This is a genomic window from Allobosea sp. 01N443 (assembly GCF_056399325.1).
Map to the genome: position 1 here is coordinate 1 of NZ_JBFTRC010000017.1, position 51,671 is coordinate 51,671.

The 51,671-nt window shown below is 65.4% G+C and carries 52 protein-coding genes and 1 pseudogene; 32 read left to right on the forward strand and 21 right to left on the reverse strand.

Features of this window, described 5'->3' with window-relative positions; genetic code table 11:
• The first annotated feature begins 161 nt into the window (after nt 1–161).
• The 4 genes from AC1DRP_RS07185 to AC1DRP_RS07200 all read left to right on the forward strand — a co-directional run bounded on the left by AC1DRP_RS07185 (nt 162) and on the right by AC1DRP_RS07200 (nt 3,687).
• A complete protein-coding gene (locus AC1DRP_RS07185) occupies nt 162–833 on the forward strand; it encodes an HAD family hydrolase (RefSeq protein ID WP_476768193.1) in 672 nt (223 codons plus the stop codon).
• Between the two features lie 102 nt (nt 834–935).
• Nucleotides 936–1,316, forward strand: coding sequence for a VOC family protein (locus AC1DRP_RS07190; RefSeq protein ID WP_441492240.1), 381 nt, complete (start codon nt 936–938; stop codon nt 1,314–1,316).
• A gap of 128 nt (nt 1,317–1,444) precedes the next feature.
• Nucleotides 1,445–1,969, forward strand: a complete 525-nt coding sequence (locus tag AC1DRP_RS07195) for a hypothetical protein (RefSeq protein ID WP_441506857.1) — start codon at nt 1,445–1,447, stop codon at nt 1,967–1,969.
• Nucleotides 1,970–2,097: 128 nt separating this feature from the next.
• A complete protein-coding gene (locus tag AC1DRP_RS07200) occupies nt 2,098–3,687 on the forward strand; it encodes an arylsulfatase (protein WP_476768194.1) in 1,590 nt (529 codons plus the stop codon).
• A 158-nt stretch (nt 3,688–3,845) separates the two neighbouring features.
• Here AC1DRP_RS07200 and AC1DRP_RS07205 read toward each other — a convergent pair whose 3' ends face one another.
• Nucleotides 3,846–4,046 carry a hypothetical protein gene (locus AC1DRP_RS07205; protein ID WP_476768195.1) on the reverse strand — a complete coding sequence of 67 codons (201 nt, stop codon included), beginning with the start codon at nt 4,044–4,046 and terminating at the stop codon, nt 3,846–3,848.
• Between the two features lie 160 nt (nt 4,047–4,206).
• Between AC1DRP_RS07205 and AC1DRP_RS07210 the strand changes: the two genes are divergently transcribed.
• Nucleotides 4,207–5,145 (forward strand): carbon-nitrogen hydrolase family protein, encoded by a 939-nt coding sequence (locus AC1DRP_RS07210; protein WP_476768196.1) that lies wholly within the window; start codon nt 4,207–4,209, stop codon nt 5,143–5,145.
• On the opposite strand, the gene AC1DRP_RS07215 is transcribed toward AC1DRP_RS07210, so the two are convergent.
• Nucleotides 5,094–5,930, reverse strand: coding sequence for a helix-turn-helix transcriptional regulator (locus AC1DRP_RS07215; protein WP_476768197.1), 837 nt, complete (start codon nt 5,928–5,930; stop codon nt 5,094–5,096). The two genes, AC1DRP_RS07210 and AC1DRP_RS07215, sit on opposite strands and share 52 nt — an antisense overlap.
• 97 nt (nt 5,931–6,027) lie before the next feature.
• Here AC1DRP_RS07215 and AC1DRP_RS07220 point away from each other — a divergent pair, with 97 nt between their 5' ends.
• Genes AC1DRP_RS07220 through AC1DRP_RS07230 form a run of 3 tightly spaced genes read left to right on the forward strand, consistent with a single transcriptional unit; the run spans nt 6,028 to nt 8,601 of the window.
• A complete protein-coding gene (locus AC1DRP_RS07220) occupies nt 6,028–7,491 on the forward strand; it encodes an MFS transporter (protein WP_476768198.1) in 1,464 nt (487 codons plus the stop codon).
• Complete coding sequence (locus AC1DRP_RS07225; RefSeq protein ID WP_441492248.1) at nt 7,488–7,661, forward strand: hypothetical protein; 174 nt, start codon at nt 7,488–7,490, stop codon at nt 7,659–7,661. Before AC1DRP_RS07220 ends, AC1DRP_RS07225 begins: the two co-directional genes overlap by 4 nt.
• Before the next feature lie 52 nt (nt 7,662–7,713).
• Nucleotides 7,714–8,601, forward strand: a complete 888-nt coding sequence (locus AC1DRP_RS07230) for an aldo/keto reductase family oxidoreductase (RefSeq protein ID WP_476768199.1) — start codon at nt 7,714–7,716, stop codon at nt 8,599–8,601.
• 76 nt (nt 8,602–8,677) lie between these two features.
• On the opposite strand, the gene AC1DRP_RS07235 is transcribed toward AC1DRP_RS07230, so the two are convergent.
• On the reverse strand, nt 8,678–9,373 hold the full coding sequence (locus tag AC1DRP_RS07235) for a FadR/GntR family transcriptional regulator (RefSeq protein WP_441506851.1): 696 nt from the start codon (nt 9,371–9,373) through the stop codon (nt 8,678–8,680).
• A gap of 232 nt (nt 9,374–9,605) precedes the next feature.
• Between AC1DRP_RS07235 and AC1DRP_RS07240 the strand changes: the two genes are divergently transcribed.
• The 6 genes from AC1DRP_RS07240 (at nt 9,606) to AC1DRP_RS07265 (ending at nt 14,253) form a co-directional block, all read left to right on the forward strand.
• The gene (locus AC1DRP_RS07240; protein ID WP_476768200.1) at nt 9,606–10,598 is read left to right on the forward strand and encodes an ABC transporter substrate-binding protein; all 993 of its coding nucleotides are present in this window, start codon (nt 9,606–9,608) and stop codon (nt 10,596–10,598) included.
• Nucleotides 10,599–10,690: 92 nt separating this feature from the next.
• Nucleotides 10,691–11,509 (forward strand): ABC transporter permease, encoded by an 819-nt coding sequence (locus AC1DRP_RS07245; RefSeq protein ID WP_441492252.1) that lies wholly within the window; start codon nt 10,691–10,693, stop codon nt 11,507–11,509.
• 17 nt (nt 11,510–11,526) lie between these two features.
• Nucleotides 11,527–12,330: an ABC transporter ATP-binding protein gene (locus AC1DRP_RS07250; protein ID WP_441506936.1), complete on the forward strand. Its 804-nt coding sequence runs from the start codon at nt 11,527–11,529 to the stop codon at nt 12,328–12,330.
• Between the two features lie 9 nt (nt 12,331–12,339).
• Nucleotides 12,340–13,092, forward strand: a complete 753-nt coding sequence (locus tag AC1DRP_RS07255) for an ABC transporter permease (protein WP_441492253.1) — start codon at nt 12,340–12,342, stop codon at nt 13,090–13,092.
• 32 nt (nt 13,093–13,124) lie between these two features.
• Entirely contained in the window at nt 13,125–13,829 is a 705-nt protein-coding gene (locus AC1DRP_RS07260) for a fumarylacetoacetate hydrolase family protein (RefSeq protein ID WP_476768201.1), read from the forward strand.
• Between the two features lie 193 nt (nt 13,830–14,022).
• Complete coding sequence (locus AC1DRP_RS07265; protein WP_441492255.1) at nt 14,023–14,253, forward strand: hypothetical protein; 231 nt, start codon at nt 14,023–14,025, stop codon at nt 14,251–14,253.
• 38 nt (nt 14,254–14,291) lie between these two features.
• Here AC1DRP_RS07265 and AC1DRP_RS07270 read toward each other — a convergent pair whose 3' ends face one another.
• The 10 genes from AC1DRP_RS07270 to AC1DRP_RS07315 form a co-directional block, all read right to left on the reverse strand.
• Complete coding sequence (locus tag AC1DRP_RS07270) at nt 14,292–17,453, reverse strand: efflux RND transporter permease subunit (protein WP_476768202.1); 3,162 nt, start codon at nt 17,451–17,453, stop codon at nt 14,292–14,294.
• A gap of 2 nt (nt 17,454–17,455) precedes the next feature.
• A complete protein-coding gene (locus AC1DRP_RS07275; RefSeq protein ID WP_476768203.1) occupies nt 17,456–18,586 on the reverse strand; it encodes an efflux RND transporter periplasmic adaptor subunit in 1,131 nt (376 codons plus the stop codon).
• A gap of 184 nt (nt 18,587–18,770) precedes the next feature.
• Nucleotides 18,771–19,034: a hypothetical protein gene (locus AC1DRP_RS07280; RefSeq protein ID WP_441506846.1), complete on the reverse strand. Its 264-nt coding sequence runs from the start codon at nt 19,032–19,034 to the stop codon at nt 18,771–18,773.
• 156 nt (nt 19,035–19,190) lie between these two features.
• Complete coding sequence (locus tag AC1DRP_RS07285; RefSeq protein ID WP_476768204.1) at nt 19,191–21,383, reverse strand: hypothetical protein; 2,193 nt, start codon at nt 21,381–21,383, stop codon at nt 19,191–19,193.
• Complete coding sequence (locus AC1DRP_RS07290) at nt 21,374–22,393, reverse strand: family 8 glycosyl hydrolase (RefSeq protein WP_476768205.1); 1,020 nt, start codon at nt 22,391–22,393, stop codon at nt 21,374–21,376. The genes AC1DRP_RS07285 and AC1DRP_RS07290 overlap by 10 nt, the downstream gene beginning before the upstream one ends.
• Nucleotides 22,390–24,867, reverse strand: a complete 2,478-nt coding sequence (locus AC1DRP_RS07295; protein ID WP_441506843.1) for a cellulose biosynthesis cyclic di-GMP-binding regulatory protein BcsB — start codon at nt 24,865–24,867, stop codon at nt 22,390–22,392. Before AC1DRP_RS07295 ends, AC1DRP_RS07290 begins: the two co-directional genes overlap by 4 nt.
• Entirely contained in the window at nt 24,864–27,050 is a 2,187-nt protein-coding gene (gene bcsA, locus AC1DRP_RS07300; RefSeq protein ID WP_441506842.1) for a UDP-forming cellulose synthase catalytic subunit, read from the reverse strand. The genes AC1DRP_RS07295 and bcsA overlap by 4 nt, the downstream gene beginning before the upstream one ends.
• Before the next feature lie 26 nt (nt 27,051–27,076).
• Nucleotides 27,077–28,075, reverse strand: a complete 999-nt coding sequence (bcsN, locus tag AC1DRP_RS07305; protein WP_476768206.1) for a cellulose biosynthesis protein BcsN — start codon at nt 28,073–28,075, stop codon at nt 27,077–27,079.
• A 280-nt stretch (nt 28,076–28,355) separates the two neighbouring features.
• Nucleotides 28,356–29,267, reverse strand: a complete 912-nt coding sequence (locus AC1DRP_RS07310) for an NAD(P)/FAD-dependent oxidoreductase (RefSeq protein WP_476768207.1) — start codon at nt 29,265–29,267, stop codon at nt 28,356–28,358.
• A gap of 18 nt (nt 29,268–29,285) precedes the next feature.
• The gene (locus AC1DRP_RS07315; RefSeq protein ID WP_476768208.1) at nt 29,286–29,504 is read right to left on the reverse strand and encodes a hypothetical protein; all 219 of its coding nucleotides are present in this window, start codon (nt 29,502–29,504) and stop codon (nt 29,286–29,288) included.
• A 196-nt stretch (nt 29,505–29,700) separates the two neighbouring features.
• On the opposite strand from AC1DRP_RS07315, the gene AC1DRP_RS07320 reads away from it, so the two are divergent.
• From AC1DRP_RS07320 to AC1DRP_RS07330, 3 genes are all read left to right on the forward strand, one after another.
• Nucleotides 29,701–29,961, forward strand: a complete 261-nt coding sequence (locus tag AC1DRP_RS07320) for a GlsB/YeaQ/YmgE family stress response membrane protein (protein WP_441506838.1) — start codon at nt 29,701–29,703, stop codon at nt 29,959–29,961.
• Between the two features lie 24 nt (nt 29,962–29,985).
• Nucleotides 29,986–30,459 carry a YidB family protein gene (locus AC1DRP_RS07325; RefSeq protein WP_441506837.1) on the forward strand — a complete coding sequence of 158 codons (474 nt, stop codon included), beginning with the start codon at nt 29,986–29,988 and terminating at the stop codon, nt 30,457–30,459.
• A gap of 212 nt (nt 30,460–30,671) precedes the next feature.
• Entirely contained in the window at nt 30,672–31,100 is a 429-nt protein-coding gene (locus tag AC1DRP_RS07330; protein WP_441492268.1) for a VOC family protein, read from the forward strand.
• Nucleotides 31,101–31,179: 79 nt separating this feature from the next.
• Here AC1DRP_RS07330 and AC1DRP_RS07335 read toward each other — a convergent pair whose 3' ends face one another.
• Both AC1DRP_RS07335 and AC1DRP_RS07340 read right to left on the reverse strand, forming a co-directional pair.
• On the reverse strand, nt 31,180–31,824 hold the full coding sequence (locus tag AC1DRP_RS07335) for a pyridoxamine 5'-phosphate oxidase family protein (protein ID WP_476768209.1): 645 nt from the start codon (nt 31,822–31,824) through the stop codon (nt 31,180–31,182).
• Nucleotides 31,825–31,894: 70 nt separating this feature from the next.
• The gene (locus AC1DRP_RS07340) at nt 31,895–32,875 is read right to left on the reverse strand and encodes an MBL fold metallo-hydrolase (protein ID WP_441506834.1); all 981 of its coding nucleotides are present in this window, start codon (nt 32,873–32,875) and stop codon (nt 31,895–31,897) included.
• Nucleotides 32,876–33,008: 133 nt separating this feature from the next.
• On the opposite strand from AC1DRP_RS07340, the gene AC1DRP_RS07345 reads away from it, so the two are divergent.
• The 4 genes from AC1DRP_RS07345 to AC1DRP_RS07360 all read left to right on the forward strand — a co-directional run bounded on the left by AC1DRP_RS07345 (nt 33,009) and on the right by AC1DRP_RS07360 (nt 37,632).
• Nucleotides 33,009–33,923: a LysR family transcriptional regulator gene (locus tag AC1DRP_RS07345; protein WP_441506833.1), complete on the forward strand. Its 915-nt coding sequence runs from the start codon at nt 33,009–33,011 to the stop codon at nt 33,921–33,923.
• A 199-nt stretch (nt 33,924–34,122) separates the two neighbouring features.
• Nucleotides 34,123–35,046 (forward strand): hypothetical protein, encoded by a 924-nt coding sequence (locus AC1DRP_RS07350; RefSeq protein WP_441506832.1) that lies wholly within the window; start codon nt 34,123–34,125, stop codon nt 35,044–35,046.
• A gap of 156 nt (nt 35,047–35,202) precedes the next feature.
• Complete coding sequence (locus AC1DRP_RS07355; RefSeq protein WP_476768210.1) at nt 35,203–36,822, forward strand: OpgD/OpgG family glucan biosynthesis protein; 1,620 nt, start codon at nt 35,203–35,205, stop codon at nt 36,820–36,822.
• Between the two features lie 153 nt (nt 36,823–36,975).
• The gene (locus AC1DRP_RS07360; RefSeq protein ID WP_441506830.1) at nt 36,976–37,632 is read left to right on the forward strand and encodes a DUF1345 domain-containing protein; all 657 of its coding nucleotides are present in this window, start codon (nt 36,976–36,978) and stop codon (nt 37,630–37,632) included.
• Between the two features lie 481 nt (nt 37,633–38,113).
• Here AC1DRP_RS07360 and AC1DRP_RS07365 read toward each other — a convergent pair whose 3' ends face one another.
• Nucleotides 38,114–38,356 carry a hypothetical protein gene (locus AC1DRP_RS07365; protein ID WP_441492271.1) on the reverse strand — a complete coding sequence of 81 codons (243 nt, stop codon included), beginning with the start codon at nt 38,354–38,356 and terminating at the stop codon, nt 38,114–38,116.
• Nucleotides 38,357–38,654: 298 nt separating this feature from the next.
• Here AC1DRP_RS07365 and AC1DRP_RS07370 point away from each other — a divergent pair, with 298 nt between their 5' ends.
• Both AC1DRP_RS07370 and map read left to right on the forward strand, forming a co-directional pair.
• Nucleotides 38,655–38,867, forward strand: a complete 213-nt coding sequence (locus AC1DRP_RS07370; RefSeq protein WP_441492272.1) for a ParD-like family protein — start codon at nt 38,655–38,657, stop codon at nt 38,865–38,867.
• Entirely contained in the window at nt 38,864–39,664 is an 801-nt protein-coding gene (map, locus tag AC1DRP_RS07375; protein ID WP_441506829.1) for a type I methionyl aminopeptidase, read from the forward strand. Before AC1DRP_RS07370 ends, map begins: the two co-directional genes overlap by 4 nt.
• A gap of 124 nt (nt 39,665–39,788) precedes the next feature.
• Here the strand turns inward: map and AC1DRP_RS07380 are convergent, their stop codons facing one another.
• The gene (locus tag AC1DRP_RS07380) at nt 39,789–40,265 is read right to left on the reverse strand and encodes a hypothetical protein (protein WP_441492274.1); all 477 of its coding nucleotides are present in this window, start codon (nt 40,263–40,265) and stop codon (nt 39,789–39,791) included.
• Between the two features lie 270 nt (nt 40,266–40,535).
• Here AC1DRP_RS07380 and AC1DRP_RS07385 point away from each other — a divergent pair, with 270 nt between their 5' ends.
• The gene (locus tag AC1DRP_RS07385) at nt 40,536–40,964 is read left to right on the forward strand and encodes a DUF1236 domain-containing protein (RefSeq protein ID WP_441492275.1); all 429 of its coding nucleotides are present in this window, start codon (nt 40,536–40,538) and stop codon (nt 40,962–40,964) included.
• A 94-nt stretch (nt 40,965–41,058) separates the two neighbouring features.
• Here the strand turns inward: AC1DRP_RS07385 and AC1DRP_RS07390 are convergent, their stop codons facing one another.
• Nucleotides 41,059–42,387 (reverse strand): PQQ-dependent sugar dehydrogenase, encoded by a 1,329-nt coding sequence (locus AC1DRP_RS07390; protein ID WP_476768211.1) that lies wholly within the window; start codon nt 42,385–42,387, stop codon nt 41,059–41,061.
• A 131-nt stretch (nt 42,388–42,518) separates the two neighbouring features.
• Here AC1DRP_RS07390 and AC1DRP_RS07395 point away from each other — a divergent pair, with 131 nt between their 5' ends.
• From AC1DRP_RS07395 to AC1DRP_RS07405, 3 genes are all read left to right on the forward strand, one after another.
• Nucleotides 42,519–42,779 carry a hypothetical protein gene (locus AC1DRP_RS07395; protein WP_441506827.1) on the forward strand — a complete coding sequence of 87 codons (261 nt, stop codon included), beginning with the start codon at nt 42,519–42,521 and terminating at the stop codon, nt 42,777–42,779.
• Between the two features lie 68 nt (nt 42,780–42,847).
• Nucleotides 42,848–43,060 (forward strand): hypothetical protein, encoded by a 213-nt coding sequence (locus tag AC1DRP_RS07400; protein WP_441506826.1) that lies wholly within the window; start codon nt 42,848–42,850, stop codon nt 43,058–43,060.
• Between the two features lie 101 nt (nt 43,061–43,161).
• Nucleotides 43,162–43,434 carry a hypothetical protein gene (locus AC1DRP_RS07405; protein WP_441506825.1) on the forward strand — a complete coding sequence of 91 codons (273 nt, stop codon included), beginning with the start codon at nt 43,162–43,164 and terminating at the stop codon, nt 43,432–43,434.
• Between the two features lie 87 nt (nt 43,435–43,521).
• Here AC1DRP_RS07405 and AC1DRP_RS07410 read toward each other — a convergent pair whose 3' ends face one another.
• The gene (locus AC1DRP_RS07410; protein ID WP_441492280.1) at nt 43,522–43,713 is read right to left on the reverse strand and encodes a DUF3008 family protein; all 192 of its coding nucleotides are present in this window, start codon (nt 43,711–43,713) and stop codon (nt 43,522–43,524) included.
• 291 nt (nt 43,714–44,004) lie between these two features.
• Here AC1DRP_RS07410 and AC1DRP_RS07415 point away from each other — a divergent pair, with 291 nt between their 5' ends.
• Nucleotides 44,005–44,223, forward strand: a complete 219-nt coding sequence (locus AC1DRP_RS07415; RefSeq protein WP_476768212.1) for a hypothetical protein — start codon at nt 44,005–44,007, stop codon at nt 44,221–44,223.
• 421 nt (nt 44,224–44,644) lie between these two features.
• Here the strand turns inward: AC1DRP_RS07415 and AC1DRP_RS07420 are convergent, their stop codons facing one another.
• Entirely contained in the window at nt 44,645–45,703 is a 1,059-nt protein-coding gene (locus AC1DRP_RS07420) for a hypothetical protein (RefSeq protein WP_476768213.1), read from the reverse strand.
• 356 nt (nt 45,704–46,059) lie between these two features.
• Here AC1DRP_RS07420 and AC1DRP_RS07425 point away from each other — a divergent pair, with 356 nt between their 5' ends.
• From AC1DRP_RS07425 to AC1DRP_RS07435, 3 genes are all read left to right on the forward strand, one after another.
• Entirely contained in the window at nt 46,060–46,392 is a 333-nt protein-coding gene (locus AC1DRP_RS07425) for a potassium channel family protein (protein ID WP_476768214.1), read from the forward strand.
• 263 nt (nt 46,393–46,655) lie between these two features.
• Nucleotides 46,656–47,708, forward strand: a complete 1,053-nt coding sequence (locus AC1DRP_RS07430) for an alpha/beta fold hydrolase (protein ID WP_441506821.1) — start codon at nt 46,656–46,658, stop codon at nt 47,706–47,708.
• Nucleotides 47,709–47,997: 289 nt separating this feature from the next.
• Entirely contained in the window at nt 47,998–50,400 is a 2,403-nt protein-coding gene (locus AC1DRP_RS07435) for a multicopper oxidase family protein (protein ID WP_441506820.1), read from the forward strand.
• A gap of 108 nt (nt 50,401–50,508) precedes the next feature.
• Here AC1DRP_RS07435 and AC1DRP_RS07440 read toward each other — a convergent pair whose 3' ends face one another.
• Nucleotides 50,509–50,949 (reverse strand): HD domain-containing protein, encoded by a 441-nt coding sequence (locus AC1DRP_RS07440; RefSeq protein WP_476768215.1) that lies wholly within the window; start codon nt 50,947–50,949, stop codon nt 50,509–50,511.
• A gap of 470 nt (nt 50,950–51,419) precedes the next feature.
• Between AC1DRP_RS07440 and AC1DRP_RS07445 the strand changes: the two are divergent.
• Nucleotides 51,420–51,671 (forward strand): annotated as a pseudogene (locus tag AC1DRP_RS07445) (MFS transporter); the annotation flags it as partial.

Genomic DNA, 51,671 nt, shown 5'->3' on the forward strand with positions numbered 1-51,671 from the left:
GGGGCAGCGGGGGAAGCGCCGTCAACCGGCCGATGGACCTGCTCGTCCTGGAATGCGGCCGATCGAGCCTTCCATGGTTGCATCGGCCTTCTCGAAAATCGCAATGCACATTTCGGGGCGATGCTTTAGCGAGGACATCGCCTGAAACCGGACGGCCCTCGATGACGCTCATCATCTTCGATTGCGACGGCGTGCTTGTGAACAGCGAGGRGGTCTATCTCGCTGCCGAGCTTGAGTTCCTGGCCTCGGTCGGCGTCGTCCTCGAACGCGATGTCTATACGGACACGTTCATGGGGCTGTCCCCGCCGATGTGGCAGGCAAGGCTCCAGTCGATCATCGCGGAGCAGCGCAGCGCGCCCCTGCCATCCGATTTCTTCGTGCGGCTGGATGACCACACGACGGCACGCATAGAGGTGCATCTGGCCGCCCTTCCGGACGCCCGGCAGACCATCGATGGCATCGAGGCGCGCCGTTGCGTCGCATCGAGCACGCCGTCCGCGCGGCTGCGCTGGAAGCTGCAGCAGACCGGCCTGATCGGCCTGTTCGATCCGCATATCTTCTCCTCGGACATGGTCGCGAACGGGAAGCCCGCGCCCGACCTGTTTCTCCATGCCGCAGCCGCGATGGGCGTGCAGCCCGGTGAGTGCGTGGTTGTCGAGGACAGCGTCAACGGCGTCATGGCGGGCAAGGCCGCCGGCATGCAGGTCATCGGCTTCACCGCTGGCGCTCACTGCGCCGGCAATCATGGCGACCGTCTGGGGATGGCGGGGGCCGATCGCATCGTCGGCAGCTATGGCGATCTCGCCGCCGCATTGGACGGGTTGGGGGCATAGTGACTGCTCGGGGCCGCCCGATAGCCTTGGCCACGGCACAGGCGGTTTGTCGCGCTTTCTCCGTCGGTGGATTCCGGCCCCTGCCGAAACTAAACTGCGACAATGACCATTACGCGCCTCGACCACGTGCAACTCGCCATGCCAGCCGGCGGCGAAAGCGAGGCGCGCGCCTTCTATGCGGACATTCTCGGCATCAGCGAAGTCGCCAAGCCCGCTCATCTCGCCGGCCGGGGCGGATGCTGGTTCGAACAGGGGGCGTTGAAGGTCCATTTGGGAGTGGACGCCGATTTCAAGCCAGCCCGCAAAGCGCACCCGGCCTTCATCGTGAGCGATCTCGCAGCGCTGGTCACCACGCTGAAGGCGCGCGGCTACCACGTGGCCGAGGACCAGCCCTTGGACGGATATGACCGCATGTATGTGGACGACCCGTTCGGGAACCGCATCGAGTTGATGGAGCCGCTGTCGGCGGCGAAGCTCGGCTGAGGCTGAAAACAGCGACCCGGATGCCCTGCCTCCTGCGGTGCTCGATTGCGGCTCGGGGTCAAAATGATGCGGGGCGTGGGGATGTGTCGCTTGCGGGCGGCGCGCATCGAGGGTTCGATGCGCGGATGATGAGCGAGCAGGCCACGGCAACCGACGACAAGGCTCTGACGGAGCAGGTGGGACATGTGCTCCGCCACATCTGGGACCCGATCGGGCTCGGCGCGGAAGGGCCGGCCGATGAATATGACAGCTATGTGCCCGGCCTCATTGCGCTGGTGCGGAGCACGACGGCGTCCGAAGCCGAGATCCTGGCCCATCTCCTGCTGATCGAGAGCGAGATGATGGGGCTGGCTCCCGCGAGCGTCCCGGCGACACGGGTTGCGCGGGCGCTGCTCGGGCTACGCGATGCGTGGAGGCGAAAGCCCGATGTCCTCGTGAGCCAGGTCTTGAGCGCGGACGGGCTACATTGCCTTTGGCTGTTTCGACGTCCCGACGGCCTCTATTCCTACGAGCATGCGGCACTTCGGCACGAGGTGGACGTGAACGGCTCCTGGTCATGGTGGGCTGGCGCGGGCAAGGGGCGATCGGGACTCTTTGCCACCACAGAGGCTGCCGAGCACGATGCGCGCAGCGTGACCGACTGGATGTGCTGAGGGCGGCCATCCGCCAAGGCCGTCCAGACCGGCCGTTCCCGCTCACGCAAGCTTTGCGCAAATACCGATTGGCCTCCCGGGCGATGCGGCACTAGCCTGAGTTTCTCTGCCTGACCAAGGAGGAAACCATGGCGACCGATGGACCGGACCTTATTCGCAGACGCATTCTTCTTGGCGGCACCGCGCTTGCCGCGTCGGGCCTTGCATCCGCCCCGACGATCCAGACAGCGCAGGCCCAGCAGCCCGCGCCGGCGCCGGCCTCCGGACGCAAGCCCAATATCCTGATGATCATGGGCGACGATATCGGCTGGTTCAATCCGAGCATCTATCACCGCGGCATGATGGGCTATCGCACGCCGAATATCGACCGCATCGGCAATGAAGGCGCGATGTTCACCGACTGGTACGGGGAACAAAGCTGCACGGCCGGGCGTGCCGCCTTCATCACCGGCCAGTCGCCGATCCGTACCGGCCTCACCAAGGTCGGCCTGCCCGGCGCCGATATCGGCCTGCAGCCGCAGGATCCGACGGTCGCCGAACTGCTGAAGCCGCTCGGCTATGTCAGCGGCCAGTTCGGAAAGAACCATCTCGGCGACAAGGACGAACACCTGCCGACCAATCACGGCTTCGACGAGTTCTTCGGCAATCTCTACCACCTCAACGCCGAGGAAGAGCCGGAGAACCCCGACTACCCCAAGGATCCGGAATTCAGGAAGCGCTTTGGACCGCGCGGCGTCATCCGCTCGTCGGCCGACGGCAAGATCGAGGATACCGGGCCGCTGACCAAGAAGCGGATGGAAACCATCGATGACGAGACGACGGCGGCGGCGATCGACTTCATCGACCGGCAGAACAAGGCCCAGAAGCCGTGGCTCTGCTACTTCAACTCGACCCGGATGCACGTCAACACGCATCTGAAGCCGGAATCCGAGGGCAAGACCGGCAAGGGCATCTATCCCGATGGCATGGTCGAGCATGACGGGCATATCGGCCAGCTCCTGAAGAAGCTCGACGATCTCGGCATCACCCAGAACACCATCGTCGTCTATACCAGCGACAACGGCGCCGAGGTGATGACCTGGCCGGATGGCGGCTCGACCCCGTTCCGCGGGGAAAAGGCGACCAATTGGGAAGGCGGCTATCGCGTGCCGACCCTCATTCGCTGGCCCGGCGTGATCAAGCCCGGCACGATCTACAACGAGGCGTTCTCGCATTACGACCTGATCCCGACCTTCTGCGCCGCGGGCGGAGAGCCGGATGTGGTCGCCAAATGCATGAAGGGGCACCAGGCCAACGGCAAGAGCTTCAAGGTGCATCTCGACGGCTACAACCTGATGCCGTTCTTCACCGGCAGCGCCAAGGATTCCCCGCGCCGCGATTTCCTTTACTGGAACGACGACGGCGAACTGGTGGCGGTGCGGGTCGCCGACTGGAAGGTCGTGTTCAAGGCGCAGGAGCACGAGGGCATCGACGTCTGGCGCAGGGAGTTCACCAATCTGCGGGCGCCAAAACTGTTCAACCTGCGGGCCGACCCCTTCGAGCGCGGCGACACCTCGATGGAATACGAGAAATGGTTCTTCGATCGTTCCTTCGTCGTGGTCCCATCGCAGGCGGTCGTCGGGAAATGGCTGGAAAGCTTCAAGGAGTTCCCGATCCGGCAGAAGCCGGCGAGCTTCAACCTCGATGACGTCATGCGCAAGCTGACGCCCAAGAACTAGCCGGCGCAGAGAGTGGCCGCCGCCGATGCTGTCCATTGGAGGGCAGTGTCAGCGGCGGTCGTCATTGCGCGGTCCGCGAGCAACCCAGCAGACAAAGGCCAGTCCGCCTGCGAGGCCAGCTAGATCATCGGGCCGGAAATCATATCCGGACCGATGATCTAACCCTTTGTGTTTGCATCGGCTTTCCCGAAAACCGCAATCCACTTTTCGGGCCGATGCTTTAGCAGCAGGAATGCAACGACGCCGGTGTGCCGTGCGGTCATTTCATTGAGCCCGACGAGCACGCTCATGCCGAGCAGGACGGCGAGGCTCGGGCGGAGCTGCACGCGCCATACAGAGCTGATGATCGATTTCAGCACGGGCATGAGCTCCGTCGCGGTGTGGTTTGGCAGGTGCTGACCTCAGCCCGGGTTCCGGCATCATGATGCAAGCGCCACAGGACTGCACTCCCTGCGGTAAGCGGTTTCACTCCGCTTCACATCTTGCGAAGTCTATGGGACGAGACGGAAGGGGGCGCGAGTGTTGAGGATAGCGGCCGCACAAACCGTTGTTTCCCCCGACATCGCCGCCAATGGCAGCGCCATCCGCGCGATGATTGCGCGTGCGGCGGGCGAGGGGGCTCGCCTGATCAATTTCTGCGAAGGGGCGCTGTCAGGCTACGCAAAGAGCCAGATCCTGAAACAGGGGGATTGGCAGGCCTTCGATTGGGCCATTCAGGAGGCCGAGCTTCGCGCTATCGCTGAACTGTGCGGGCAGCTCCGCATCGTCGCGGTCGTCGGCGGGGCCCATCGGCTCGGTCGGGGATATCCGCCGCACAACAGTCTCTACGTCTTCTCTGATACCGGCGCCCTGCTCACCCGATACGACAAGAGGTTTCTCTCGAATACCGAACTTGCTGGCTGGTACACGCCTGGAACGGAGCCGGTCATGGTCGACGTCGATGGCTACAGGTTTGGCTGTGCGATCTGCATCGAATCGCAGTTCCCCGAGATCTTCAGCGACTATGAGCGTCTCGGCGTCGATGGGGTTCTGTTCGCATCATACGGCCTTCCCTGCCGGCCTGAACTGCATCTGGATCGCTGCTGCTACCCCCGCGCAGGACGCCGCCAAAGGCCCCGCCGGCATCATTGGACCGGACGGGGCATGGGCCGCGCAATCGTCGCCATCCCCGGAGCCTGGGCTAGCTATGGCAACGCTGGACCGGAACGACCCCGCCTACGAAATTGCGCTTCAAAGGGCGCGGCCCTGGCGCGCCAGGGCAAGAGAAGGCGAGATCTATCGCGAGAAGCTGGCCGACGATCCCCGCAGCGGAAACAGAAACGGATATTGAACCGTCCATTCGCCCGACGGGAAACCATGCCCGCGGCTTGGTTCGCGACCGACGCTTCGCAGAGGGCGCGAAGCGCTCAGCTCTGCTCCAATGCAGGCAGGCACTCGGTCCGTTCGTTGGAGGTTTGAGCGGCAAGGGCGGCATAGACCACCAATCTCAGATGCCGTCCGCCATCGACGGTGAGCGACGTGTGTTCSAAGGTGACGGGGTGGCCACCGACGCGAAGCGTGCGCGTGCCGGTGCAGGGTGCGTGGACGTCCGGGCTGCGCCACCATGTCTTGAATTCCGGCGAGACATCTTCCAGTTCCGCGACCAGGGCGCGCATGTCCGCATCGCCGCGCGCGCCTGCAAAATCCCGGCGAAAGCTCGCCAGCATGGCTTGCGCCTGGTTTTCCCAATCCACAAGCGTATCGGCGAGGTGCTGATCGCAGAACAGCATCCACAGCAGGTTGCGCCGGTTTGAAGGCTGGCTGCCGAACCGGAACAGGGCTTCGGCCGCTTCGTTATAGGCCAGCACGTCCCAGCGCAGGTTGAGAATATAGGCCGCATGTGGGGCGAGGTCGCCCATCAGCCGGTTCACGAGAGACGGAACCGTGCACCATGTCTTTCCCGGCTCGGCCGGTGGGCGCTCCTGGGCGAGCAGGAAGAGATGCCGTCGCTCGGCGCCATCGAGCTTCAGCACCCTGGCGAGATTGTCGAGGAAACCGGAGGAGACGCCGATATTGCGACCCTGCTCGAGCCATGTGTACCAAGTCAGGCCCACCCCGGCGAGCGCGGCAACCTCCTCGCGCCTGAGGCCGGCCGTACGCCGACGCTTGCCGGAGGGTAAGCCGGCATCCTCGGGCGTCAGCCGCTCGCGATGCGCACGCAGGAACTCTGAAAGCTCGGGTCGKGTCCGATCGGAGGTCGCCATGGCCCCATCCGTACAAAAAGTAATAGCATAATGAGTTAAATTGTATCAGCGTCAATGCCGCTTCATGGCTGTTGCGTCGTTAATCCGAGGACGCAACATGAGTTCCGATACCGCTACGGCCCAAACCCTGCGCAGCCCGGCAGAAAGCTGCGGGGTCCGCCCGCCCTGGCTCGGTTTGTCCGTTCTGCTTCTGGCGGGATTCGTGACGATCTTCGATCTGTTCGTGGTCAATGTCGCGATCCCGGCCATGCAGGCCAGCCTCGGCGCCCGCCTGTCACAGATCGGCTTCATCGTCGCGGGCTATGAACTTGGCTTCGGGGTGCTGTTGATCACCGGTGGGCGGCTCGGCGACATTCACGGCCGCCGGCGGCTCTTCGTCGTCGGAATTGCCGGTTTCACGCTCGCCTCGGCGCTCTGCGGATTGGCGCCGACGATCGAGATCCTCATCGCTGCGCGCGTGGTGCAGGGATTGGCGGCAGCACTCCTGTTTCCGCAGGTCTATGCCTCGATCCGGGTAAGTTTCTCTGCTGACGACGCTCGTCGCGCCTTTGGACTGCTCGGCATGACCTTGGGCCTTGCCGCCATCGCGGGCCAGGTGGTCGGCGGCTTTCTCGTCGAGGCGAACCTGTTCGGTCTCGGTTGGCGCATGATCTTCCTCATCAATGTTCCCGTCGGTGTCATCGCCATCCTGATGGCGCCGTTCATTCCCGAGACCTACGCGCCGGAGCGTCCGAGCCTCGACTGGTCCGGCGTGGCCCTCGTGAGCCTGGGGCTGACGCTCTTGCTCGTGCCACTGATCGAAGGGCCGGCGCAGGGCTGGCCGCTTTGGACCCTTGCATCGCTGGCAGGGGCCGCCGTCCTGATCGCTGCGTTCTACGGGCAGCAGGAGAGCCGGCGCCGGGCGGGCGGCGAGCCTCTCGTCGATATGAAGCTCATGCGTCAATCGTGCTTTGCCCACGGCGGTCTGTTGGTCGTCCTGATCTATTCGACATCGTCCTCGTTCTTTCTATGCTTTGCTCTCCTGGCRCAGACCGGGTTCGGTCTCAGTCCTTTCGAGGCGGGTCTCAGTTTCGTCCCCTGCAGCATCGGGTTCGTCATCGCCTCCATGGCGGCGCCCCGTCTCGTCGCGCGCCTTGGCACAGCCGCAATTGCCGCAGGCGCACTTCTCTATGCCGTGTCGCTCGGCATTCTGATCGCGCAGGTCTGGCTTGCCGGAGCAGGGCTCGTGGTCGCGCATCTGATCCCGGCCTTGATCGTGGTCGGCGCGGCCCAGGGCCTCATCATGACGCCGCTGCTCAACCTCGTCCTCGGTTTTGTGGGGGAGGGACAGGCAGGCATGGCCTCTGGCGTCGTCGCAACGCTGCAGCAAGTCGGTGCGGCGCTGGGAGTGGCCGTCGTCGGCATCCTCTTCGGTGCGGCGCTTGCCGCCGGCATCGACGCAGGAGGGCAAGCCCAGCTCTACGCCTCTGCCTTCGTCGGCGGGATGGCCTACAACCTCGCCGCCGCGATCGTCGCCGCTGTCCTGATCTTTGGGATTGCGCGCAGGAGATTGCCGCGATGACCTTGAAGCCTGGCCTGGGATCGAGGCTCAAGCCGTGCCCGGACCTTCCCCAGATGATCGCCCTCGCCAAAACCCTTGGCACGCGCAACAATGTCGGGCGCCTTGAGGTCTTCGAGATGGATCTGCAATGCATGGAATTCCGCCTGGCCGGCGCCGATCGTGCGCTCTGATCCGGCGGTCATCCAGTCGCTGTCTCGTGCCTTCATCGACAGGAGAGCGACCATGCCTGGCAGGAGCCCATCCCCGACCTGGCGCCTCGGCACCCGCCAGGTGAAAAGGCTCGGCTACGGTGCCATGCAGCTCGCCGGGCCTGGCGTATTCGGCCCGCCGAAGGACCGGGATGYGGCGCTCGCGGTGTTGCGCGAGGTGATTGCCTGCGGCGTCGACCATATCGACACGAGCGATTACTACGGCCCGCATGTCACCAACCAGCTGATCCGCGAGGCGCTGTCGCCCTATCCCGACGATCTCGTCATCGTCACCAAGATCGGCGCCCGGCGCGGCGCTGACGGATCCTGGCTTCCCGCGACCTCGCCGGACGCGTTGCGGCAGGCCGTGCACGACAATCTGCGCAATCTCGGGCTCGAGGCGCTCGATGTCGTCAACCTGCGACTCTGGGGCGATGGCCATGGCCCGGCTGAGGGCAGCTTGGCTGCCGAGCTGACCGTGCTCGCCGAACTCCAGCAGCAGGGCCTTGTCCGCCATATCGGTCTCAGCAATGTCACCGCCAGGCAGGTCGGGGAGGGGCGCGGCATCTGCGAGATCGTCTGCGTCCAGAACCACTACAATCTCGTTCACCGCACGGATGACGCGCTGATCGACGAACTGGCAGCTGCGGGCACGGCCTATGTACCCTTCTTCCCGCTCGGAGGCTTTTCGCCCCTGCAATCGGCTGGGCTGACCGAGGTCGCGGCGCGGGTCGGCGCAACGCCGATGCAGGTCGCGCTCGCCTGGCTGCTGCAGCGCGCGCCGAATATTCTGCTGATCCCGGGCACCGGCTCGGTCGCTCATCTCCGCGAGAATATCGCCGCCGGCGTGCTGGACCTGAGCGGTGAGGCGATCGCGGCGTTGAACACCATCGCAGCGGGATCCGCTTCGGTCCGGGCCTGACGGCAGCGCGTGGGGCATGCTTGCCGGGCCCATGCGCGATGGCGGTATCAGACGGCAATCGAGGAGGTGCCCTGCCTCAGGGCGAGCGCCCGATCAGCCGGTCCTCGACATTCTGCAGATGCCGGCGCATCGCGTCCGCGGCGCCCCCGGGCTCGCGGTGGGCGATCGCGTCGACGATCCGGTCATGGTCCTCGAAGCTGTGATGATCGGCAGGCGGGCTTGAATGGCTCGGTCGCGGCCGCCCCCAGGTGACGGCGCGGCGCACAGCGTTCAGCGTTTCCAAAAGCGCGATCAGGATCGGGTTATGCGCGGCCTCGGCGATCTGGTGGTGGAAGCGCGCGTCATAAGCCTCGTATTCGCGCCAGCTCGTCGCGGCGCGGCAGGAGGCGTTCAGTTCGGCGAGCGTCGCGATCTCGGCCACCGTGGCGTTGATCGCCGCGAGGCGTGAGAGCTCGGGCTCGAGGCCGATCCGCGCCTTCATCACCTGGACCGGATTGCTGCGCTGCACCAGGTCCGCGATATCGACCAGTTGCGGCGGCTTGGGGCCGACGAACGTGCCCTTGCCGACATGGCGCCAGAGCTGGCCCTCGCGTTCGAGCGCGGCGAGGCCCTTGCGCAGTTCTGTGCGCTTCACCCCTAGCAGTTCGGCCAGCTCCCGCTCCGGCGGCAGGCGCCCGTCATCCGGCAGCTGCGCCGCGGTGATGTAGCCATAGAGCTGCGTCAGGACGCCCGAGACATCGGCATCGGGCGGGGTGGGGGCTTTCTGATCCATGATGTGCGACCGGCAATGGGGAACGTGATCGTGATCCCATGGATCGCGGGCGAGCGCAACCATTTTGAATATTGGTTGTGATTATTGCTGCGTTGCGCAAGGATTTTCGGGCAAATTACTGCAAATCGAAGCCTTGACAGGATCAATCCGGCACATGACAGTGCCCAAAATAAAATTGGTTGCGACCAAGATCGCCCAAAAAGCCAAACAGAACTCTGGGAGGAGTCAGATCATGAAGCCGTTGAGGAGAAGGTCCGTCCTGTTCGGAGCCGCCGCCGTCGGCGCTGCGCTGATGCTCGGAAGCGCCGCCGCGCAGGCGCAAGCGAAGGTCAGGGTTGCGCTGGGAGACGTGCTGTCGACCGAGACGCTCTCGATGATCATCGCGCTGGAGCACGCCAAGGAGAAGGGCGTCGACTACCAGGTGACGCATTTCTCGAAGGAGGACCTTGCCATCCAGGCCGTGATCAACGGCCAGGCGGATCTCGGCGTCGGCACGCCCTACGCGGTCGTCCAGAAGAGCAAGGCGCCGCTGCGCGTGCTCTTCCAGGGCACGCGCCTCGTCTTCTTCCCGGTCGCGGACAAGTCCTACAAGACCTGGAAGGACATGAACGGCCAGCCGATCGCCTTTCACGCCCGCGCCACCGGAACCGAGGCGATCGGCAACATTATCGCCAAGCGTGAGGGCATCCAGTTTGGCKAGCGCAGCTATGTGCCGGGCTCGGAGAACCGGATCATCGGCATGATGAAGGGCCAGATCAAAGCCACCATCGTCGATCTCGCCAACAAGAACCTGCTGCTGGAGAAGGCGGGCGACCGCTTCCATGTCCTGCCCGGCGTTAGCGAGCCGGCTTCCGACGAGACGCTGTTCGGCCGGACCGACTGGATCCAGAAGAACGAGAAGCAGGTCGATGTCATCGTCACCGAATTCCTGCGGCTCTGGCAGGAAATGGCGGCCAATCCGGCGATCGTCGAGCAGGAGAGGGTCAAGCGCAAGCTGATGGCCGACCAGCCGAAGGAGGTACTGGAGGGCATCACCAAATTCTACACGCTGGCGACCAAGGAAGGCGTCTATGCGCCGGCCGGCGGCAGCGCCGAGGTCGCGAAGGCTGATTTCGAGTTCTACACCGAGGCCGGCCAGCTGCAGGGTCCGGCCGCCGAGCTGAAGGTCGAGGATTTCTGGTACCTCGCGCCGCTGGAGCGGGCACGCAAGGCCCTGGGCAGCTAGCCTCGTCCGGACCCGTCCCCGGGGCCGGTGCATGCAGCATCCGGCCTGGGGACCCCTCGTTTCGAAAACGCGCACAAGCGGAGTGCTCTCCCTTGCAGATTTCCGAACTTGCTCCTGCCCTGCCGGCGCTTGGCAGGGCTCCGGCCCAGCGCTGGCGCGATCTCCTGATCCATCCGCTCGTGCTGCGCCTGGTGTCCTTCGCGGCCGCTCTCGCGCTTTGGGAATATGCCGGGCGGATACCGCTCAGCCCCGCCTTTCCGACTTTCCTGGAAACGCTCGGTGGTCTTCGCGCGATCATGGCCGATGGAACCCTGTTCAAGGCCTTCCTGATCACACTCCACCCGCTCGTCATCGGGCTGACCGCCTCGATCCTGTGCGGCGTCGCGCTTGGCGTGCTGATGGGGTTGCACGAACCCTCGGAATGGCTGTTCGCGCCGATCTTCGTGATCGCCCAGGCGGCGCCGCTGGCGGCCCTCATCCCGATCCTGACCTTCGCCTATGGCATCGGGCTGACCGCCAAGGTCATGACCGTCTGCATCATGGCGATGCCGGTCATCGTGCTGAACACGCTCGGCGCCGTGCGCAACACGCCGAAATCGCTTCTCGAAATGGGCAGCTCGTTTCTCGCGACGCGCAGCCAGAGCATCCGCCTGATCATCCTGCCGGCAGCCAGCCCGATGATCTTCGCAGGCCTTCGGCTCGGCTGCGCCGCCGCCTTCATCGGCGTGATCCTCGCCGAACTGCTGATCACGCCGACCGGCATCGGCGACGTGATCTCCTACAACCAATCGGTCGCCGACTATCCCAAGATGTACGCGGCCATCCTCGCCATCATCGTGTTCTCGGTCCTGTTCATCGAGCTGCTCGAGCGGATCGAAGTCACCCTGTTTCGACCGGAGGTGCGCAGATGACCCCCAACGCAGCCATCATGCCGCAGCACCTCGGTGACCGTCCGCCGTTTCCCGCCCGCGCGGCCCGGCCGATCGTCGAAGTGCGCAGCGTCTCGAAAACCTATGCCGGCGGCGTCGAGGCGCTGAGCGGCATCTCGCTGGAGTTTCCGGAAGGGCGCCTGACGACGCTGCTCGGCCCCTCGGGCTGCGGCAAGACCACGCTGCTCAAGATCATCGCAGGCCTGATCCCCGCCACCGGCGGCCAGGTTCTCGTCGATGGCCGCGAGGTGACCGGGCCCGGCCCCGAACGCGCCTTCGTCTTCCAGGATTTTGCGCTGATGCCCTGGGCCAGCGTCATCCGCAATGTCGCCTTCGGGCTCGAGCTGCGCGGCGTCGCCCATAGCGAGCGCGAGGCGATCGCCGAACGCCATATCGCGCGCGTTGGCCTCAAGGGCTTTGAACAGAAATACCCGCACGAACTCTCCGGCGGCATGCGCCAGCGCGTCGGCCTGGCGCGTGCGCTGGCGGTCGATGCCAAGGTCGTGCTGATGGACGAACCGTTCTCGGCCGTGGATGAGCAGACCCGCCGCAAGTTCCAGGAAGAGCTGCTGGAACTCGTCGCCAATGAAGGAAAATCCTTCATCTTCGTCACGCACAGCATCGAGGAGGCGGTCTATGTCTCCGATCGGATTGCGCTGCTCTCGCGCCGGCCGAGCCGCGTCTCGGCGATCATCGAGCCGCAGATAGTCCGTGGCGGCGACCCCGAGAAGATCAGGCGTGACAGTGCCTATCTCGATGTCGTCGAGGCGATCTGGCAGCAGCTCCGGCATTACTTGGACTAGGAGTCGGCCATGGTCATTTCAGGTATCCGCCTTCCGATGATGGCGGCGCTTCTCGTCTGGGCCGTGATCTGGGAGATCGCCGGTCATACCGATGCCGGCTTCATCCTGCCGCCGCTGTCGCGCATCATCTGGCGCGTCTTCGAGATCGTCCCGACAGCCTCCTTCCTCGACGCACTGCTGATCACCGGCCGCGCTTTCCTGCTCGGCAACACGATTGCGATCTGCGTCGGCGTCCCGCTCGGCATCGTGATGGGCCGCTCGGTCATTGCCGACCGGCTTCTCCTGCCCTGGGTGAACCTCTTCCTCTCCGCGCCGCTCAGCGCGCTGGTGCCGGTCATCATGGTGCTGTTCGGGCTGGGCGAGACGACGATCGTGCTGACCGTCGTGCTCTTCTCGATGTGGATCATCGTGCTCAACACGCGCGCCGGCATCCGCGCCATTTCGCCCTCGCTGGTCGAGATGGCGCGCAGCTTCGGCGCCAATCGCTGGCAGGCCTTCAGCCGGATCTATCTGTGGGCGGCACTCCCCGAAATCCTGGCGGGCATCCGGCTCGGCATGATCCGCGCCGTCAAGGGCGTGGTCATAGGGCAGCTGCTGGTCTCCGTCGTCGGCTTCGGCACGCTCTTCGAAATCTACCAATCGCATTTCCTGATGGAGCATTTCTGGGCGCTGCTGCTCGTGCTCTTCGCCTTCGCCTTCACCCTCAACGAACTGCTCGCCCGGCTCGAACGTCGGTTCGGCTATTACGCCGCCGCGCGCTGAAGACCTCTCTTGCCAACGAAGGATCCCGCAAGATGAATATCGCCACGCCTCAGAACCATGTCGTCCAGGCCCCGGAACAGGTCACGGTCCCGGTGCGGGGGACGCAAAGCCGGTTCCCCGTTCACCGCATCTACTGCGTTGGCCGCAACTATGCCGCCCACACCATCGAGATGGGCGGCGACCCCAACCGCGAGGCGCCCTTCTTCTTCCAGAAGAACCCCGACAGCGTCGTCCTCGATGGCGCCGATTTCCCCTATCCGCCGCGCAGCAGCAATGTGCACCACGAGATCGAGATGGTGGTCGCCCTTGCCAAGGGCGGCAAGGATATCCCGGTCGAGCGCGCGCTCGAGCATGTCTATGGCTATGCGGTGGGCCTCGACATGACGCGGCGCGATCTGCAGGACGAGTGCAAGAAGGCGGGCCGGCCCTGGGAGATCGGCAAGGCCTTCGAGCATTCCGCGCCGCTCAGCGAAATCGTGCCTGCGAGCACGATCGGCCATCCCGAGAACGGTGCGGTCTGGCTCAAGGTGAATGGCGAAATCCGCCAGCAGGGCGATCTCAACCACATGATCTGGAAGGTGCCGGAGATGATCTCGTATCTCTCCGGCCTGTTCGAGTTGCAGCCGGGCGACCTGATCATGTCCGGCACGCCGTCGGGCGTCGGCGCCATCGTCCGCGGTGACGTGATGGAGGGCCATGTCGAGGGCATCGGAACGGTGCACGCCAAGGTCGCCTGAGCGCGGCGACCGCGCCCCTCACGGCAGGCCGGCCTCGGCCGGTCGTGCCGTGAGGGGCAATTTGCCTGATGGGCGCCGTCCGGTTTCACTATCGCGGCGCGACTGTCGGCGCCTTCGGCCAGGGCTGTTGCCGATAACGCCCTGGAACAGGTTCGCTGGCTGGCGGGTTACCCTGGAAACCAGGGAGGCTCCAATGGCCAAACAACCCGAATCCCTTGCCACATTCGCGGCAACGGCCCGCAATGACGGCAAGAAGCCCAAGGATATCGGTCTCACTGCTACGCCCGAGACGGCACCTCTTCCCGGCGACACGAAGAAGGAGGCCGACGCGGCCACCAAGGTTCTGCGCGAAGGCGTGCTCAAGAAGGACCAGGGCGCGGACGAGGCGATCGACAAGCTCCCCGACCGCACGCGGGATCTGTGATCCAAGCCTGAGCGGACGCTCCGGCACCGGACCTGGGCTCAGTGTCCAGGGCCCGGGGCGGGGGCCGGCTCGCTGGCCGGGGCCGCGTCTTTCGGCCTGCCCCTGCTGCGCTCGCGCATCCGCTGGAACACGACATAGAGCATCGGGATCAGGAAGATGCCGAAGATCGAGGCGAAGAGCATGCCGCCGAAGACCGGCGTGCCGACCGCCCGCCGGCTGAGCGCGCCGGCCCCCGTGGCAATCACCAGCGGCAGCAGACCGAGGATGAAGGCAAAGCTCGTCATCATCACCGGGCGGAAGCGCAGCCTGGCGCCGGACACGGCGGAATCGATGATCGACTCGCCCTTGGCGCGTTGCTCCAGCGCGAATTCGACAATCAGGATGCCGTTCTTCGCCGCGAGCGCGATCAGCACGACGAGGCCGATCTGGGCGTAGACGCCGAGGCTGACGCCGGTCAGCGCAACCGAGGCGACTGCGCCGAGCACCGCGACCGTGACCGAGAGCAGCACCGCGATCGGCACGTTCCAGCTCTCGTAGAGCGCGACGAGGAAGAGATAGGCGAAGAGCAGGGCGAGCGCGATGACGATCGGGGTGCCGCCGCTTGCGGCCTTCTCCTGCAGGGCCGTGCCGGTCCATTCGAAACCGAAGCCCGCCGGCAGGGTCGTCGCCGAGATGCGCTCCATGGCCTGGATCGCCTGACCCGAGCTGACGCCGGGCTTCGGCGAGCCGTTGACGATCGCGCCCCGGTAGCCATTGTAGCGGGTCAGGGCCTGCGGCCCGGTGACGAGGCGCACCTGCGAGAGCGCGTTCAGCGGCACCATCGCGCCGGTTTTGCCGCGGACATAGATCTTGCCGATATCGGTCACGGCCCGGCGGAAGGGCGTCTCGGCCTGGACATTGACCTGCCAGGTCCGGCCGAAGACGTTGAAGTCGTTGACGTAGAAGCCGCCGAGCGTCGCCTGGAGGGCGTTGAAGATGTCGGCGATCTGGACGCCGAGCACCTGCGCCTTGTCGCGGTCGATATCAAGATAGATCTGCGGGGTGTCGGCGGCGAAGGTGCTGAAGACCGCGGCGAGCTCGGGCTGCTGGTTGGCGGCGATGAGCAGGCCGCGCATCGTGGCTGCGATGTCGGTCGGCGACTGGCCCTGCAGGGCTTCGAGCACATATTGGAAGCCGCCGGTGCTGCCGAGCCCGATGATCGGCGGCAGGTTGAACGGAAAGACCGTTGCCTGCTGCACGGCGGCAAGCTGCGGCCGCAGCGCCCCGATGATCGCGCCGACCCCTTGCGCCGGATCCTTGCGGTCCTCGAACGGCTTCAGGCGGATGACGAAGAAGGCCTGGTTGGAGGAGGCGAGGCCGTCGATGAAATTGAAGCCGACGACGGAAAGCACGCCCTGGACGCCGGCGACCGGCCGGACGATGCTCTCGACCTGCTCGACCACGGCCGCGGTCCGGTTCACCGAGGCGCCTTCGGGCAGGCGCATCGCGATGAAGAAGGCGCCCTGGTCCTCTTCCGGCAGGAAGCTCTGCGGCGTGGTCAGGAACAGCCCGCCCGTCGCGGCCAGGATGCCGGCGAGCACGAACAGGACGACGACGGCGACCCTGACCAGGCGCCTGACGATCGCGGCATAGCCGTCGCGGACCTTGTCGATGCCGTTCATCACGTAGCGCATCGGCCCGCCGCCGCCATGGCCGCGCTTGATCAGGATCGAGCAGAGCGCCGGGCTCAGCGTCAGGGCGTTGATTGCCGAGATCAGCATGGCGGTCGAGACGGCGACCGCGAATTGCCGGAAGAGCTGGCCGCTGATGCCGGGAATGAAGGCGACCGGCACGAAGACCGCGAGCAGCACGAAGGTGATGGCGATGATCGGCCCGGTGATCTCGGCCATCGCCTTCTTGGTCGCGTCCGCGATCGAAAGCTCCGGCTCCTCCTCGACGACGCGCTCGACATTCTCGATCACCACGATGGCGTCGTCGACGACGATGCCGATGGCGAGCACGAGCGCGAGCAGGGAGACCGTGTTGGCGGTGAAGCCGATCACCAGCATGACGGCGAAGGTGCCGATGATCGAGACCGGTACCGCGACCAGCGGGATGATGGTGGTGCGCAGCTTGCCGAGGAAGAGGAAGACGACGAGGCCGACCAGCACGAAGGCTTCGAGCAGGGTGCGGATGACCTCGTCGATCGTGGCGCTGACGAAGACCGTGGTGTCGAAGAAGATGCCGTAGGCGAGATCCTCGGGGAAGCGCTTGGAGAGCGCCTCCATCGTCGCCCGCACCTTCTTGGCGACATCGATCGCATTGGCGCCGGGCGACTGGTAGATGCCCATGGCGGCGCCCGGCGCGCCGTTGAAACGGCTGTAGCGATCGGCCGTGCGGGCCCCGATCTCGACGCGCGCCACATCCCTGACGCGCACGACCGAGCCGCCCGGATTGGTGCGCAGCACGATATTGGCGAATTCCTCCGGCTTGGTGAGGCGGCCCTGCGTCTTGACCGTGAGCTGGTATTGCTGGTCGCTGCTGACCGGGGCGGCTCCGATGCGGCCGAGCGCCGCCTGCACGTTCTGGCCCTGGACCGCGGAGATGACGTCGCTCGGTGTCAGGCTGAGCGCCGTCAGCCGGTTCGGATCGAGCCAGACCCGGAGCGAGTAATCGAGCGGGCCGAACAGGCTGACCTGGCCGACGCCGTTGATGCGGGCGAGCGCGTCGACCAGGTTGATCGTCGCGTAATTGCTGAGATAGAGCGAGTCGAATGTGTGCTTCGGCGAGTGGATCTCGACCACCTGCAGCAGCGCGGCGGATTTCTTGCGGACGGTCAGGCCCTGACGCGTGACCTCGGTCGGGAGCTGCGGCTGGGCCAGCGACGAGCGGTTCTGGACATTGACGGTATTGATGTCCGGGTTGGTGCCGAGCGCGAAGGTGACGTTGAGCGTGTAGCTGCCGTCGGCGCCGCTGGTCGACTGGTAGTAGAGCGCGTTGTCGACGCCGTTGATCTGCTGCTCGATCGGCTGGGCGACGGTGGTCTCGACCACCTCGGCATCGGCGCCGGGATAGCTCGCGGTCAGGGTGACCTGCGGCGGCACGATATCGGGGAACTGCGCAACCGGGATCGTGAAGATGGCGATGAGGCCCGCCAGCGTGATGACGATCGAGACGACGAAGGCGAGGCGCGGCCGGTCGACGAAGATCGACGAGATCACGTCTAGCTCCCGCTTGCCGGAGCAACGGGCGTGGCGGAGACGGTCAGGCCGGGGCGCACCTTGAGCAGGCCTTCGACGATGACGTTCTCGCCCTCGGTCAATCCGGTTTCGACGACGACATCGGCGTCCTGCTGCGGGCCCAGCTTGATGMGGCGCTGCTGGGCCTTGCTGTCCTTGTCGACGACCATGACATAGCTGCCGGCCTGATCGACCTGGACGGCCGCCTGCGGCACGACGAGGCGTGCCTGCTGGCTCCGCTCGCGGACCTCGACCGAGACGAATTCGCCGTCGATCAGCTGGCGATCGGGGTTGGGCAGCGAGGCCCGCATGGTCACGGTGTCGGTCTGCTGGTCGACCTGCGGGTCGGTATAGTTCCAGACGCCGGGATGGGGGTATTCCTTGCCGGAGGACAGGCGCACGGTGATCGCGATCTTGCTCTGGCTGCCGTCCTCGCGCCGGCGCGCCTCGCGGAGTTCCTCGAGCTGGCGCACGCTGACCTGGAACAGGACATACATCGGGTCCTGGCTGACGATGGTCGCGAGCGGGTTGCTGCTGGGGCCGACGAGATTGCCCTGCGTATAGGCCGTGCGGCCGATGCGGCCGGCGATCGGGGCGATGATGTCGGTGTAACCGAGATTTTCCTTGGCCTGGGTCAGTGCCGCCTGGTTCTGCAGCACCGAGGCATGGGCGACGTCGAGAGCGGCGCGGTTGCTGTCGAGCGTCGCCTGCGAGACGGCCTGCGTCTTCACCAGGTCCTGCGAGCGCGCATAGGTGAGCTGAGCGTTGAGCTCCTGGGCCTTGGCGGCGGCGAGGTTGGCCGTCGCCTGGTCGAGCTGCGCCTGATATTGCACCTTCTCGATCTGGTAGAGCGTGTCGCCGGCCTTGACCTCCTGCCCCTCGGTGAACTGGATCTTGTCGAGGAAGCCCTGCACGCGGGCGATCAGCGCCACGCTTTCGGGCGCCTTGATGCGGCCGACGAAGGAATAGGACCAGGTCACGCCCTTCTTGGTGGCGGGCTGGATGCCGACGGCGGGCGCAGGCGGGGCGGCCGGAGGTTGCGCGGCTTGCCGGTCGTTGCAGGCGCCGAGCGCCAGCGCCATCACCGCAATCGAGACAAGCAACCGGAACGTCATCCGTATGCCCCGCAATGATCGATCCCGGGGATGCAAGCCCCCAGGAACCCAAGTCCCGTAGGATCGAGACCCGCTGGGACCTGCGCCCATGGTGACAAACTTCCGGGCGCTTGCACAGAGCCCGGCTGATGCCGAAACCGCGAGGGGCTGGGTTCGCCGAGGCTGTCGGCGTCTCCGTGACGGTTCAGAGCGGTTCGACTACGTCGGGATTCATGGCGATGAAGAGTTCAGCCTGACGCGCGAACAACATCCAGGCCGGATCATTCTCCGACCGTCCGGCGTGGCAGTGCATGATCGTGAAGATCGCCACCGTTCCGGCCGGCTGCTCGGGGTCGATGCGCGCGGCGCGACACATCGCCCTGGCAATTCTCTGGACGCGCGGATCATCCCGACGACCTGCCGCGCTCACCCCCGCGGCCACGGGTTTGGCTTCGTCGATCAGAGGCATGGCGGACCTCCCGTCCTGTCATAAGCTGATGCGAGACAGTCAAACGATCGGCCCGGCTATCGGTTCCCGCGGCAAAGACTCGCGCCTTTGTCGGTTGGCCATACGCGGGAGATGAAGCGGTGCTCGCCCGGCCTCAGTCACTGACCGTGCGCGAAATCAGTACCTGTTCTGGCGCGTCACATCGCCGATCGCGGTCAATCCGGCCAGCGCCTGCGGCGACCCGTTGCTCCTGTAGAGCGCCGTGAAGACCCTGCTGGCATCGGTGTAGCGGCCGAGATGGAAGTAGGACCAGCCGCGCATCATCATCAGGTCGGTGGTTTCGGGAGCAAGACGGGCACGTTCCGACAGGGTTACCAGGGCGCCGTTGAAGTCCTTGTTGTCATATTGCGCATAGAACCGCTCGGAGAGCAGCAGCGCCGAGAGTTCGCGGCGCTGCGCGGGAGCCGGATTGGTCTGCGCCGMCGCGACATTGGCCTCCGCCGTCAGGCCTTGCTGGAGCTTCGCATAGGTCTTGCCCATGGCCGCGTCGGCCGCGACCTGGCCCGAGCTGCTGCGCATCGCGGCCTCGAAAGCCTCGGCCGCAGCCGCAGGGCGCTTCAGGTTGAGCAGGCACCAGCCGCGCTGCAATGCTGCCGCGCCCGACTGGCCATTGCCGCAACTGCCGGAAGCGGGCGCTGCCGCCTGGCGGCGCCGGACAGGCTCAGCGTCGCTATCGGCCTGGACGGTCTGGACGGTCTGCCGGGCTGCCCGGGAGCGCACCGGGCGGCTCAGTGCGGGTTCGATCGGGTCTCGCTCGCGTATGACCGGCACGGCCGGAGCGGCGACATCATCCCGGYGCTGCTGCTGGTCACGCGCATCCTGGCCATGCGCATCTTGGCCGCGCGAGGCGCGGTTGCGGCGCGGATCGAGCAGCGCGGCGATCCGTTCGGAGCGGCCGCCCCAGTCGTTGACGATCGCGCGCAGGCCGGCCTGGTCCCGCAGGCGCTGCCGTGCCAGGGCAAGCCCATAGGCGGCCGGCTCATAGCCACGGTCCCAGGAGAGGGCGGTTTCGAACCATGTCTCGGCCGGGGAGGTCTGGCCGGCATTATAGGCATACCAACCGAGACCGGCCGCGCCTGGCGCGTAGCGGTCGGTCGCAACGGTCTTCGCGATCCGCTCGACGACGGCGCGATCCAGCTTCGGAGCCGGTTCCTGCGTGATCAGCGACGTCACCGCGTCGAGATAGGCCTTGCGGTTGGCGGCGCCTGCGTCCAGCCATTGCGAACCCAGCGCCTCGGCCTCGCGATATTTGCGATTGGCGGCCAGCGCGAGCACCGCGCCTTCCGCCGCCTTGGCTCCGCCCTTGCGCTGCAAGACGGACTGGAACAGCGCCTCCGCCTTGACCGGATCATTGTGGCGCAGCGTGTAGAAGCCGAGCAGGATGGCATCGTCCGGCGTCGTCGCGGCGTTCGCAAGCGCCTCGACCCGCCGGATGTCGTCGGCGGATACGGTGAGCTTGGTATCCTCGGCAGCCCGCCCGATGCGCCGCCGCGCGATCTCGTCACGGATGCTGGAGAATTCGGTCTGCCTCTCCTGCGCCAGAAGCGCGTCCGTCAGCGTATCGGGCAGCGTCGCCAGCGCCTTCTGCATCGTCCCGATCCGTTCTGCCGGGGTGTTGCAGTTGCCCAGCACATAGGAATAGGCGTCCCGCGCCCGCTCGGGCTTGCCGGTCTGCACGAAGGCCTCGGCCACCCGCCACAGCGCATCGACATTCGCGCAGGTCAGCAAGGCCGGCGTCTCGGTGCCGATCCGGATCACCTGCTCCCATTGCCGCGCATTGGAGGCATTGACCAGCCGCTGCGCCGCCTCGGCGGCGTCGAGCCGGGCGACGAGATCGACAGGCGCACGCCAGTTCGGCTCTCTGGTGCCGCGTTGCGCAATCGCGGCCCGGACCTCGGCGATCTTGCCTTCCGAGAAGAGCTTCCAAAGCCGCTCGAGCTCGGGATCGCCGGTTTGAGCCGGAGACGTCAGGTCGGCGGGAGGCTTCCATTCCGGATAGAGGGCGCGCAGCCGGGCAAGCTCGGCCTCCAGGCGCCGCGTGTCGCCCTGAGATGCGAAATAGCGCAAGGCACTCTCGTCGACGACGGGGGGCCGCTGCGCCGGTTGGCCGGGCGGGGTCGCCGGCGGCTGCGCCTGAGCGAGTTCCGGCGCGGGTTGCTGGCTGTCAGGGGAAGAGCTTCCGGCCGCGGCCGCCTGACGGATCGCCGCAGGCGGCGTCAACGACAGATCGACCTCCCGGCCATGGCGGCCGAAGGCATAGAACGCGGCACTCGCGAGGACGATCGCCAGGACGGCGTATTTCACATGCATTGCGGATACCTCTCGCGGAGCATCGAGAGGGACAGAAGATGCAGGGTCGAGGGATAATAGGCCGTCGGCTGGAAGGTCTTCAATTCCGCCGGGATTGGCGTCTTGTCGAGCGCGCAGGCCATCGCGGCCGCGAGAATGCGATAGCCGGCGTCGGGCAGCGGCTCGACGGGATTGCCGGTCTTGACGTCGATCACGGCAGTCCCGCCGGCCCATGCCTTGCGGAACGGCTCCATGCGCGCCTTGTCGGCCAGCCCCGCCCGCATCAGATAGAGCGGGATGCGGATGGCGTTGTAGCCGAACTGGGGCGGGAAGCCGTCGGCAGGCCTGGGCGTGTCCTTGATCGAGACCCAGTCCGGCGCCAGCATCTTCGCCTTGGCAAGCGTGTCGAGCAGTTTCAGGCCGCTCGCCTGCACCTGCATCCAGCTCTGATCGCCGGTGAGCTGCGCGAGCGCCGGCAGCGCCTCGAACACCCAGTAGGATGGATTGACCACGGGCCCGTCGGGCCGGTCCTTCTCGGAAAAGCCGACCGCGCCGGGCATCAGCCAGGTCTCGCCACCGCGCTTCAACAGCGCGACCTTGGCCAATGACCGGGCGATCTGGCGCGCCGCCGCCGTGTAGGCCGGCATGGCCCAGCGCGCGCCGGCGCAGGCAAGGGCCTCGGCGATCAGCAGATCGCCGTCGCTGGCATTGTTGATGTCGGTGACATGGGGGCTCGCCTTGGGGTCCCAGCGCCAGGCCGCGAGCCCGTCGTCGCGGATCAGGAGCTCTGTGCGCGTGAACGCGAATATGCTGGCGAAGCTGCTGCGGTCGCCCGCGAGACAGGCGAGCAGCAGGCCATAGCCCTGGCTCTCGCTATGGCTGATCCCGCCATTGGCATCGTCGATCACGCGCCCTTCGGGCGTGACGAATTTTTGCCGGTAGAGCTCCCATGCGCCGTCGGGGAGGGAGGCAGACAGGGCCGATGTGAGAAGCATCATGGTGGCTGAGAATGTAGCCAGGAGCTTTCTCATGAGCGCCGCCCCAACCGTCCGAGCATCAACGCGGTGCCGATGCCGAGGCTGATGCAGGCGGCCAGGAGCGTCAGCGCGTAGGTGCCGATATTGCTCGACATCCAGTTGGCGAGGACGAGGCGCATATTTGTCAAGCTGAAGGGCCGCGTCATGAAGAAGGAGGTGCGGTCGGCGGAGAGGACATGTGTTTCCTGCCCACCCCGGAAAGCCGTGATCCTGCCGGCCATGGCAGCCCAATTGCCCGGCGTCACGATCCGGGCAACGCTGCTCTCGAGCGCCTCTTCGCGCCGGGCGACGAAGGCGGTCCAGACCTGCCGGGTATCCGGATCGGCGGCCTGGGCTGCGATCAGGTCGGTTCCCTCGGCAGGCTCGTAGAGCGAAGACGAGCGCGACGGTGTGCGCAATTGGGCAAATGACAGGTCGAAGGTGCGCTGCAGCCAGCCGTCGAAGGCAACGAGATAGCGGGCCAGCGGGCCACCGAGCGAGTTCCGCCACCGGTCGCGGATCTCGTTCGTGGATTGCGGCACGCCGCCTGAATCTTCCGGTGTCGTCTGGCGGCCCTGGAAACGGTTGAGCACGGCGTCGAACACGGCCGTGCCATCCGCATCGGGCGAGACCACGACGGCGTCGGCGCGCTGTGGCCATGTGGTGCGGACGGTGTCGGCGATGCCGACGCGCGGCAGCAGGCCGCTTGGCAACTGGCCGACGGCGCCGACGATCAGCGCCGGGCGATCTCCCACGGTGGCGGCGTTCGCCAGCGGATCGACCGCGATGGGCCGGCTGGCGCGCTGGGCCAGGCGCGCCAGCAGAGTCGCCGCCGCACCGTAATTGGCGGCATCGAGCCGGCCCATGACCAGGGCCACGCGCGGCGCCACCGAGTAGGGAAATCCCGTGCCGGAAACGGCGGCGAGGTTTGGCTTGACGCCGATCTTCGCGAAATCCGGAACGGCCAGCGAGGTGGCATCGAACAGCGCGAAACGGCTCTTGCCAGGCAGCGTCGCGCCGGGCCCGCAGCTCAGATCGGTTCTCGCGATCGTGACGGCCTCGAGCCAGAGCTCATTGATCCCCGGCCGGAAATGCCGCATCGGCACGGTGATGGGGAATTGCTGGAACAGGCCGCCGGTCGTCGTGTTGAGCGGCACGGTCGCGGCGACATTGCCGTTGACGAAGATCTCGATATGGCTGACGCCGGGCAGGACCTCCGCGGAATAGGCGCCGTCGAGAAGAAGCGTGGCCTCACCGTAGGCGTTCGCAAAAAAGTCGCCGGGCATTGCGACGACGGCGCGCACCCGCATGCGCCGGCCGGTCGATTCCTGGGTGGGAACGCCGAGATCGGCGAAGCGCAGCACCTGCCGGCCCGTAACGTAAGGTGGGTTCGGCGTGTGCCAGCTCGCCGTATCCATGCTTGTGCGGTTGATATTGGTCGGCCTCGAAACCGGCTCGGTCAGGATCTTGGCGACGACCGCCTCGATATCCGGCCAGCCCTGGCCCGTGACGAGAAGTGTGGCCGGACCCAGCTTCGGACTGGCGACGAAGCCGAGGAAGCTGCGGGTGGCCGCTTCCTCCGGGATCGAGCCGAGTAGCTCGCCCAATTCGTTCGCTGTCCCGATCACAACCGTCAGCGAGCCCGGCCGCAGCCGCTCCGGCGGCCGTTCGGAAACCCGCACCACGACCTGCCCGAAGCGCCCGCGCAGGGCCACGGCCTGGGCTACGGCGAGAATGGTGTTGCCCGCGATCGCCCGCGACGCGCTGGGCGCCACGATGTTGATCGTCGTCTGGCCGCTTTCGTCCCCGCCGATCGACGGCAGATCGTCGATGCCTCGCAAACGCAGCTGCGCGGCATCGGGGCTGCGAAAGCTCAGTCGCGTGCCGGCACCGTCGATGCGCGTCCAGAGTTCATAGGTGGATGCCAGGGTGCAATCCGTGCGGTGGCGCTGCACGACCTCGAAACCGATCGTATTCTCGCCTGCGCGCAAAAGCGCCTTGCGGATCGCGACCGAGAGCCGCGCCAGCCGGTCCGACGATGCAATCGGCTGCTCGATGACGCGCTCGCCATTGATCCGCACGGTCAACCGCGAGGCTTCCGGCATCACGACGAGGGCATTCTGGAATGCCACGTCCAGGTTCAGATCGGCAGCGGCTTCGTCCTGCGTCAGGAAGAAAGCCCAGTTGCGGCTGTCGCTCTCGCCTTCCAGGGTGACGCGGGCGGCAGGAAGCAACGGCTTGAACGCAAAGGGGACGGGCGCAGTCGCTGCCGTCGCGGACTTCGGCGGCTGGCTCGGGGCAGGGGGCTCAGCAGCAGGTGCAGCCGGTGCCACGGGGGGCTTTGCGGCCGGCGGCTGCTCCGGAGGCGCGATCATGAACGGGGCCGGCTCGGCCGGGGCTGGCTGCACGCGCCCGTCCTGGGCCATGCTGGCGCCGCAGAACAGCGGCAGGGCCATGGCGGCCATCAGGGAGAATGGCTGCAGCCTCATTCCGCTGGCCTCGCCGGTGTCGCCGAAGAGCGTGTCAGGCGGTAAAGGCCGAAGAAATAAGACAAGCCGCGGCTCGTCTGGAAGATCGCGATCCGCAGGAAGCGGATCGTGCCGTAGACGACCCCCATGTTCTGGCGCCGCGCCTTCTGGAACAGGGTCCAACGCTCGGCGTCGGAAAAGGCGAGATCGGCGATCATGCGGCTGTGCAGGGCTTCGCTCGGGGCGTAGCGGCAGCCCATCAGCAAACCCTTGTCGTCAGGCGCCAGGCGCATCACACGCACCGGCAGCGTGCCGGCCGGCATGTTGATCGTGGTCTCGAAAGAAATGAGCGCCTCGCTGCCGACAGGCAGCTTGTCGAAAACATGGGACAGAACGCGGATGCCGACGCCGTCGACGGAGGCGTTCTCGGTGACGATCGGCGCGGTCTGCCCGTCGATGGTGATCTCGCCGCGTCGCCGCACTGCGAAGCGCCGGGCCGCGCGCCCCTCCGGCCGCTCGGAGACGACGCCGAGCGCGCAGCCCGCCATCAGCAGGTTGAGCAGGTTCCAGAGGCCGACGACCACCGTCGTGTCGGCATTGTAGGGCTCGGTGATGATCCGCCAATAGGTCGCGACGACACCGAGCGCCAGGACGCCGAAAATGATGAAGAACGGCAGCCCCAGCTCGGAGACGCGACGGGTTTCCAGAGATTCGTTCTTGGCCGTGACCTTGAAGGTCGGCTTGCCCGGATTGATGAGGACCGAGACGACCGCAGGCAGCAGGTAGACCGACTGGATGAACTCGTAGAGTTCCGAGATCCATGGCCAGCGATAGCGGCCATAGAGATAGTTCTGCATCATCAGGTTCACGACCATATAGCTCAGGATATAGGCGAAGAACTCCGCCCCCGATGCCGTGAAGATCTGCAATCCGAAGAACAGGTAGAACAGAGGCGAGATCAGGAAGATCCAGCGCGCGAAGGGAAACAGCCAGAACAGCGCCGAGGAGCAGTAGCAGAGCCGCTGCGGCAGCGAGAGACCGGTTTTGAACAGCGGGCGATGATAGATCAGGATCTGCATCATGCCCTGCGCCCAGCGCGAGCGCTGCCCGATGAAGCTCGCAAAGGTCGCCGGCTGCAGCCCGGCGATCAGCGGCTTGTCGACATAGACGCTGTGCCAGCCGGTGGCGTGCAGGGTGATCGCCGTCTCGGCGTCTTCCGTGATGCTACGTCCAGCGAAGCCATTGGTGGTCTTGAGTGCCTGGCGGCGCAGCACCGCAGCCGAACCGCAGAAGAACGAGGCGTCCCATTTGTCGAGACCGCGCTGGATGATGCCGTAGAACATCTCGTTCTCGGACGGCATGTATTTGAAGGTCTGGAGATTGCGCTCCAGCGGGTCGGGATTGATGAAGAAATGCGGCGTCTGCACCAGGAACAGCTTCGGGTCCTGGCCGAAAAAGCCCACGGTCTCCGCGAGGAAGGACCGTGCGGGCGCATGATCGGCATCGAAGACGACGATCAACTCGCCTTCGGAGTGAGCGATACCGTTGTTGAGGTTACCGGCCTTGGCGCTGATATTGCGCTCGCGCGTCAGATAGGTGACGCCGAGGCCCTCGCATAGCTTTTGCAGCGTCCCCCGGCGCTCCTTGGCGGCGTTGGCGGCCACGAAATTATCCGCGTTGCACTTCTCGTCGGTTCCGCCATCGTCGAGGAGAAAGACCTTCAGGCGATCGGCCGGGTAATCCATCGCGAGCGCAGCCGCGAGCGTCGTCGCCAGCAGGTCCGCCTCTTCGTTATAGGTCGGCACGAAGACGTCGACGGTGGGCGCATTCTCCAGGTCGACCGGCGGTGTCTTGCGCGGCGGCAAGGGCAGCGCGACCACGAACAGGCTGAGAAACAGCATGCCGATATTATAGAACTCGGCGAGATAGAGGATCATCGCCGGGATGAAGTCCTCGATCTGGTTCGCCGGCGGCAAGGTGCTCGTCGTGCGCCAATAGATGTAGCGCAGCACGATCGCCGTTCCCAATCCCAGCGCGATCAGCCGCCAGACGCCGTCAGGCCGCAGGAACTTCAGCGCGATCATCGCCGTGACCACGATCGCCCCCGCGATCAGATGCGCCTGCAGGCTGATCGGCAAGGTGATCAGCACCACGACCAAGGCGGCGATCACAGCCCAGACGATGACGTAGATCGTTGTTCGCATCGGTCTTCAGGTGATCCTGGTTGCGGTCAAGGCGACAAGGGCGGCGGAACGGTCGGGTATCCTTCCAGGGGTCGGTCCGGCAAAGGCCTGTCCGGGACAGGGTCTCTCACCTCGGTACGGGCCGGCTGCGGACGTTTCGGGCGGGCAACCGGAGGTGGCCGCTCGACCGCATCAGGCAGGAATGCCTGGGGCATGGATGCCTGGGGCAGGGGATAGATCGGCGCGCCGGCCTCGCCGAGATCGGGGGACGGCGATGGCGCATCCCCGATCGGGTTCCAGCCTGCGCGCCTGAGCGAGGCGTTGACGGAAAACCCATAGGCGAGGCGCAGCAAGGCGGCTTCCGACGCTCCCGGCGCACAGATCCGCAGGCGCACGGAGATCACGCCCGATCTGGGGCGGAAAAGGCTGTCATCGCTTGCGACGCGCTGCCAGGCGTAAAGACAGCCATCGCCCCCGGGGCCGCGGCCAAAGGCATAGCCGAACGGGCCGTAGCGGTTCTGCACATAGGCGGCCGACGGCACCATGGCGACGCCCGGAAGCCGCTCCTCCATCTCGCGCGCGATCGCGAAATCCTCGATGCTCGGAAGCGAGAGGAGCCTGCCTTCCACACCATTCGTATCGGGAACATCCGCCGCCGTCAGGAAGGYGGCATAGATCGCATTCTCGCCCGGCGTCCGGCCTCGCGTGGCGAGCGTAACGGTCTGGGACACGGCATTTTCGTAGCTGCGCTGCGTGACGTTCACGACCGCTGGCCCGCCCGGCGGCAGCACGATGAGGGCGCGGCTCGGGTCGACGGCGATGGAGCGTGTTGCAAACGACAGTTCGGCATCCGTCAGCCTCTGCTCACCGCAGCCTGCCGCCATCGCACCCAGCAAGGCCGCGGCGGCAAGGGTTGCGAGCCGCCCCCTGGTCTGGCCGCGAGCCGGGCCGAGCGCCGGACGCAGGCCGGACACGCTCATCGGCACGCAGGCCGGTGTCTTGGAGCGATCGACATGTCGGAACCATTGATTAACAAAGATTAACACGTTCTTACCGCAGGCTGATGCGGCCAGTCTTTGGCCCTCGATCGAATCATACCTGCCAGTACAGACAATTCCGGCACCGGCACCAACCCCTGTCGAGCGAGCGCAGTGGGAGAATTTGGAATACTGGCGTTCTCATCCCCCATAATCTTTGCGATGGTCGCCGGGGACTGCCTCGACACTCGGCAGGCCTTCTCTGTTCCGGATTGAAAGCCGGCGAAGCGGATGATCTGGAATATCCTTGTCGCCGGCGTCGCAGAAGGGAGGGGGCTTGCCGCCATGACTAGCGCAGCTGCGGACGGGATGCGGCGAGATCGTTGCGGATCGCGGTCGCGGCCACGCCGGCCTGACCCATGGCATGACTGATCTGGTCGAGACCGATCACGACATCGCCGGCCGCGTATAATCCCGCGATGCTGGTGCGCTGGTGGCGATCGACCTGGATGCAGCCATCATCCGTCACGGCCGCGCCCAATGCGGTCGCGAGGTCGGAATGAACGACCGAGCCAAGGGCGGGATAGACGGTGTCGAAGCGCAGCCGCCCCGCGGCCGAAGACAGGCTCAGGCCATCCTCCTCCAGCCGGAAGTCCTGCGCGGGTCCGCCGATGATGCGAACCCCGAGACCCGCGAGACGCTCATTCAGGGGGGCGGCAAGGCCCTCGGTTCCATCGAGGACAAGGCTGACCCGCGCCGTATACGACCGCAGGAATTCGCATTCATTCGCAGCGCCGGCATCGGAGCCGATGACCGCGACGTTCTGCCCGGTGACCTCGTAGCCGTCGCAAACCGGACAGTAGCGCAGGCGGCCCAGCATGAGCGCCTCGGCATGGAGCGCGTCGGCAATCGGGGGGCGACGGTTCGTGACGCCGGTGGCGAGCAAAACCGAGCGCGCCTTGATGTCGACGTCCCGCCCGTGCGCCCCGAAGCCGGAACCGTCGTGGGTCAGCGCCTCGACGTGGCGATCGACAATCCAGGTGCCGTACCGGATTGCCTGCGACCGCATCCGCGAGAGCAGCTCGCGACCGGAAATGCCTTCGGGAAAGCCGGCATGATTATGGGTGCAGGGGATCTGCAGCGCGCGGCCATGGCCCGCGTCCATGACGGTGACGCTGAGATGAAAGCGCGCAAGATAGATCGCCGCCGTCAGGCCCGCGGGGCCGCCGCCGATCACGAGGCAATCGAGCTGGTCTGACATGAGGGGCCCTCGGCTTGATCAGGCGACGCTTGCGAACGGCAGGGCGGAGAGGCTTGCGCGGCACGGGCGGTCTCGGGAGGACGTCACATCGGCATCTCGCCGCAACGCCCCGTTGACCGTCAGTTCCTCCATAAGGATCGATTGATCTCGGGAATGTGACGCCTGGAGCCACCCGATGAGCTGAACCCGCGCGGAAAAGGCATGGACGAGTTGGGCCGATGCGATCAGCTTCATCATGAACTCCGGACTATCCCAGGGATCAAACGGAGCGGGCAGTGAATTCGTTCCCGGCCGACGCGGGGCAGCCTCGCCTGGGCTGACGGGGCCGTAAGGGAACCTACTTGCCGATCGCCGGTTCAGGAGATGCGCTTGCGCATCGATCGAGCCCGCTGATGCGGATTCGGATGTGGCCTAGCGATTGCGGGAGGACATCGTGAGCATTGTGTGGACCATCGTCATCGGCTTTCTCGCCGGCGTGATCGCCAAATTCCTGACCCCTGGGTCGAACGAGCCGACCGGCTTCGTCCTGACGGCCATTCTCGGAATCGTCGGCGCCTTCGTGGCGACCTATCTGGGACAGGCCCTTCATTGGTACCGCCCGGGGGAAGGCGCGGGCCTGATCGGGGCGGTCGTCGGCGCCATCATCGTCCTGATGGTCTGGGCCTTCTTCTCAAACCGCCGACACAGCGTCTGACACCCAAGCGCAAGGAGCGACCTCATGAGCGAAAAGGGCTTTCCGTCGATGACGGCACTGCTGGGCCTCGTTGCCCTCGCAGGCTACCAGAATCGCGACAAGATCGCCGAGTGGCTCGGCCAGGCCAACCAGCCGACCCCAACCGGTGCACCGGCCGGCGATATCCCGAAAGGCGCGGATTCCGTGCTCGGCAATCTCGGCGGCACATTGGGCGCAGGCGGGATCGGCGGCTTCCTGAACGGAGGTCTGGGCGAGCTGATCGATCGCTTCAAACAGGCAGGCCAGGGCGAGAAGGCCGATTCCTGGGTGCGCCAGGGTGCCAATCAGGATGTTGCGCCGCCGGATCTGGAACAGGTGATCGGACCCGATGTCCTGGCCAAGCTCGAACGCCAGACGGGCCTGTCCCGTGACGAGCTGCTGTCCCGGCTGTCCCGGCAACTGCCTGACGCCGTGGATCGCTATACGCCCGACGGCAGGCTCCCCGCCGCCGGGGCCTGATCCCGCCCCTGCATGACCGGCAGAGCCGGTGACCGTCGACACGTCCAGCGACCGGCTCCCGTCATCGGGAGCCGGTTCGTCGTCGGGGCAGGGTTTCTCGAGGCTGCCAGGTACTGCCAGATCGGGTACTGCCAGATCGGGTACTGCCAGATCTCGTCACGGCCTGGAACCACACTGTCTCGCCTGAGTTGATGCGCAATCGGAAGGAACAGATGGAAACCCAGGAACTACATCGCGGCCGGCTGATCGATCATATCCAGCTCGTTGTCGCGGACCTCGGCGCCTGCCGCCGCTTCTACGAGGGCATCTTCCGCGAACTTCACATTCCGATCGGCGGGACGGCCGAGGATTATTTCTGGGTGGACGAACTCTTCGTCTCGAGCGCGCAGAGCAAGGCGGCGCAGGGCGAGCTCACGGGCCGGCACCATATCGCCTTCCAGGCCAGGAACCGCGCCATGGTCGACGCCTTCTACAAGGCTGGCCTCGACAGCGGCGGCAGGGATAACGGCGCGCCGGGCGAGCGCCCCTATCATCCCGGCTATTACGCCGCCTTCCTGCTCGATCCCGCCGGCAACAATATCGAGGCCGTCTTCCATGGCGAGGCCGAACGCAGCGCTCCATCGGTCAAGATCACGTTCTGAGTGATCGGCAGGTGGTGCCACCCGCGGCATGGGCGGCAGGATGGGCGCGTCGGGGCCTTTCCGAGCCACGGCCGACGCATCATGCCGCACCTTGCTCCAGGCGATTCTTCAGTCTGCGGTTCTCGTCTTCGAGGAACGCCAATCTGGCTTTGACCGGCTCCAGCCATTCCGCGAGCTCGGCCTCGCTGAAGCGCGGGGTGATGTGCTGCGGACAATTCCAGTCGAAGGCCTCGATCGTGATCGTGACAGCCCGTTCGACACGGGCGTCGTAGCCGGGAACCGCCAGCCTGGCCGCCAGTGCGGTGTCGAGGGTCACGTCGACGACATGCATATGCCCAAAGATCTTCAGGCGCCGCTGCTGGGCATAATCCATAAGGAAGAGCGAGACCCTGTCGTTCCCGGCGACATTGCCCGTGGTGATGTATTGCCTGTTTCCGCGATAATCAGCGAAGCCAAGGGTCTTGCTACCGAGAACCTTCAGAAAGCCGATCGGTCCGCCGCGGAACTGGACATAGGGCCAGCCCGTTTCCGAAACAGAGGCGAGATAGAACTCGCCGCGCCGGGCGATGAACGCCTCCTCATCCGGGCCAAGCAGGTGGTTTCGGGGTGCTGCTCCAGGATCGAGCGTTCCGTCGATCCTGGCATATTGACCCGCGCTGCCGTAGTGCTGGCGCGCATTCTTGACGGCCGGGGTCGAAGCGATCTCGAGATATTTGTGAAGCATGCGAGCCTCCGATATCCGAACCGGCGCAGCCGCCGGCCCGGAGGAATTGCGTCGAGCGCAGCAAGGCCATTCACCCCTGCTGGGCCCATTCTGCGGCAAGCCAGCGCAGCCGGCCGCCATCGGACACGATGTGGCCAAGCCCCGGGAATGGCATGTGTGTTGCGGCGATCAATGCCTTCTCCTCGGCCGCGCGCGGGAAGAAGCGGGCGCGCATCGCGCGGGCCGCCGCCGGATCCTGCTCGAAGACGAAGCCGATATCGGTGGCGGCCGGATGGAGGGAGGGATGGAAGAGCATGTCCGAGACCATGAGCAGGCTCTTGCCGCCATCCTCGACGCGCACCCCGATATGTCCGGGCGTGTGGCCCGTCAGGTCGACGATCGAGACGCCGCGCGTGATGCTGCGCTCGCCATCGATCGCTTGCAGCTTCGGATAGAGGCGGATGAACTCCGCCGATGCATCGAAGCTGCTCTTCAGGAAGCCAGGCGCCGTCGAGCGCTTGGCCGGATCGGTCCAGTGGGCGATCTCGCGTCTGTCGACATGAATCTCGGCGTTCGGGAAATTCCGGCGCCCGCCCGCGACCAGGCCGCCGATATGGTCACGATGCATATGGGTCACGATGACCGCGTCGATGCTCTCGGGTCCGACCCCGACGGCCTCCAGGGCGGAGGGCAGCTTTCCGCTCTCCCCAAGCAAGCCGGCCGGCCCTGTATCGATCAGGATTCGCCGCTCGCCGTCCTCGATCAGGTACTGGGTGAACATCAGGCGGATGCCGCTGGGGCGGGCTGCGAACTGCGCCGCCGCCGCCGCTTCGATCTCCTGGGGCAGCCGGCCCACGAAATAGGAGAATGGCATGTCGGCAAAGCCGTCGGTCAGCGCGGTCACCGTGAACCGACCGATCGAGATCCGCGCCAGAGGCGGGCCGGCCCTGGAGGCGATCGGCTGCGCCTGCGCCAGCGCGCCGCCGACGGACAGACCGGACGCTGCGGCCAGGGCGGGGAGGGCAAGGGCGGGGACGGAGAGGGAGAAGGCCCGGCGGGATAAGGCGGTCATTGAAGTCTCCTAAGCTGCGAGGGCAGCCGTCAGGCGCGCCCCTCGCGGGATTGAAGAGGATGCTAGAGCCTTCATTGAAACTGAGCTATTCAGAGAAATCGGGACGTTTCCTCCCGAAATTCGGGAGGATGGAATGGATCGCTTCGACGCGATGTCGGTACTTCTCGCCGTCGTCGAGGAGGGCAGCCTCTCGGCTGGAGCGCGCCGTCTGCGCTCGCCGCTCACCACGGTCAGCCGGAAGGTGGCCGATCTCGAACAGCACCTTGGAACCCGTCTTCTCGTCCGCACCAGCCGGCGGGTCGCGCTGACGGATGCGGGCCGCGACTATGTCGCCGCGTCCAGGCGAATCCTGGAACAGGTCGAGGAGGCGGAACGGGCGGCAGCAGGCGAATACAGCGAACCGCGCGGCGAACTCTCCGTCACGGCGCCCGTCGTCCTCGGGCGGCGCCACGTGCTCCCCGTCGCGGCCGAATTCCTGGCTGAATATGCAAGGATCGACCTGCGTCTGTTCCTGATCGACCGCCATGTCAATCTGCTGGAGGAGCATCTGGATATCGGCGTGCGGCTGGGTCATCTCGCGGACAGCAGCCTGATGGGGACGCGCGTCGGCGAGGTCAGGCGCGTGATATGTGCCAGCCCGGGCTATCTGGCTCGCCACGGTCGTCCCGCCGTCCCCGAGGACCTGCGCGCGCATGACGGCATCACGTTCAAAGGCTTCTCGACCTCCCCGGAATGGCGCTACCGTGGTGACACAGAAGCGCTCTCGGTGGAGCCGCGCACGCGGCTCGCCGTCAACTCGACGGAAGCGGCGGTCGAGGCCGCCGTGGCCGGTCTCGGTGTGGCCCGGGTGCTGTCCTATCAAATCGTCGACGAGTTGCGCTCAGGCGCGCTCGTGCCGTTGCTCGAAGCCTTCGCGCCGGAGCCGATCCCGGTCCAGCTCGTCTATGCTGCCCAGGGGCAGTTGCCCGTCAAGGCCCGCGCGTTCCTGGATTGGGCCGCCCCGCGTCTTCGCGCCCGGCTCGCTGATCTTCCGGTCTGTGCGGAGTGAGAGGGCTCGGAGCTGGCCCCCTCCGATTGAACAATGTCGCATCGGTCGACGTTGCCTCCAGCGCCGAGCTGGTATCCAGCGGTCGGGAACCGTTCGGGCGGGTGAGCGACAGGCTCTGGTGCGGCGCCAGGGYCCGGTGCAGGTTTGAAGGTCGAGTGAACGCGCCAGGCGTCTGCTCGAGGACAAGGGCGGATCGACGATGCCATCCCCGCTAGAGAGCATCACCGTCGAACCGGCCGGCGAGGACAGGGCTGGGGCGACCGCGTCTTTTCCCTATGACACGGCGCTGGTCGAGCGCTTCCGCGCGGCCTTTCCCCGGGCGCGCTGGCGCGATGATCGCCGTGCCTGGTTCGTGCCAGGGAGCACGGCCGAAAGGCGGCTCGATCGCTGGCTGCAGCGGGAACTTTCCGGCGTGCTCGCGCATGCCGATGCGCGCGGCAGGGACGCCTTCGCATTCGATCCGATCGTGAGCGACTATCTCGTCCCGGCAGAGGATCTGATGGTCCGTACGCCCTATTCCAGGACCGTCGTCGCGGAATTGCGCGCCGTGCTCTGGGCCTGGTGGGACGGCGAGGAAAGGCTCTGGCGCATTCCCTATCGCTCGCTGGAGGAACTGCGGCGCCGTTGGCCGGCGATCGAGGAGGCMGCCCGCCGCGCCGAGCCGGTCGAGCGGAAGCGGCGGCGAGACGAGTTGAAGGGCTCGGCAGAGCACCACGCGTTGCGCGCGAAATCCAGGGAGCGGCAGCGCCATCGCTATCCGGTCCTTGCCGATCAGCTCCCGCCCGGCGACCGCCCATTGATGTCTCATGCCGGCGCGCTCGTCTTCACCGAGGTCACGGGGGAGCTGGTCGACGAGGAAAGCCTGCACCAGCATTACCTCTGGAGTGCCGGCGCGACCGGCGATTTCGTCTGGGCAAGCTGGCGCAGGCCCGGCCATGACGAGCTGGTGCGGACATGGCCGGCGCGGCAGCCAGCGAGTGGGGCGGAGCTTGCCCGGGGCTGGTGGCAGCCGACCATCGAGGAGTTACGGGACGCCCGACGAAAGGCGAGATCGCTTGAGCGCGCACAGGCGACACGCAGGCAGCGGCAGATGCAGGGAAGGCAGGAAGAGAAGCCTGTATAGGCAATGCGTTATGGCATTCCGCTTGCCTGGGTCGTCAGGGCCAGGCCAAGCGGACATCGTTCAGGAGATTGCACGCCCTCGTTCATTGGACCTGCGGAACATAAGGAGGCAGGCCGGGGTTAGGCTCCTACCCAATCACCGTCGAGCCGAACACTCATGAATTCAGGCGAAAGCCATTTCCACACCCGCCGCTCCGCTCTCGCGACGCTGATCGCAACCGCCTTGCTTGCGAGAGGGCAGCCTTCGCTTGCCGCACCAGCGCCCCAACCAGGGGCTGCCCGTTTTGGTTTCGACGACGTCGTCGCGCAGGCGCGCATTCTGGGCGAGCGGCCCTTCGATTCCGGTGGCCTGACAATCCCGTCGGAGTTGTCGAAGCTGACCTATGACAGCTATCGCGAGATCCGTTTCCGGCGGGAAAAGGCCTTGTGGCAGGAGAGCGGTTCCGATTTCCGCCTGCTCCCGTTCCATCTCGGCTTTCTGCACGACAAGCCGGTGCAGTTGCATGTGGTGAAGGAGGGCAACGCCATCCCGATCCCGTTCACGACGAGCCTGTTCGAATACGGCAAGGTGCCGGTGCCCAAGCAGCTTTCGCCGTCGCTCGGGTTTGCCGGGTTTGCGGTGACGACCACCCTCAACGATCCCAAAATCCAGGATGAGGTGATTTCGTTTCTGGGGGCGAGCTATTTCAGGCTGATCGGGCGGGGCCACCGTTACGGGCTTTCCGCGCGCTCGCTTGCGATCGACGTCGGCGGCAAGCAGCCTGAGGAGTTTCCCTTTTTCCGTGCGCTTTGGCTGGAAGAGCCGAGGGCAGACAGCCTCGATCTGGTGATCTACGCCCTGCTGGATTCCCCGTCCGTGGCGGGCGCGTTCCGCTATGTCGTTTCGCCTGGCCGTACGACTGCGATGTCGGTCACGGCTACCCTCGTGCCGCGCGTGGAGATCCCGCGCATCGGCATCGCGCCGCTGACCTCGATGTTCCTTGCGGGTGAAGGCGACCTTGGACACCGAACCGATTTCCGGCCCGAAATTCACGATTCCGATGGGCTGTTGATGCAGAACGGCTCCGGAGAATGGATCTGGCGGCCGATCCGCAATCCCGCGAGCCTGCGGATCTCCAGTTTTGGCGACCGCGATCCGCGAGGCTTCGGCCTGATGCAGCGCGACCGCGAATATGGACATTACCAGGACCTGGAAGCGCATTATCACGCACGTCCGGGATATTGGGTCGAACCCATCGGTGACTGGGGCGAGGGCCGGGTCGACCTGATCGAGATACCGACCAACAACGAGGCATTCGACAATATCGTGGCGTGCTGGACGCCGGCGCGGCCGCTCGACATCGGCAAGGCCAGTGAGTTCACCTATCGGATCACCGCCTTGTCGACGACCAACGAGCTCCATGCCATGGCGCAGGTCCGCAACAGCTTCAGCGGTTGGGACATCCGGGAGCCCGATGCCGACGGAATGGGCAAGCAGCGGTTCATCATCGATTTTGGCGATGGCGATCTGGCGTATTTCGTGAGCGACCCCAAGCGTGTCGAGGTCGTCGCCTCGACGACCGCCGGTTCGATCGCCCATACCATCATCGCCGCCAATCCCGCCGCGAAAGGCTTTCGTGTCATCCTCGACGCGACCTTGCCAGTAGGGCAAACTGCCGACTTGCGCGTCTATCTCAAGTCGCGAAACCGCACCCTCTCCGAGACGTGGACGCAGTCTTGGTCGGTTCCTGCCCCTGCTGTCCGAGATGCGCCAGGCCATGTGGTCACTCGGGATTAGAGCTTCTGCCCGAAATGTGGATTGCGGTTCTTTGGAAAGCCGGCGCAAACATGAGGGGCTGGATCATCGGTCTGGATGCGCTATCCCGCCCGATGATCTGACCGGCATCGCTCCGTCCTGGACAGGGTCATTGGCCTGCAGGCGTGAGATCCGATGAAGCTCCTCCCACAATCCCTGCTCATTCGGCCCCGCCTTCTGATTGCGCTGGTGGCGGTGATGTTGCTGACGATCGTGCTGCCGCGCGACTGGGGCTGGGTGACGCGGCTTCTGGTGGCGTGGGACGCGGGCGCAATCCTCTATCTCGGCCTGCTGACGACGATGATCTTCGGCGAGACCGTCGAGCAGATCAGGGCGCGTGCCGCCGAGCAGGATGAAGGCGCGCTCGCCATCCTGATCATCGCCTGCCTGGCGGCCGCCGCGAGCGTCGCGGCCATCGGCATTCAGCTCGCCGGCCTGAAGACCGTGCCGCCCGACGAAAAGACACTGCACCTGGCACTGGGCGCCGTGACCATCCTCAGCTCATGGGCGCTGGTGCATGCCTTCTTCTCGCTGCACTACGCCCATGATTTCTACAGCGATGACGGTGCCGAGGGCGGCCTGGATTTTCCGGGCAAGGGCGAGCCCGACTATGTCGATTTCCTTTATTTCTCCTACACGATCGGTTGCACGTCGCAGACATCGGATGTCGGCGTCACCACACGCGAGGTCAGGACGATCGTGCTCGCCCATTCCATCCTCTCGTTCTTCTTCAACACCACTATCCTGGCCTTCGGCATCAATGTCGGCGCCTCGCTGCTGTCGGGGTCCTGAGGCCGGTCCGGGCTGGCTCTCCGGAGTGCCCATGGCGCATTCCCCGCAGCATGACGGTCAATCGGACCGCCGCAATGGAAGGGGCGGCCTGATGGTCAAGAACGGTTGGGGGAGGGGCGCCGCGGGAGGCGGTTTTCCAAGTAGACAGGCGGTCGATTACATCTCGGTGTCGTAGCGGCAATCTCAGAATTGCTTCTAATTTTGAAATAATGAACGCATGGCGATATTGCATTGGTTGCTGTTCTCTTGGTCATGAAGCGCGCTAATCTCGCATTGCTCGCTTTCCCCTCCCATCGCGGGCAAGCCGGTCGGCGCGGCCTTGGCCGCTGCGCTGGCCGGCATTTTTTTCTGAATGATGTGCTTTGCGCAAAGACGCGAGCGACGGCTGCCTCAAGCGTTGGTCGCTGGAGCGCGCAGAAGTGAGGGCCGATCCAGAGCGAGATACCCTGGCGACAACTCTCCCGTATCCGCCGCGGCTGCCCTAGTTGAAGGCAGCGTATTCGAGCAGCGCGATCAGGTCGTCATCCCGGATGATGATGGCGCAACCATTGGTGTGATCGATGATGATCTCCACGATTGCGCCACCCAGAAAGGCTGCGTTTGCATAGCGCGCAGCCGCGCGTATGCCGGTGAAGGTTGCCGTGGGACTCTCACCCGTCCAGACAGCAACCGTGCAGTTCACGGACTCGAACTGTTCCGCCATGAGCCAAGGATTGATCGTCACCTCTTGTCCCGCCCCGTTCGGCTGAAGGAGAATTATGAATCCATACTGAGGCCATCGGTGACGCTGAGGGTCTCACAACTCGTCGGATGCGTCATCCGACCAAAGTCGATCCTGATATTTGGGCGCGGGACCTTCCAGACGGCCTGCCTGGCGGCGGTCATGCCACGCTGTACGATAGGCCATGCATTCTCGGGACCAGTGTCAGGCGGCTCGCACCGGGCGCTTGCGATGCCGCCCCTTGGCTTTCATATCCTCGACATATATACGATCCATATATGAAACGTATATGGAGACTCCGATGGGCATCGTGAACATCGATGACGACCTGCACGATCAGCTGCGCCGGGCGAGCAAGGTATCGTTTCGGTCGATCAATGCGCAGGCTGCCTACTGGATCAAGCTCGGCATGCTCTGCGAGACCAATCCGGGGCTCAGCTTCACTGAGATCATCGAGCGCGAGCTGAATGCCGCAGGCGTCAAGGCTCAGCCGCTCGCCGAGACTGACGCATGACAAAGCAGCCTCGCGAGCTGGCATTGCTGGCCGAATCCGGGAGGTTACTGGCCTCCGTGTTCGGGATGCTGGATCGAACCGCGCTCGCCGGCCTGTCGACACTTCAGGTCAATGAACTGGTCGAGCACTTCATCGTCCACGATCTCCAGGCCCGACCTGCGAGCAAGGGCCAGTATGGCTATGATTTTGTGTTGAATGCTTCGGTGAACGATGTCGTTTGCCACGGTGTTCCATCGCAATCGACCGTGCTTCGGGACGGGGACATCGTCAATTTCGACATCACGCTCGAGAAGAACGGCTATATCGCGGATTCCAGCAAAACCTATCTCGTCGGCGAGGTGAAACCAGCCGCCAGGAGGCTGGTCCAGACCACCTACGAAGCGATGTGGATGGGCATCAAGGCGGTTCGGCCGGGTGCGCGGCTCGGAGATATCGGCTGGGCGATCGAGCGACATGCCAAGCGGAGCGGTTATTCGGTGGTGCGCGAGTATTGCGGTCACGGCATCGGCCGGGAGATGCACGAGGAGCCGCAGGTCTTGCATTTCGGAAAGCCAGGAACCGGCCTCGCCCTCCGCGAGGGCATGGTTTTCACGATCGAGCCGATGCTCAACCGCGGCCGGGGGAGCGTGAAGACAGAGGCTGACGGCTGGACTGTCGTGACGAGAGACGGCTCGCTGTCGGCTCAGTTCGAGCACACCGTTGCCGTGACGGCGTCCGGCGTCTCGGTTCTGACGCTCCGTCCCGACGAACAAGGCGCAGGGCCAATGAAGCGGCGTGCGCTGGCGGCGGTCGGCTGATCCGGCAGCGCCGCGGAAGCGCCGTCCTGCGTGATCTGATCTGGTCGTCGAAGGCGGATCGGTCGGATCGCCTGCCGCATCATGCTGGGATCCGCGGTCGCTCGCGGTTCAGGTCCCCTTGCGCCTAGTCCCATTCTCTCTCCTGGGATCGGATGTCGCGCAAGGAGTGAACGAGATCKATCGCCTTGCCGAACAGGCGCGCCCTCGGGATCGGGAGCGCGGCGCCGCCGGCGCAGGAGATCACCTCGGCGACGTCTTCATGGGAATTGCCGACGAACTGCCGCTTGCCGCTGATGTGAAGCGAGGACAGGATTCCATCCCCCTGGTGTCTGGAATCGAGTGGAAGCGGGCCCGATGCTTTCTCGGCGTCGAACCAGACCGGCGATCCGTCCGGCAGCGCAAGCTCGGCGAGTGTCGGCAGCTTCTCACCGACCACAGCGGCGACATAGTCCGGCAGCTCGATCACCAGCAGCACATCGACGCAGTCGATGCGGGTCTTGGCCAACGGGTCGCCATCACCGGGAACAGCCCGCCTGATCCGGGCGACCCGGCGCGCCAGCACCTGAACCTGAGATCCGTCAGACAGTGTCAGCGAGATCATTGTCGTTCCCGGGCGCTCGTTTCACGATAGCCAGCCTCAACGTAATGCGCCTGCTGGCCGATACTCAATCACGGCATGATCGTAACCTTAAGGCAGGACGACCTTTGTGGCCCGCCACCGCAGGAAAGCAGCGCCAACCCTGCCGCTACCCCGCCGCAAGACCGCCCGAGATTCCCCGGTCGAAAACCCCGTTCCTGAATAATTGTTCATGGAACCAATGGCTTAACAGATTGTTCCCTTCATCGGCCGGGGGCTAACAGGAGATCGACTATGATCAGGAAGATTGTCCTTGTGGCTGCGCTGGTTGCCTTGCCTATGGCCGTGTCGGCGCAGCAACCCAATGCTGGTGCGGCCGGTGGCGCCGCTGCCGGCGCGGGAACCGGAGCCGTTGGTGGAGCCATTGTCGGCGGGCCGGCCGGAGCGGCCGTCGGGGCTGTCGGTGGCGCTGCGGCGGGGGCGATCGTCGGCGGCATCGCGGCCGACCGGCGCTCCGAGTTCCGCACTTATGTGACGGAGCAGAAGGTGCCGTCGGTGGCCTATCGCGAGAAGGTCGTCGTCGGAGCGACGCTTCCCCAAACCGTCACCTATCGAGAGGTCCCGGAGCGTTTCGGCAAGACCCAGTATCGCTACACCGTCGTGAACGATCAGACGGTGCTGGTCGAGCCGAAGACCCGCAGGATCGTACAGATCATCGAATGATCGGCAGATAGACGGGAAAGGCCCGCCATCGATGGCGGGCCTTTCCTTGTGACTGAAGCTCGACCTGGGCAGGCGGCCCTCGTCCCTGTCGCAATCAACCTCCCGGCAGGGCAACCCGCCAGACCGTATTGCCGACATCGTCGGCGACCAGCAGGCCGCCCCGCCGGTCGACCAGCACGCCGACGGGACGCCCCCGTGCCTCGCCCTTCTCGTTCAGGAACCCGGTGAGGATCTCCTGCGGCATCCCGGCTGGCTTGCCCTCACTGAAGGGGACGAAGATCACGCGGTAGCCGACCGGGCGCGAGCGGTTCCATGAACCGTGCTGGCCGATGAAGGCGCCGCCCTGATAGCGCGGCCCGAGGCGGCCCGGCGGCACGAAGCCCAGCCCGAGGGAGGCGGTATGTGAACCCAGCGCGTAATCTGGCTTGATCGCCTTGGCGACCAGTTCCGGCTTCTGGGGCTCGACGCGCCTGTCGAGATGCTGGCCATAATAGCTGTAGGGCCAGCCATAGAAGCCGCCGCGCTTCACCGAGGTCATGTAGTCCGGCACCAGATCGTCGCCGATCTCGTCGCGCTCGTTGACCGCCACCCAGAGTTCCCGGGTCACGGGGTTCCAGTCGATCCCGACAGGGTTGCGCAACCCCGTCGCAAAGAGCTGCGTCGCTCCCGTCGCCGGGTCGATCTCGAGCACGGCCGCGCGCCGCTCCTCCTCGGCCATGCCGTTCTCGGCGACATTGGAGTTCGAGCCGACGCCGACATAGAGCTTCGAGCCGTCCGCGCTGGCGGTCAGGCTCTTCGTCCAATGGTGGTTCCGGCCGGCAGGCAGGTCGGCGACCTTCACGGCTGCGCCCGCGCTTCTGGTTTCGCCTTGCCGGTAGGGGACGCGGACAAGCGCATCGGCATTGGCGATGTAGAGCTGGTCGCCGATCAGGGCCATGCCGAATGGCGAGTTGAGGTTCTCCAGGAAGACGCTCTTCGTCTCGGCGACGCCGTCGCCGTCACTGTCCCGCAGCAGCATGATCCGGTTCGCGCTGAGCGTCTGCGATCCGGCCTTCTTCATGAAGACGCCCTGCACCCAGCCGCGGATGCCGCCGCTCTTCTCCGCCGGCTTCGGTGGCGCGTCGCTTTCGGCCACGAGCACATCGCCATTGGGGAGTTCGTAGAGCCAGCGCGGATGCTGCAACCCGCTGGCGAATGTGCTCACCTGGCCGCCGCTGGGCGTGGTCGGCTTCTCCCCCAGCTTCCAACCGATCGCATCGGCGATCTTCACGGTCGGAAACCATGTCGTCCTGGGCTCGGGCAAAGTCGGGTTGGGGCCGTAGCCGGCCTCCTCGGGCAGGGTGGAGCGACTGTCGCAAGCGGCGAGCATGAGCGCCGAGGCCGCGACGCTGGCGATGAGCATGACGGGGCGCTTGATCGCCATATGCGGTTCTCCTCCCTGGCTGCGGGAAGCACTGCCCGCCCGCATCATGGGGTGAACGTCAAACCCCGTCACTTTGTTCGCGATGGCTTGGTTCGCGACGGCCCCGGGCCGCGTCCTCGACTGAGATCGCGGTGGAACGGATCAAACCGCGCGACGTTACCCCTGGACGCCTGTCGGTGATGACACGGAAATGGAGACGAGCGATGCGCCCAGACACGAACCCGGCGATTGAAAGCCTCCGTAAGGAGCAACACGCGCAACGCAAGGCTGGGCGCGAAGTCACAGCAGATCAGCAACTCGACAAGGCGCTGAAGGAGACATTTCCGACGAGCGATCCGATTGCCGTCCAGAGCCCGGCGAAGCCGGGTGCGCCCCGTCAGCGGCGGCAGTAACGCCGTTCAACGCACAGGGCGAGACTGTCCTGGTGCGGTCGTCTCATGGTTTGCAGAAGGGAAGACGCATGCGCGCCCTCGTTCATCTCGTCGGGTTATGGCTGGCTCGCGACATTGCAGAAGGAAAGTACCCCAGGCAGTTTGCCGTTCCGCTCGGGTTCCTGATCGCACGGTTGCGGACACCGCCCCTGATGATCGCGGTGTTCGGCTGCGTGCTGGCCAAGCTCGCCATGGACCGGCGCGGACGGAGCGCCAAGCGGGCACCCGCGCGGTCCCGCTGAGGCCGCCGGCGCCCCGCCATTCAAGGAGGCGGAGCCCGCGTCAGTTTTTGCACTTGCATTTGAGGGGGCGAAGCGCTCACTTCTCGTCGAGGGGAAGGTCGATGCCGTTCCGCTCGATTGTCGCCACGCCAGAAGAGGTCGCCGTCATCGTAGCGGCGTTCGAGACCGCGTGGGGCCAGATCGACGCACGCGGCGAGATCGATCGACAGAGAACGTCCATCCAACGGGAACGCCTCGGCTATATCGTGGTCGGGCTCTGGGATGCCGGCGGAGCCGGCCAGCTCGCGGAGCGGGCCGTTCAGCAATTCGACGCCACCGCGGCGAACGCGCCAAGGCTCCCACGAAGCACAACGCCCCCGGTTGACAGCCGCTGACCGCGGGCGGCAGTGCTCGCTCGACCATCCCCCGCATTCACGCCAGGCGGCCATCGGCATGCGATCAGCCGGGCGCCAGGGCGAGGTTCAGTGCGCCTTGGACACGTGCTCGGGTTTGCCCTTGCGCTTGGTCGAAGCCATGTCGTGCAGCTCCTCTTCGGTCATCGACTTCGCCATCGACTTCGACGCGCCCTTCAGCTCGCTGGTTTTGATCTCGCCGCGCTTGGCGGCGAGCGCCGCTCCCGCGGCCTTCTGCTGGGCTTTGGATTTCGCCGGCATGATTGCGCCTCCTTTGAAAGGTCGGACCGAGATCAACTGCCGGGCCGCGTCTGCGTTCCCGGCCGGTTCAGCGATGCTGGGGCTCTGGCGCGCCCGCAGGAGACATGGCGGGAACAACTGCTGACGCTGCGGGTTATCCCGGCATCTCCCAGGGACCCCAAGATCTCTGAGTTCCAAGGCACTGYCCGCCGCTCCGAAAGGGGGGCGGGCTTTTTGTCGGCGACCGAAGAGCTTGCATTTTTGAGCGCGATGGCCAGATTTTCGATGTAGTTTGGTGTTGGGGGAGCGACCATGCCATTCTCATCGCTCACGGATCCGGTGGACATTGCGCGCGCCCAGGCGGCCTTGGATGCGGCCTGGGAGGCCATCAGGCCAGCCCTTGATGAGGGCCACGACMTACAGCTCGAACGAGAGCGATTGGCCTATATCGTGGCGAACCTGGTGATGATCGCCATTGATGATGAGGACCTGGCAAGGCGTGCGCTGCAAAAGTTCAGGGCCCACGCCTAACGCGTCATCATCGTCTGCGGGCGGGCCAACTGCACGCGGCGTCTCATCGAAACTGGCGAAATCTTCGAGCCGGCGCGAATGTCCGGGCAGGCATGGAGCCGGAGGCGCCGTCATGTGTTTGTGGGGCGTCCCGGCGCCGCAATCCCCTTCCGGCGTCATCACGGCCTGAGCCCCGCCGCTTCTGCCGGAACGGCGGGCACTGGTTTGGCCATCGGCCGCTCCATCCCGCTATCGCATGGCGGGTTTCGCCAGCCCATCGGTCCTGCCGGGTGGGGATGCCTTCAGAGCCGCCCGGCGTTTCGAACCGAGGCGGCCGACCAGATCGCCGACGAACAGGACCTCATACCGCTTTCAAAAATGAATGCCGGCGAGCGCGGGTGGCGCGCTCGCCATAGGGCACGGGCTGTCCGGACGTGCCCGCCTATTGCGGGTTCGTCGCAACCGACAGCGTTGCGCCCGCCTGCTGTTGCCGCGGGAAGCGCGGCTGGAGCTGGTCTTCCGGATTGACCGGGAAGGGGAAGCCAAGGACCGTTGACCGGCCGCGAACCCGGTTCTGCGCCTGGCATTTCTTGACGCATTCCGTGGCTGGCGGAGCGACCTCGACCGCATCCTCGCCCATCACCTGGCCCATGCGACCGCCACTCGCCACGTCCCAGCGGGATACGCCGCCGCAATGACGCACGGTCGCGGGGCTGGTGGGGACGCGGGTGGCGATCAGGTTCACGCAATCCGGTTCCGACCTGCGCGTGGCAACCTGAGGGCTGTCCCTGCCGACGAACTTGCGGGAGAAGTTATTGCCGAAATTGACGCGGGCCGGGACGGTGACCGTGATGTCCTTGTAGGGAACCTCGTCGCCTTCCCGGTTCCGGAAGTTGCGATTGTCGAAATAGAACGCCTTCAGCTGAGGGTTGGCGCCTTCCGCCAGGATATGGGTGAAGAGGGTCGGCGTTCCATCTTCGCGTTCCACCTCCATCTGGAATATGCCGCCAGTCGCGCAGTCCTTTGCCTGGATCTTCATGCTGAGGTTTTGGCCCGTTCTCCCGATCTCGATCTCGGTCTCCTTGATCTCGACGGTGAGTGAACTGGTCAGCGACAACCCGCGATGGTCGGGGAGCTTGCTGGCGAAGACCGGGGTCGGCACTCCTCCCGTGATGTCGAGGGGATTTGGCGCACCGGTTAGCGTGAAGTTGCGGATGCCGAGGGTCGCCGAGTCGACATCGAATTGGGCATATTTGCCCTGCACCCGAAAACTCGTCCCAAGAGCGCTGGCGGGGAGGGTGGCATTCTGAGTGCGTCCCAGCACGGTAAAGCCGCCGCCCTCGCACCCTTCCGATGACGCGGCCTGGGCTGCGCCTGCTGCGAGGAGCAGCGGCAGCGCGACCAGCGCGGCGGTCCCCAGATGACCGCTCGCGCGACCGTTCTCACCCGCTGTCCGCGCGCAGGGCGTGGTGCGAAAATGGCAAATACGTCGCATGACCATGAGTAGCCTCCCTGGGTTTTATGATTGGCAGTCCCGATTTGGAGCGGATGCGTATTCCAGCAGTATCGCTCGGCCGGGAGACCCAGCCTAATACGCATTGGATGACGTCGTGTTCGCGGTCTTCTTCGCAGATGCGTGAAGGGCTTCTGGGGCCTGCGAACCCTACACCGGTGAACCTGACATTTACCTGACGCGACCTGTCAGGTTGCGCGTGCACCAGGGCAATGATTGGCCAAGCCAGCGAAACGCGTCACGGACACGTCCGGCGCGGGCCACGCGTAGCTCCTCCGCAACTGGCAATTACTGCTGGGCGAGGCTATCCTCGGCTTACGAAATCTTACGCGGTTCTCAAATCCATGGATGCCAGGCAGAAGCKGCACGCTTTCTTCTTCGCGCTGATCGGGAGTTTCCGCGTGATGTGGCCGGTTCTCTCCGGTGTGCTCGCGACCATGCTCGTGCCGGGGTTTCTGATCGGGCGCATCGAGGACTGGGGTTTCGGCGACTCCCTCTATTTCACCTTCGTGACCGGCTTCACGATCGGCTATGGGGATTTCACGCCGACGCATTTCAGCTCGCGCATGCTTGCCGTCGTGATCGGTTTCGCCGGCATCGTGATGACCGGACTTATTGCGGCTGTCACTGTCGAGGCGCTGCGAGCGACGGAAGTCGAGCCGCCCGAGCATAAATAGGGGTCCGCCTGCGGCTGCCTGGCTTCCGGAGGCGAATGCGAGCTCAAGGGGTCGCGTGCGAGCATCGCCGTGGGCGGAATGACCGCTGTCACGCCGGCCCCCGACGTCCGGGCTGGCTGCGCAACGGCGGCGAGCCGATTGTCCCCCGGAATCGCGACCGCCTGATCCGACGCGCGATTTCGATTTCGGCTGCGCCGCGACGCAGCCGGGATACAATGGCTCCGCGTCCTTCCCCTACCATTCAAGCCATCGGGAGAAGAGCCATGCCCGAGCAGATCGATCACCCGCGCAGGAATGTCCTCGGCGCCCTGGCGCTCGGAGCCGCACTTGCCCCGTTCACTGCGATCGGCGGTGCCCGCGCCCAGACCAGTCCACCCTCCGTCACACCTGCGGGCAGCGCGGGGCAGGGCGTGCAGGCCTCGTTTGCTCCGCTGAAGCGGATCGTGGCGGGCGTTCTCGAGGTCAGCTATGCCGAGGCCGGCCCGGCGGATGGTCCGCCGGCGCTGCTGCTGCATGGCTGGCCCTATGACATCCACAGCTATGTCGAGGTTGCTCCTCTTCTCGCCGGGGCCGGCTACCGCGTAATCGTGCCCTATCTGCGCGGATATGGAACGACGCGCTTCCTCAGCGACGGCACGCCGCGCAACGGCCAGCAGGCGGCCCTGGGCCGTGACCTCGTCGCCTTGATGGACGCCCTGAAGATCGAGAAGGCGGTCCTCGCCGGCTATGACTGGGGCGCCCGGACCGCCAATATCGTCGCCGCGCTCTGGCCGGAGCGCTGCAAGGCGATGGTCTCGGTGAGCGGCTATCTCATCGGCAGCCAGGAGCTGAACAAGGTACCGCTGCCGCCGAAGGCCGAACTGCAATGGTGGTACCAGTATTATTTCGCCACCGAGCGCGGGCAGGCGGGGTACGCGAAATACACGCATGACTTCGCGCGCCTGATCTGGGAGCTGGCCTCGCCGAAATGGGCCTTTGACGACGCAACCTTTGCGCGCTCGGCCACCGCCCTCGACAACCCCGACCATGTCGCGATTTCGATCCATAATTATCGCTGGCGCCTCGGCCTGGCCGCGGGCGAGCCGCAATATGACGAGCTGGAAAAGAAGCTCGCTGCCTTTCCGACGATCGGCGTGCCGACGATCACCATCGAGGGGGATGCCAATGGCGCGCCGCATCCGGAGCCTGCCGTCTATGCGAAGCGGTTCACCGGCAAATACGAGCACCGGCTCTTCACCGGCGGCATCGGCCATAATCCGCCACAGGAGGCGCCGCAGCCCTTCGCCCAGGCGGTGATCGCCGCCGACAGGCTCTGACGGCCGCATGATCGGGAGCCCGCTGCTTTGCCGGCCTCATGGGGCGGAAACGGGCTCCATGGTGCGAGCGCGCGCGATCGAAGGCGGATTCCTGCCCTGAATCCGGGCATCGCGCCCCGAATGGCGCCGGACTGCGCAGAGCGCTGTCGCGGCCCCATCGTAAGTATAGATTCGTGGTCTGACCTTCGCCGCACGGATTGAGCGACCATCATCTCTACAATTCGCGGCGCCCTCCAGCTATCACCGGCACGGTATTTCTGCCGCAATTGCGGCATCGGGGGAGGTCGGCATGTATCTACCGCGTCTGACCAAGGGTTTGCGGCTGCGGGAGGCGCAGCGTGCTCTCGAAAACCGGCTCGAGATCGTCAAGGCGCTGTCGGTCGGCGAGATCACCAAACGCGATTTGCTGCGCTGGGGCTATTTCACGGCGGGTGGCCTGCTGATCGCGAAGAATGGGTTGAGCCCCTTCGCCAGGAGCGCCTACGCCCAGGTGCCGACAGGCGCGCCGCGAAGCCCGACCTTCGGTGTCGACAAGTTCCATGACCTGATGCCGCGCCCGGAGGTGCTGAAACCCGTGCCGCTGACGCGCATGGCGAATGGCGATGCCGCCTGGGGCGGAGCCTCGGGCGCCCAGGAGCTGCCGGCGAAGAATTTCTCCTACCACACCGATTTCACCAGTTCAGGCGGTGGGCTCTACCGCAACCCGGTCACCAATGCGGGGCCGTTCGAGGGCCGCCCGCCCGGTGAGTTCTTCGCGCATCAGCGCTGGGAGGAACTCTATCCCAAGAAGGGCTATCTGCTCTCGCTCGGACAGGTCAAGGCCGGCTGCTATTTCTGCGACGGCATGCCGGAACAGGCGGCGACCTCGATGTGGACCTTCGGGCCGCGCGCACCTGGCCGGGAAGGGCGGACCGCCGGCTTGCGCACCGGGATCGGCCAGCCGACCCTGATCAAGGCGCGCTATGGCGAGCCGATCCTGACCCGGATCTATAACGATCTGCCGGTCGACCGGAGGAAGAATGGCGGCTTTGGGCGCAACGAGATCTCGATCCATCTCCATAACGCCCATAACGGCGCCGAAAGTGACGGCGCCTGCAACGCCTATCACTTCCCCGGCACCTTCTACGATTACCACTGGGGCATGGCGATGGCCCGGCGCGACATGCCCAATGTCTGGCCGACCGGCGACCGCGACTATGCCCGCAAATGCTCGGGGCCCGATGACCGCGAGGGCCTGGTCCAGGTCCCCGGCGATTTCCGCGAGATCCAGAGCAGCCTCTGGTTCCACGACCATCGCTTCTTCTTCACCGCCGAGAACGTGCACAAGGGCATTTTCGGGCTGTGCAATATCTATAGCGGCCCCGATCGCGGCCGCGAGGACCTCAATGACGGCATCAACCTGCGGCTGCCCAGCGGCTCGCAGCTGAAATGGGGCAATCTCGATTTCGACGTGAATCTGGCGGTCTCGAACCCCGCCTTCGACGCCAATGGCCAGGCCCGCTTCGACATCTTCGACACTGACGGTTTCCTCGGCGATATGCTCTGCGTCAACGGCACCTATTACCCCTATTTCGAGGTGCTGCCGCGGCGCTACCGCTTCCGCATCCTGAATGCGGCGATGGCGCGGTTCATGAAGCTGGCGCTGGCGGTCAACAAGAGCCGGCGCTTTGCGCGCATGACCAATGTGCCGTTCTACTTCATCGCCAATGACGGCAACCTGCTGGTCAACCCGATCGCCCTGACCGAGACCGACGAGATGGGCGTGGCGGAGCGCTTCGACATCGTCGTCGACTTCGCCGCCTTCGAGCCCGGCGACAGCGTCTATCTGGTCAACCTGYTGAAGCAGACCGACGGGCGTCTCCCCAAGGGGCCGGTCTCGATGGCCTCGGCCTTCAAGGGCGATGACGACGATCCGTGCGTTGGTCCCTTCCTCGAGTTCCGGGTGGTGAACCAGCTTCAGAGCGTCGACAACCCCGGCAAGCTCTACAATGCCAGCAGCCCGCTCGATGTCGACCGCAGCGCCAATTTCGCCGATCCCGATTGGCGCACGGGCACGAAGACGCTGACGACCCAGATCCCGATCGTGGCACCGGTCCGTGAGCGGGTGATCGAGTTCGGACGATCCGGCACCGGCGATTCACGGGGCGCCGACGGCCAGTGCATCCCTGAATGCGGCGACATCGCGAGCTTCCCCTGGACGATCAAGATCAATGGCGAGAACGCGCATTCGCTCAATGCCAACCGGATTTCGATGCTGATCCCGAAGCCGGGCGAGGTCGAGCATTGGACGCTGATCAATGGCGGTGGCGGCTGGGATCATCCCATCCACCTGCATTTCGAGGAGGGCGTCACCATCGATCGCGGCGGTGCGCCGATCCCGGCGACGGAGCGGCTGGCGCGCAAGGATGTCTGGCGGCTGCGGCCCTCCGGCCGGGTCAAGTTCCAGGTGCGCTTCGGCGAGTTCGGTGGCGCCTATGTCAGCCACTGCCACAACACGGCGCATGAGGATTTCGCGATGCTGCTGCGCTACCAGATCCAGAGCGAGCAGCCGGGCGATCCGAATTTTCGCGGCCAGCCGCAATACCAGCTGACGATGACGCCGATCCCGACGCCGAACGGCGTGGTCTGGAAGCAGCCCGAGGTCTTGCCGGAGGGCGATCCGCGCAGCACGCGCTTCGCCAGCGCTGGCTGAGGGCTCCTAGCATCGGCCCGAAAAGTGGATCGCGGTTTTCGGGCCGATCCAAAGACAGCCATGGCAGCCGTCGCCCTTGGTGACGGCTGCTGTTCTACGGGCTGCGCCCTAGCGCTTGAGCGGCGTCTCAGCGATCACACGCAACCCCACGGAATATTTGTTGAAAAGCCTCTCGCGGTCATAGACCTTGTTCATCCGTTCTTCCGCCAGGTTGTCGCGGATATCCGCCTCCTTGACGAAGCGCGCCAGCGGATGGGCTGCGGCGCGCCGGATATAGTCCACGTATTCCTCGCCGTCGCGACGGGTCAGGGCTTCGAGCGCAGACAGGATCTCCTGGGAGAAGCCCTCGCGGTGAAGGTCGTGGAGGGTCCATTTCGAATCCTGCACGACATCGTGCAGCGCCGCGATAATCGCCGATTCCTCGTTGCCGCCTGCCAGGAAGCGCGCCATCAGCCGCATCGGATGGGCGATATAGGGTGCGCCGGTCTTGTCGAGCTGGCCGGCGTGAGCCTCTGCCGCAATACCGATCGCTCGTTCCAGGGTAGCCATCGTTCACTCTCCTCCGATGCCACAGCTTAGGCCGTAAGGTGCCCGGCAAGAAGGTGGCAAGTGATCGGCACCAGGGCGTCTCCAAGAGGTCCGTCTCAACCCACCGACCAGCCAGGCGCCGGGTGCCAGAGACATCGAACCCTGCATTCCATCGAGCAGAAGCCGAAAAATCCCGTGTTCCTACGACAAGGGGTCTATCGCCAGCGCCACAAGGTCGCGAACCTCTTCGCCAAGCTTAAAGACTGGCGACGCATCGCCATAGATTACGACTGATACGCCCCCATTTTCTTCTCGGCCATCTATCCCGCCGCAACCGTCATCGTCTGGCTCCAATCAACGAATTCTGAGTCTAGTCGTACGACAAACGATGCAAGACTAAGTGCCGGATTGCGCAAGTGCCGATCTCGGGCAATCGTTTGATCCGGCCCGAATGATCAGGCTGCGGGGGGATTGAGCAGGGAGATCGCGTTATGAACGTGGCTGCGCAAGCACCGGGGGCGGCTGACGCGCCCCGACCGATGTCCAGAGAAGAACGCAAGGTCATCATCGCCTCGTCGGCCGGCACGGTCTTCGAGTGGTACGATTTCTACCTCACCATCCCGCTCGCCGCGAACATCGCCGCCAGTTTCGTGCCCGGCGACAACGATACGGCGAAATTCATCTTCGTGCTMTTCAGTTTTGCAGCCGGTTTCGCCGTGCGGCCGTTCGGCGCGCTCGTGTTC

Bases quoted from the DNA above. Each gene is read 5' to 3' on its own strand.
- AC1DRP_RS07190 (WP_441492240.1), top strand. From the start codon at position 936: ATGACCATTACGCGCCTCGACCACGTGCAACTCGCCATGCCAGCCGGC.
- AC1DRP_RS07195 (WP_441506857.1), top strand. From the start codon at position 1,445: ATGAGCGAGCAGGCCACGGCAACCGACGACAAGGCTCTGACGGAGCAG.
- AC1DRP_RS07200 (WP_476768194.1), top strand. From the start codon at position 2,098: ATGGCGACCGATGGACCGGACCTTATTCGCAGACGCATTCTTCTTGGC.
- AC1DRP_RS07225 (WP_441492248.1), top strand. From the start codon at position 7,488: ATGACCTTGAAGCCTGGCCTGGGATCGAGGCTCAAGCCGTGCCCGGAC.
- AC1DRP_RS07235 (WP_441506851.1), bottom strand. From the start codon at position 9,373: ATGGATCAGAAAGCCCCCACCCCGCCCGATGCCGATGTCTCGGGCGTC.
- AC1DRP_RS07250 (WP_441506936.1), top strand. From the start codon at position 11,527: ATGCCGCAGCACCTCGGTGACCGTCCGCCGTTTCCCGCCCGCGCGGCC.
- AC1DRP_RS07255 (WP_441492253.1), top strand. From the start codon at position 12,340: ATGGTCATTTCAGGTATCCGCCTTCCGATGATGGCGGCGCTTCTCGTC.
- AC1DRP_RS07260 (WP_476768201.1), top strand. From the start codon at position 13,125: ATGAATATCGCCACGCCTCAGAACCATGTCGTCCAGGCCCCGGAACAG.
- AC1DRP_RS07265 (WP_441492255.1), top strand. From the start codon at position 14,023: ATGGCCAAACAACCCGAATCCCTTGCCACATTCGCGGCAACGGCCCGC.
- AC1DRP_RS07280 (WP_441506846.1), bottom strand. From the start codon at position 19,034: ATGCCTCTGATCGACGAAGCCAAACCCGTGGCCGCGGGGGTGAGCGCG.
- AC1DRP_RS07290 (WP_476768205.1), bottom strand. From the start codon at position 22,393: ATGAGAAAGCTCCTGGCTACATTCTCAGCCACCATGATGCTTCTCACA.
- AC1DRP_RS07295 (WP_441506843.1), bottom strand. From the start codon at position 24,867: ATGAGGCTGCAGCCATTCTCCCTGATGGCCGCCATGGCCCTGCCGCTG.
- bcsA (WP_441506842.1), bottom strand. From the start codon at position 27,050: ATGCGAACAACGATCTACGTCATCGTCTGGGCTGTGATCGCCGCCTTG.
- AC1DRP_RS07310 (WP_476768207.1), bottom strand. From the start codon at position 29,267: ATGTCAGACCAGCTCGATTGCCTCGTGATCGGCGGCGGCCCCGCGGGC.
- AC1DRP_RS07315 (WP_476768208.1), bottom strand. From the start codon at position 29,504: ATGATGAAGCTGATCGCATCGGCCCAACTCGTCCATGCCTTTTCCGCG.
- AC1DRP_RS07325 (WP_441506837.1), top strand. From the start codon at position 29,986: ATGAGCGAAAAGGGCTTTCCGTCGATGACGGCACTGCTGGGCCTCGTT.
- AC1DRP_RS07330 (WP_441492268.1), top strand. From the start codon at position 30,672: ATGGAAACCCAGGAACTACATCGCGGCCGGCTGATCGATCATATCCAG.
- AC1DRP_RS07335 (WP_476768209.1), bottom strand. From the start codon at position 31,824: ATGCTTCACAAATATCTCGAGATCGCTTCGACCCCGGCCGTCAAGAAT.
- AC1DRP_RS07340 (WP_441506834.1), bottom strand. From the start codon at position 32,875: ATGACCGCCTTATCCCGCCGGGCCTTCTCCCTCTCCGTCCCCGCCCTT.
- AC1DRP_RS07345 (WP_441506833.1), top strand. From the start codon at position 33,009: ATGGATCGCTTCGACGCGATGTCGGTACTTCTCGCCGTCGTCGAGGAG.
- AC1DRP_RS07355 (WP_476768210.1), top strand. From the start codon at position 35,203: ATGAATTCAGGCGAAAGCCATTTCCACACCCGCCGCTCCGCTCTCGCG.
- AC1DRP_RS07360 (WP_441506830.1), top strand. From the start codon at position 36,976: ATGAAGCTCCTCCCACAATCCCTGCTCATTCGGCCCCGCCTTCTGATT.
- AC1DRP_RS07370 (WP_441492272.1), top strand. From the start codon at position 38,655: ATGGGCATCGTGAACATCGATGACGACCTGCACGATCAGCTGCGCCGG.
- map (WP_441506829.1), top strand. From the start codon at position 38,864: ATGACAAAGCAGCCTCGCGAGCTGGCATTGCTGGCCGAATCCGGGAGG.
- AC1DRP_RS07385 (WP_441492275.1), top strand. From the start codon at position 40,536: ATGATCAGGAAGATTGTCCTTGTGGCTGCGCTGGTTGCCTTGCCTATG.
- AC1DRP_RS07390 (WP_476768211.1), bottom strand. From the start codon at position 42,387: ATGGCGATCAAGCGCCCCGTCATGCTCATCGCCAGCGTCGCGGCCTCG.
- AC1DRP_RS07400 (WP_441506826.1), top strand. From the start codon at position 42,848: ATGCGCGCCCTCGTTCATCTCGTCGGGTTATGGCTGGCTCGCGACATT.
- AC1DRP_RS07405 (WP_441506825.1), top strand. From the start codon at position 43,162: ATGCCGTTCCGCTCGATTGTCGCCACGCCAGAAGAGGTCGCCGTCATC.
- AC1DRP_RS07410 (WP_441492280.1), bottom strand. From the start codon at position 43,713: ATGCCGGCGAAATCCAAAGCCCAGCAGAAGGCCGCGGGAGCGGCGCTC.
- AC1DRP_RS07420 (WP_476768213.1), bottom strand. From the start codon at position 45,703: ATGGTCATGCGACGTATTTGCCATTTTCGCACCACGCCCTGCGCGCGG.
- AC1DRP_RS07430 (WP_441506821.1), top strand. From the start codon at position 46,656: ATGCCCGAGCAGATCGATCACCCGCGCAGGAATGTCCTCGGCGCCCTG.
- AC1DRP_RS07440 (WP_476768215.1), bottom strand. From the start codon at position 50,949: ATGGCTACCCTGGAACGAGCGATCGGTATTGCGGCAGAGGCTCACGCC.